The organism is Lactococcus formosensis (genome assembly GCF_037892375.1).
Taxonomy (GTDB): Bacteria; Bacillota; Bacilli; order Lactobacillales; family Streptococcaceae; genus Lactococcus; species Lactococcus formosensis.
Map to the genome: position 1 here is coordinate 1,614,799 of NZ_CP141721.1, position 57,671 is coordinate 1,672,469.

At 38.6% G+C, this 57,671-nt stretch carries 59 protein-coding genes, 1 riboswitch and 1 other annotated feature (2 of these 61 only partly in view); of the genes, 54 read left to right on the forward strand and 5 right to left on the reverse strand.

The window, feature by feature from the left end:
- The 14 genes from VNN39_RS07845 to VNN39_RS07910 all read left to right on the forward strand — a co-directional run.
- A protein-coding gene (locus tag VNN39_RS07845) for a PTS sugar transporter subunit IIB (protein WP_096368192.1) crosses the window boundary here: on the forward strand, positions 1 to 192 show its 3' portion. Its footprint begins 132 nt before the window's first position; the window shows 192 of its 324 coding nt (coding positions 133–324); its start codon lies beyond the left edge, outside the window; the stop codon is at positions 190 to 192.
- A gap of 39 nt (positions 193 to 231) precedes the next feature.
- Positions 232 to 1,329, forward strand: coding sequence for a DUF871 domain-containing protein (locus VNN39_RS07850; protein WP_338997332.1), 1,098 nt, complete (start codon positions 232 to 234; stop codon positions 1,327 to 1,329).
- Between the two features lie 46 nt (positions 1,330 to 1,375).
- Positions 1,376 to 2,857 carry a PTS sugar transporter subunit IIC gene (locus VNN39_RS07855; protein WP_004257558.1) on the forward strand — a complete coding sequence of 494 codons (1,482 nt, stop codon included), beginning with the start codon at positions 1,376 to 1,378 and terminating at the stop codon, positions 2,855 to 2,857.
- A gap of 18 nt (positions 2,858 to 2,875) precedes the next feature.
- The gene (locus tag VNN39_RS07860; RefSeq protein WP_019335858.1) at positions 2,876 to 3,082 is read left to right on the forward strand and encodes a hypothetical protein; all 207 of its coding nucleotides are present in this window, start codon (positions 2,876 to 2,878) and stop codon (positions 3,080 to 3,082) included.
- A gap of 2 nt (positions 3,083 to 3,084) precedes the next feature.
- Entirely contained in the window at positions 3,085 to 3,222 is a 138-nt protein-coding gene (locus tag VNN39_RS07865) for a hypothetical protein (RefSeq protein WP_014024702.1), read from the forward strand.
- 171 nt (positions 3,223 to 3,393) lie between these two features.
- Positions 3,394 to 3,678, forward strand: coding sequence for a rhodanese-like domain-containing protein (locus VNN39_RS07870; protein WP_165714040.1), 285 nt, complete (start codon positions 3,394 to 3,396; stop codon positions 3,676 to 3,678).
- A 10-nt stretch (positions 3,679 to 3,688) separates the two neighbouring features.
- Positions 3,689 to 5,332 (forward strand): FAD-dependent oxidoreductase, encoded by a 1,644-nt coding sequence (locus tag VNN39_RS07875; RefSeq protein WP_338997333.1) that lies wholly within the window; start codon positions 3,689 to 3,691, stop codon positions 5,330 to 5,332.
- A gap of 120 nt (positions 5,333 to 5,452) precedes the next feature.
- A complete protein-coding gene (locus tag VNN39_RS07880; protein ID WP_096368198.1) occupies positions 5,453 to 5,788 on the forward strand; it encodes an arsenic metallochaperone ArsD family protein in 336 nt (111 codons plus the stop codon).
- Position 5,789: 1 nt separating this feature from the next.
- A complete protein-coding gene (locus tag VNN39_RS07885) occupies positions 5,790 to 6,230 on the forward strand; it encodes a deoxycytidylate deaminase (RefSeq protein WP_004257543.1) in 441 nt (146 codons plus the stop codon).
- 116 nt (positions 6,231 to 6,346) lie between these two features.
- Entirely contained in the window at positions 6,347 to 7,099 is a 753-nt protein-coding gene (locus VNN39_RS07890; RefSeq protein ID WP_096368200.1) for an acyl-[acyl-carrier-protein] thioesterase, read from the forward strand.
- Positions 7,100 to 7,105: 6 nt separating this feature from the next.
- Positions 7,106 to 7,885: a TIGR01457 family HAD-type hydrolase gene (locus VNN39_RS07895; RefSeq protein ID WP_165714043.1), complete on the forward strand. Its 780-nt coding sequence runs from the start codon at positions 7,106 to 7,108 to the stop codon at positions 7,883 to 7,885.
- Position 7,886: 1 nt separating this feature from the next.
- Complete coding sequence (locus tag VNN39_RS07900; RefSeq protein ID WP_338997334.1) at positions 7,887 to 8,522, forward strand: TIGR01906 family membrane protein; 636 nt, start codon at positions 7,887 to 7,889, stop codon at positions 8,520 to 8,522.
- Between the two features lie 172 nt (positions 8,523 to 8,694).
- On the forward strand, positions 8,695 to 9,684 hold the full coding sequence (guaC, locus tag VNN39_RS07905) for a GMP reductase (RefSeq protein ID WP_339007016.1): 990 nt from the start codon (positions 8,695 to 8,697) through the stop codon (positions 9,682 to 9,684).
- A gap of 125 nt (positions 9,685 to 9,809) precedes the next feature.
- Positions 9,810 to 10,478, forward strand: coding sequence for an SDR family oxidoreductase (locus VNN39_RS07910; protein WP_338997335.1), 669 nt, complete (start codon positions 9,810 to 9,812; stop codon positions 10,476 to 10,478).
- A 22-nt stretch (positions 10,479 to 10,500) separates the two neighbouring features.
- On the opposite strand, the gene VNN39_RS07915 is transcribed toward VNN39_RS07910, so the two are convergent.
- On the reverse strand, positions 10,501 to 11,337 hold the full coding sequence (locus tag VNN39_RS07915; RefSeq protein ID WP_338997336.1) for an Rgg/GadR/MutR family transcriptional regulator: 837 nt from the start codon (positions 11,335 to 11,337) through the stop codon (positions 10,501 to 10,503).
- 213 nt (positions 11,338 to 11,550) lie between these two features.
- Between VNN39_RS07915 and VNN39_RS07920 the strand changes: the two genes are divergently transcribed.
- The 20 genes from VNN39_RS07920 (at position 11,551) to VNN39_RS08015 (ending at position 32,346) form a co-directional block, all read left to right on the forward strand.
- Positions 11,551 to 12,693, forward strand: a complete 1,143-nt coding sequence (locus VNN39_RS07920; RefSeq protein ID WP_338997337.1) for a GGDEF domain-containing protein — start codon at positions 11,551 to 11,553, stop codon at positions 12,691 to 12,693.
- A 117-nt stretch (positions 12,694 to 12,810) separates the two neighbouring features.
- Positions 12,811 to 13,341, forward strand: coding sequence for a hypothetical protein (locus VNN39_RS07925; protein WP_338997338.1), 531 nt, complete (start codon positions 12,811 to 12,813; stop codon positions 13,339 to 13,341).
- Positions 13,331 to 14,665 (forward strand): glycosyltransferase, encoded by a 1,335-nt coding sequence (locus VNN39_RS07930; protein ID WP_338997339.1) that lies wholly within the window; start codon positions 13,331 to 13,333, stop codon positions 14,663 to 14,665. The genes VNN39_RS07925 and VNN39_RS07930 overlap by 11 nt, the downstream gene beginning before the upstream one ends.
- Positions 14,666 to 14,668: 3 nt before the next feature.
- Positions 14,669 to 15,466 (forward strand): EAL domain-containing protein, encoded by a 798-nt coding sequence (locus VNN39_RS07935; protein WP_213496259.1) that lies wholly within the window; start codon positions 14,669 to 14,671, stop codon positions 15,464 to 15,466.
- A 143-nt stretch (positions 15,467 to 15,609) separates the two neighbouring features.
- The gene (locus tag VNN39_RS07940; RefSeq protein WP_165712142.1) at positions 15,610 to 16,056 is read left to right on the forward strand and encodes a hypothetical protein; all 447 of its coding nucleotides are present in this window, start codon (positions 15,610 to 15,612) and stop codon (positions 16,054 to 16,056) included.
- Between the two features lie 113 nt (positions 16,057 to 16,169).
- A riboswitch (FMN riboswitch) is annotated at positions 16,170 to 16,286 on the forward strand.
- Positions 16,287 to 16,386: 100 nt separating this feature from the next.
- On the forward strand, positions 16,387 to 16,971 hold the full coding sequence (locus tag VNN39_RS07945) for an ECF transporter S component (RefSeq protein ID WP_017369306.1): 585 nt from the start codon (positions 16,387 to 16,389) through the stop codon (positions 16,969 to 16,971).
- A gap of 131 nt (positions 16,972 to 17,102) precedes the next feature.
- Positions 17,103 to 17,229, forward strand: a sequence feature (ribosomal protein L10 leader region).
- Positions 17,230 to 17,263: 34 nt separating this feature from the next.
- The gene (gene rplJ, locus VNN39_RS07950; RefSeq protein WP_004257506.1) at positions 17,264 to 17,779 is read left to right on the forward strand and encodes a 50S ribosomal protein L10; all 516 of its coding nucleotides are present in this window, start codon (positions 17,264 to 17,266) and stop codon (positions 17,777 to 17,779) included.
- Between the two features lie 78 nt (positions 17,780 to 17,857).
- The gene (gene rplL, locus VNN39_RS07955; protein WP_004257497.1) at positions 17,858 to 18,223 is read left to right on the forward strand and encodes a 50S ribosomal protein L7/L12; all 366 of its coding nucleotides are present in this window, start codon (positions 17,858 to 17,860) and stop codon (positions 18,221 to 18,223) included.
- A 540-nt stretch (positions 18,224 to 18,763) separates the two neighbouring features.
- Positions 18,764 to 19,789, forward strand: a complete 1,026-nt coding sequence (locus VNN39_RS07960) for a WxL protein peptidoglycan domain-containing protein (protein WP_338997340.1) — start codon at positions 18,764 to 18,766, stop codon at positions 19,787 to 19,789.
- A gap of 46 nt (positions 19,790 to 19,835) precedes the next feature.
- Entirely contained in the window at positions 19,836 to 21,044 is a 1,209-nt protein-coding gene (locus VNN39_RS07965; protein WP_165714053.1) for a WxL protein host-binding domain-containing protein, read from the forward strand.
- 35 nt (positions 21,045 to 21,079) lie between these two features.
- Positions 21,080 to 21,991 carry a WxL domain-containing protein gene (locus VNN39_RS07970; RefSeq protein ID WP_338997341.1) on the forward strand — a complete coding sequence of 304 codons (912 nt, stop codon included), beginning with the start codon at positions 21,080 to 21,082 and terminating at the stop codon, positions 21,989 to 21,991.
- Between the two features lie 28 nt (positions 21,992 to 22,019).
- Positions 22,020 to 23,057, forward strand: a complete 1,038-nt coding sequence (locus VNN39_RS07975) for a WxL domain-containing protein (RefSeq protein ID WP_338997342.1) — start codon at positions 22,020 to 22,022, stop codon at positions 23,055 to 23,057.
- 37 nt (positions 23,058 to 23,094) lie between these two features.
- Positions 23,095 to 23,877: a WxL domain-containing protein gene (locus VNN39_RS07980; protein ID WP_338997343.1), complete on the forward strand. Its 783-nt coding sequence runs from the start codon at positions 23,095 to 23,097 to the stop codon at positions 23,875 to 23,877.
- A 40-nt stretch (positions 23,878 to 23,917) separates the two neighbouring features.
- Positions 23,918 to 24,688, forward strand: a complete 771-nt coding sequence (locus VNN39_RS07985; protein ID WP_338997344.1) for a WxL domain-containing protein — start codon at positions 23,918 to 23,920, stop codon at positions 24,686 to 24,688.
- Positions 24,689 to 24,818: 130 nt separating this feature from the next.
- On the forward strand, positions 24,819 to 25,448 hold the full coding sequence (locus VNN39_RS07990; RefSeq protein ID WP_338997345.1) for a hypothetical protein: 630 nt from the start codon (positions 24,819 to 24,821) through the stop codon (positions 25,446 to 25,448).
- A gap of 33 nt (positions 25,449 to 25,481) precedes the next feature.
- Positions 25,482 to 27,776 (forward strand): hypothetical protein, encoded by a 2,295-nt coding sequence (locus VNN39_RS07995; protein ID WP_338997346.1) that lies wholly within the window; start codon positions 25,482 to 25,484, stop codon positions 27,774 to 27,776.
- Between the two features lie 227 nt (positions 27,777 to 28,003).
- Positions 28,004 to 28,642 carry a glycoside hydrolase family 73 protein gene (locus tag VNN39_RS08000; protein WP_270231738.1) on the forward strand — a complete coding sequence of 213 codons (639 nt, stop codon included), beginning with the start codon at positions 28,004 to 28,006 and terminating at the stop codon, positions 28,640 to 28,642.
- A gap of 154 nt (positions 28,643 to 28,796) precedes the next feature.
- Positions 28,797 to 29,471, forward strand: a complete 675-nt coding sequence (locus VNN39_RS08005) for a 5' nucleotidase, NT5C type (RefSeq protein WP_017369307.1) — start codon at positions 28,797 to 28,799, stop codon at positions 29,469 to 29,471.
- A 323-nt stretch (positions 29,472 to 29,794) separates the two neighbouring features.
- The gene (locus VNN39_RS08010; protein WP_338997347.1) at positions 29,795 to 31,996 is read left to right on the forward strand and encodes an excinuclease ABC subunit UvrA; all 2,202 of its coding nucleotides are present in this window, start codon (positions 29,795 to 29,797) and stop codon (positions 31,994 to 31,996) included.
- Between the two features lie 14 nt (positions 31,997 to 32,010).
- Positions 32,011 to 32,346 (forward strand): DsrE family protein, encoded by a 336-nt coding sequence (locus tag VNN39_RS08015; RefSeq protein ID WP_165714061.1) that lies wholly within the window; start codon positions 32,011 to 32,013, stop codon positions 32,344 to 32,346.
- Positions 32,347 to 32,434: 88 nt separating this feature from the next.
- Here the strand turns inward: VNN39_RS08015 and VNN39_RS08020 are convergent, their stop codons facing one another.
- Entirely contained in the window at positions 32,435 to 33,595 is a 1,161-nt protein-coding gene (locus VNN39_RS08020; RefSeq protein ID WP_339007018.1) for a hypothetical protein, read from the reverse strand.
- A 707-nt stretch (positions 33,596 to 34,302) separates the two neighbouring features.
- Here VNN39_RS08020 and VNN39_RS08025 point away from each other — a divergent pair.
- The 8 genes from VNN39_RS08025 to VNN39_RS08060 all read left to right on the forward strand — a co-directional run bounded on the left by VNN39_RS08025 (position 34,303) and on the right by VNN39_RS08060 (position 40,413).
- Complete coding sequence (locus VNN39_RS08025) at positions 34,303 to 35,610, forward strand: PTS sugar transporter subunit IIC (RefSeq protein ID WP_165714063.1); 1,308 nt, start codon at positions 34,303 to 34,305, stop codon at positions 35,608 to 35,610.
- A 54-nt stretch (positions 35,611 to 35,664) separates the two neighbouring features.
- Entirely contained in the window at positions 35,665 to 36,000 is a 336-nt protein-coding gene (locus VNN39_RS08030) for a hypothetical protein (protein WP_213496282.1), read from the forward strand.
- A gap of 18 nt (positions 36,001 to 36,018) precedes the next feature.
- Complete coding sequence (locus tag VNN39_RS08035; RefSeq protein ID WP_338997349.1) at positions 36,019 to 37,107, forward strand: DUF871 domain-containing protein; 1,089 nt, start codon at positions 36,019 to 36,021, stop codon at positions 37,105 to 37,107.
- A gap of 9 nt (positions 37,108 to 37,116) precedes the next feature.
- On the forward strand, positions 37,117 to 38,010 hold the full coding sequence (locus VNN39_RS08040; RefSeq protein WP_338997350.1) for a BadF/BadG/BcrA/BcrD ATPase family protein: 894 nt from the start codon (positions 37,117 to 37,119) through the stop codon (positions 38,008 to 38,010).
- Positions 38,011 to 38,187: 177 nt separating this feature from the next.
- Entirely contained in the window at positions 38,188 to 39,084 is an 897-nt protein-coding gene (locus VNN39_RS08045) for a ring-cleaving dioxygenase (protein ID WP_338997351.1), read from the forward strand.
- The gene (locus VNN39_RS08050) at positions 39,074 to 39,271 is read left to right on the forward strand and encodes a hypothetical protein (RefSeq protein ID WP_017369312.1); all 198 of its coding nucleotides are present in this window, start codon (positions 39,074 to 39,076) and stop codon (positions 39,269 to 39,271) included. Before VNN39_RS08045 ends, VNN39_RS08050 begins: the two co-directional genes overlap by 11 nt.
- Positions 39,272 to 39,317: 46 nt before the next feature.
- Complete coding sequence (locus VNN39_RS08055; protein ID WP_338997352.1) at positions 39,318 to 39,893, forward strand: TMEM175 family protein; 576 nt, start codon at positions 39,318 to 39,320, stop codon at positions 39,891 to 39,893.
- A 100-nt stretch (positions 39,894 to 39,993) separates the two neighbouring features.
- The gene (locus VNN39_RS08060; RefSeq protein ID WP_338997353.1) at positions 39,994 to 40,413 is read left to right on the forward strand and encodes an N-acetyltransferase; all 420 of its coding nucleotides are present in this window, start codon (positions 39,994 to 39,996) and stop codon (positions 40,411 to 40,413) included.
- Positions 40,414 to 40,449: 36 nt separating this feature from the next.
- Here VNN39_RS08060 and VNN39_RS08065 read toward each other — a convergent pair whose 3' ends face one another.
- Both VNN39_RS08065 and VNN39_RS08070 read right to left on the reverse strand, forming a co-directional pair.
- The gene (locus VNN39_RS08065; RefSeq protein ID WP_338997354.1) at positions 40,450 to 41,925 is read right to left on the reverse strand and encodes an amidase family protein; all 1,476 of its coding nucleotides are present in this window, start codon (positions 41,923 to 41,925) and stop codon (positions 40,450 to 40,452) included.
- A complete protein-coding gene (locus tag VNN39_RS08070) occupies positions 41,912 to 42,760 on the reverse strand; it encodes a transporter substrate-binding domain-containing protein (RefSeq protein ID WP_338997355.1) in 849 nt (282 codons plus the stop codon). The genes VNN39_RS08065 and VNN39_RS08070 overlap by 14 nt, the downstream gene beginning before the upstream one ends.
- Before the next feature lie 143 nt (positions 42,761 to 42,903).
- Between VNN39_RS08070 and VNN39_RS08075 the strand changes: the two genes are divergently transcribed.
- The 3 genes from VNN39_RS08075 (at position 42,904) to VNN39_RS08085 (ending at position 47,087) form a co-directional block, all read left to right on the forward strand.
- Positions 42,904 to 43,350, forward strand: coding sequence for an SACOL1771 family peroxiredoxin (locus VNN39_RS08075; protein WP_338997356.1), 447 nt, complete (start codon positions 42,904 to 42,906; stop codon positions 43,348 to 43,350).
- Positions 43,351 to 43,460: 110 nt separating this feature from the next.
- Positions 43,461 to 45,722 carry a bifunctional glutamate--cysteine ligase GshA/glutathione synthetase GshB gene (gshAB, locus tag VNN39_RS08080; protein ID WP_338997357.1) on the forward strand — a complete coding sequence of 754 codons (2,262 nt, stop codon included), beginning with the start codon at positions 43,461 to 43,463 and terminating at the stop codon, positions 45,720 to 45,722.
- A gap of 198 nt (positions 45,723 to 45,920) precedes the next feature.
- Entirely contained in the window at positions 45,921 to 47,087 is a 1,167-nt protein-coding gene (locus VNN39_RS08085) for an MFS transporter (protein ID WP_096368217.1), read from the forward strand.
- Positions 47,088 to 47,134: 47 nt separating this feature from the next.
- Here VNN39_RS08085 and VNN39_RS08090 read toward each other — a convergent pair whose 3' ends face one another.
- Entirely contained in the window at positions 47,135 to 47,665 is a 531-nt protein-coding gene (locus VNN39_RS08090) for an HdeD family acid-resistance protein (RefSeq protein WP_279360193.1), read from the reverse strand.
- Positions 47,666 to 47,811: 146 nt separating this feature from the next.
- Between VNN39_RS08090 and VNN39_RS08095 the strand changes: the two genes are divergently transcribed.
- The 9 genes from VNN39_RS08095 to VNN39_RS08135 form a co-directional block, all read left to right on the forward strand.
- The gene (locus VNN39_RS08095) at positions 47,812 to 48,252 is read left to right on the forward strand and encodes an Rrf2 family transcriptional regulator (protein WP_017369320.1); all 441 of its coding nucleotides are present in this window, start codon (positions 47,812 to 47,814) and stop codon (positions 48,250 to 48,252) included.
- 89 nt (positions 48,253 to 48,341) lie between these two features.
- Positions 48,342 to 48,971, forward strand: a complete 630-nt coding sequence (locus VNN39_RS08100) for an SDR family oxidoreductase (RefSeq protein WP_338997360.1) — start codon at positions 48,342 to 48,344, stop codon at positions 48,969 to 48,971.
- A gap of 159 nt (positions 48,972 to 49,130) precedes the next feature.
- Complete coding sequence (clpB, locus tag VNN39_RS08105) at positions 49,131 to 51,734, forward strand: ATP-dependent chaperone ClpB (protein WP_339007021.1); 2,604 nt, start codon at positions 49,131 to 49,133, stop codon at positions 51,732 to 51,734.
- 141 nt (positions 51,735 to 51,875) lie between these two features.
- Positions 51,876 to 52,292, forward strand: a complete 417-nt coding sequence (ndk, locus tag VNN39_RS08110; protein ID WP_339007023.1) for a nucleoside-diphosphate kinase — start codon at positions 51,876 to 51,878, stop codon at positions 52,290 to 52,292.
- Between the two features lie 117 nt (positions 52,293 to 52,409).
- Positions 52,410 to 53,627 (forward strand): MFS transporter, encoded by a 1,218-nt coding sequence (locus VNN39_RS08115; RefSeq protein WP_338997362.1) that lies wholly within the window; start codon positions 52,410 to 52,412, stop codon positions 53,625 to 53,627.
- A gap of 128 nt (positions 53,628 to 53,755) precedes the next feature.
- Positions 53,756 to 54,487 carry a class I SAM-dependent methyltransferase gene (locus VNN39_RS08120; protein WP_165714077.1) on the forward strand — a complete coding sequence of 244 codons (732 nt, stop codon included), beginning with the start codon at positions 53,756 to 53,758 and terminating at the stop codon, positions 54,485 to 54,487.
- 113 nt (positions 54,488 to 54,600) lie between these two features.
- Entirely contained in the window at positions 54,601 to 56,550 is a 1,950-nt protein-coding gene (locus VNN39_RS08125) for a cation:proton antiporter (protein ID WP_338997363.1), read from the forward strand.
- 132 nt (positions 56,551 to 56,682) lie between these two features.
- Complete coding sequence (locus tag VNN39_RS08130) at positions 56,683 to 57,198, forward strand: hypothetical protein (protein ID WP_096368224.1); 516 nt, start codon at positions 56,683 to 56,685, stop codon at positions 57,196 to 57,198.
- 95 nt (positions 57,199 to 57,293) lie between these two features.
- Positions 57,294 to 57,671, forward strand: the 5' portion of a protein-coding gene (locus VNN39_RS08135; protein ID WP_017369328.1) for a TIGR00266 family protein. It continues 321 nt past the right edge of the window; only the first 378 of its 699 coding nucleotides appear in the window; it begins with the start codon at positions 57,294 to 57,296; the stop codon falls past the right edge of the window.

Here is a 57,671-nt window from a genome sequence, read left to right on the forward strand (position 1 = left end):
GATAATATGTTGTCTGGCACAGAGAAACCAGATGTATTGCTTCTCGGTCCACAAGTAGCTTATATGAAAAATGAAGTCATAAAAAAAGCAGCAGCAGTTGGGGTTCCTTGTGATGTGATTAAAATGCAAGATTACGGCATGATGAATGGAAAAAATGTTGTAGCAGCCGCGGACACATTAATGAAGGTATAATGAAAAAATCTAGAGATTTTAGAGTAAGAAAGGAGTATTATGGGAAAACTAGGTATCTCTATTTATCCAGAACGTTCCAACTTTGAAGCTGACAAAGCATATTTAGATTTGGCTTACCGCTATGGATATACACGTGTCTTTACTTCACTTTTGGAAATCAAAGGGGATAAGGAAGCTGTTCTTGAAGGCTTTACGAAAGTGATTGCTTATGCTAATAGTCTTGGTATGGAAGTCATGGTAGATATTAACCCTGCACTGTTTGAACAACTTAACATTAGCTATGATGATTTAAGTTTCTTTAATCAGATGGGTGCTGATGGTATTCGTTTGGACCTTGGATTTACAGGAGCTGAGGAAGCACGTATGACCCGCAATCCCTATAATCTTAAGATTGAGATTAATATGAGTCAGGGAACAAGTTACGTTGACAGTATTATGGACTACTCACCTAATATCGAAAACTTACTGGGCAGTCATAATTTCTATCCTCATCGTTATACCGGACTTGCCTTTGATCACTATGTGAAATGTACCGATAAATTCAAAAAGTATAATTTAAATACTATGGTATTCGTTAATTCTCACGAAGCGACATTTGGTCCGTGGCCAACACAAGATGGCTTATGTACACTGGAGGATCATCGTGACTTAAGCTTGAAGACGCAAGTGAAGCATTACAAGCTTTTAGATGGCATTGACGACATTACCATTGCAAACGCCTACGCGAGTGAGGCAGAGCTTAAGGCAATGGCAGAAGCCTTCCATGCGCAAATGCCAGAACTCAAAGTTGTGCCGAAACCTACGATGACGGAAAATGAACGAAAATGTATCTTTGAAGCGACCCACAGTTACCGTGGCGACCGCTCAGAGTACATGCTACGTTCGACCATGACTCGTGTTATCTACAAAGACTTAGATTTCCCAGCACATGATACAGACACAATAAAACCAGGCGATGTGATTATTGACAATGATGGATATGGTCAATATAAGGGTGAAACCCAAATCGCTCTGAAGGAAATGAAAAATGATGGCCGTGTTAATGTCGTAGGACACATCTCGGAAGACGAAATGTTCTTACTTGACTTTATCAAGCCTTGGAGTTCGTTTAAATTTATTGAAAGTGATGAGCTATAATTTATAAACTTATACGCAAATAAATAAAAATTTTAGGAGGAATTCTATGAACGGAATTACGATGTGGATGGAGAAATATCTCGTCCCAGTAGCAGCAAAAATCGGGTCGCAAAAGCACCTGGTTGCCTTGCGTGACTCATTCATTGGTATCCTGCCAGCAACACTGACAGGTGCCCTTGCAGCGATGGTGTCAGCCATCGTCACAACTTTCCCACAGTCCATTCAACAAATGGTTTTGGGACCAACCAAGTTTGCCCAACTCGCACCAGAAGACGTTTGGACGCTTGCTAATACACCCATCATTGGCGATTTGAATAACATCTCAACGCTCGTCAACCAAGGGACTCTGACAGTTATTGGTCTTATCTTTGCTTTCTCTTGGGGTTACAATTTGGCGCGTGCTTATGGTGTCAATGACCTTGCCGGTGGTGTTGTTGCAGTTGCCACTCTCTTCGCTGGTTTGCCAAACCAAATGCCTAAATTCTTGGATGCTTTGGGTGTGAGCGATGCTGGTGTAGCCGCAACAGACAAAATCAATGGTGTATTGACTGGTCAAGGTCTTGCAGCATGGAAGCCACTCTTTGCTGCCGCACACATGGATGCTGGTGCTTACTTTACAATTATCATTATGGGTGCCCTTGCGGTGATTATTTATGCTAAACTAATGTTAGCGGATATTACCATCAAGATGCCTGAATCAGTTCCACCGGCTGTAGCAAAAGCCTTCCTTGCGATTATTCCAACGATTGCTGCAATCTACGCTGTGAGCTTGATTTACTATGTTATTGATAAATTGACACATGATTCTGTAATTAATTTGATTACACACTATATTGCAGAACCTTTCCAAATTCTCTCACAAAATATTTTCTCAGTTCTTATTGTCACACTCTTCGTCTCAATTTTCTGGTTCTTTGGACTTCATGGACCAAACGTCTTGGCACCTGCTCTTGATGGTATCTGGCTTCCACTTGGTCTTAATAACCAAGCTCTTTACTTCCAAGTCCACTCAGACGGTATTCGTGACTTAGTAGCGCGTGGTGCGATTGATAAAGCACATGCCATTAATGGTGACTATGTCAGTCTTTGGGTTCGTGGTTCATGGGATGCCTTCGTCTGGTTTGGTGGTTCTGGTGGTACAATTACCTTAATCCTTGCCATTCTGATCTTCTCTAAACGTAAAGATTATAAGACAGTGGGACGTCTTGGTTTAGCACCAGGTATCTTCAATATCAATGAGCCTGTGCTCTTCGGTATGCCGATCGTACTGAACGCTATCTTCTTTATTCCATTTGCAATTGCACCATTAGTAGCAGTTATTATTGCCTATGTTGCAACAATGCTTCATTGGGTGGATCCAGTTGTCAGTGCTGTGCCATGGGTTACACCACCAATTATGAATGCCTTCCTTGCTACAGGATTTGACTGGCGTGCAATTATCTTAGCAATTGTCAATTTACTTGTAACCTTTGCTATTTGGACACCATTCGTTATTGCAGCAAACAAGATGGAAGAACCTGAATTATAAAAAACAGAAAGGAACCCAATGATTATTGTTAATGTAGCTATGATGCAAGAAAAAGTAATTCAACTTCTAGAAGAAAATGGATTTACTTATAAGGAAAAAAAGGGATTGAAACTCTATTTTCGAGGTCCGAATAGCGACTTAGCCACGGATGCTCAAACTGCAAAACGCTTAATTAAACAAAGTTCATTTGGTTCAGCATTATTCTTTAACGTCGAGGAGGTTTAAATATGGCTTGGATATATGCATTACTTAGTTTGTCACTCTTACTTCTAGCTTATCAAAACTGGAGTTTTGGAGGTACACTCTTTATTCTATCTGTGGTCATGCTTATACTTGCACGACAAAAGAAGAAAAAAGAAGAATAATAAAGAAGACTTGCTACGGCAGGTCTTTTATTATGTTTGACTTTAAAGCAGAAGCGTTATAAGATGAAAGAAGCGAACATAAAGCTCATGATTTGAGATAAATCTCATCCTTTGACTAAATACCCCTAAGGGTATATAATGGATATATCAAAAATTTGAGGAGAGAGAATTATGCGTTCAATCCAAATGAAGCAATTAAGAGAGAAGCTCGGTCAAGTTGTACTGATTGATGTTCGAGAAGAGGATGAATATCTCAAAGGACATGTACCCACAGCAATAAATATACCCCTGAGTGTTTTAGACCAAAGGTACTCAGAGATAAAAGGCGAGAGCTATATTATTTGCCAAAGCGGTATGCGATCCATGCAGGCTTGTCAATTACTACAGTCACAAGGAATAGAAGTTACTAATGTTACAGGTGGCACTCTTGCTTGGGGTGAAGAATTAGAAAAATAAGAGGAAGAAGATGACGAAAAAATATCTTATCGTTGGAGGCGTTGCTGGTGGTATGAGTGCAGCCACTCGATTACGCCGTTTAAAAGAAGATGCAGAAATTATTGTTTTTGATAAGGGACCATACGTTTCTTTTGCAAACTGTGGGCTTCCCTACTATCTATCAGGCGAAATCGAATCAAGAAATAAACTTATCCTACAAACCCCTGAAAGTCTGGCACAGCGTTTTAATTTAGACGTGCGCCCTGATTCTGAAGTGGTTTCTATTGAGCCGGATAATAAAGAAATTACTGTAGTATCCAAGGGGACAAGCTACACGGAAAATTATGATGCTTTGATTTTGTCTCCTGGCGCAAGTCCTTTTATTCTGCCTATAAAAGGTTTAGCGGAAGCTGATAATGTCTTTAGCTTACGTAATATTCCAGACCTAGATAAAATTACAGACTATATGGAAAAGGAACATCGCAAGCAAGCATTGATTATTGGTGCAGGTTTCATCGGTCTAGAAATGGCTGAAAATTTACGAAAACTAGGTTTAGAGGTGACAATCGTCGAAAAAGCCGATCATGTTTTACCAACTCTAGATCAGGAAATGGCCGTTCATATTGAAGAAGAGTTGACACATAATGGCTTGAAAGTACTCACGGGTGTGTCTGTTGTAGAGTTCCAAGACCAAGGAAAAACGGTTATTCTGGAAAATGGCGACAGTCTTAGTACGGATGTGGTTATCCTTTCTGTTGGGATTCAAGTGGAGTCAAAACTTGCTGCTGATGCGGGAATTAAGCTTGGGATGAGAGGAGCAATCCTTGTCGATGAGCAATATCAAACATCTGTACCTGATATTTATGCCGTGGGGGATGCCATTCTTGTTAAAAATCAAATTACTGGTAATGATGCGCTCATCTCCTTAGCAAGCCCAGCCAATCGCCAAGGACGTCAAGTTGCAGATGTTTTGGCAGGATTGCCTGTTACAAATAAAGGGAGTATCGGCACAGCCATTGTTCGAACTTTCAGCTTGACAGCTGCCTCTACTGGACTTTCAGAGAAGCAAGTACAAGATTCGAACTTAAAATATAAGGCTGTGCATATCACAGCCAATGATCATGCAGGTTACTATCCTGGCGCAAGCTCTATTCTTCTCAAACTGATCTTCAATCCAGAAAGTGGTCATATCTATGGAGCATCAGCAGTTGGTCAAAAAGGTGTAGACAAGCGTATTGATGTTCTGGCAACAGCGATTAAAGCAGGGATGACAGTTTTTGATTTACCAGAACTTGAGCTGAGCTATGCGCCGCCATTTGGCTCTGCTAAAGATCCTGTGAACATGATTGGTTATGCGGCCATGAACATTGCCATGGGCTTGTCAGATAACATTCAGTGGCATCAGCTTGAGGCAGAACTTGCCCAAGGCAAAGTACTCTTAGATGTGCGTCAAGAAAATGAAGTGGCGCGTGGCGGTTTTAAAGAGGCGATAAATATCCCATTAAACGATTTACGCCAAAATATGGACAAATTAGATAAAAATAAAGCATACATTGTCAGCTGTCAATCAGGGCTTCGCTCCTATACAGCTGAACGTATCTTAAAGCAAGAAGGTTTGAAAGTAGAAAATCTTGATGGAGCTTATGGCTTGTACAGTAAGGTAAAAGGCCTTTAATTAAAACTGAACCAAAGGATTATTTTAGGATAGTCCTTTTTTTCTACTGAAAATTTTTAGTGAATTTGGAGGCTGCATATGGTATAATATTAAAAAATATTTGTTAGATTTGAGGAAGTCATGAGACTGGAATTATATGAAGAAAAACCAGAGGCAGCAGGTGCAGCCCTTGCTCAGGTTTTTGAGGCCTTTAGTAAAGAAACAGAAGAGTCTGAGTTACAAACAGTACGTTATAATTTAGCTGAAGATGCGGACATCTTTGTACATCATCCTGTTGTCAACCAAGCAATGCAAAAAATGGAAGCGGCTTTGCCTTTGATGTTAGTAGATGGCGAAATCATGACGATTGGTGCGTATCCTGATATGGAAGATCTGACGGAGATTACGGGTTTGAGTTTTCAAGACATTAGAACACGAGAATGTCAATGTGGCAATTGCAACTGCGGAAAGGGATAAAATGATCGAAAATTTTCAACGACCAAGCAAGGAAGAATATTTTAAAGAAATTGTCGAAGTGGTGGCTAAACGCTCTACCTGTACGCACGCTCAAGTTGGTGCTCTCCTCGTGACTGCGGATGGGCAAATTCTTTCGACAGGGTATAATGGCTCTGTAGCCCTTATGCCGCATTGTACAGATGTAGGATGTTTGGAAGATAAAGACGGACATTGTATTGCTACTGTCCACGCGGAGCAAAATGCAATTGCACAAGCAGCAAAACATGGGGTTTCACCAGAAGGGGCAATTCTTTATACGACTTTGTTTCCTTGTATCGCTTGTCTGAAACTCGTCTTGGCCTCGGGTGTAAAGCATATCAAATATATCAACGAATACCATGCTAAAAACCCTTATGAGGAAGAGTTGATTGAAACTTTAGGTATTCAAGTTGAAAAAATATAAAAAGCCAGAAAATACACTGGCTTTTTTATATTAACACACAAGACGCTTCCCTAAGTTTATATGTAAAATTTATTCTTACTTCAGCTTTTTATGACGCTTTTTGCTAAAATAAATGAATGGGAATAAAATACAGTCAAACACATAAAGTCGCTTTTTATGAGAGCGACACACGAGGCAAGATGAAAATATCAGATCTTCTTGCTGTAGCACTTCAAATTTCGGGAGAGCAGTCTTATACGTTAGACCGTAGCGACACATGGATTTGTGACAACTTCAATCTATTTTGGGCTGTTATCGAGCACGAGGTTCAGGTTCATCGCTTACCCGAATTCAATGACCAGATTACAATTGAAACAGAAGCCACGTCTTACAATAAATTCTTTTGTTATCGTGACTTTATTTTCAAAAATACAGCTGGCGAAACCTTAGTAAAAATAAGTTCGACTTGGGTTTTGATGAACAAAGATACACGTAAGGTAGAACGTGTTGTTGATGAGATTGTGGCACCTTATGAGGCACCAAAAGTCAGCAAAATTATTCGTCCGCATAAATATCTTGCCTTGTCCGATCAAGCACAGTGTAATCTAGCTTTTCCGATTCGTTTTTCTGATCTCGATATGAACGGTCATGTGAACAATGCTAAATATTTTGACTGGGCTGTTGATCAGTTGGACTACGATTTCCGTATGGCATATGAACCTAAAAAAATATATATTCGCTATAATCACGAACTCCTTTATGGCAATCATGAGTTTATTCATCCTGTTTTTGAATTTCAAGGAGATACTACTTGCCATATTATTAGGAAAGATGGCGTAGATAATGCTAATATTGAGATTGAATGGTCAAAAATAAGCGAGGAGAATTGAGTAAAAATGAGAAATGGTTATAAAAAATATAAAGGCTATCTTATTGATTTAGACGGCACGATTTATATGGGAAATCATCGTATTCCCGCTGGGGAAGACTTTGTTCATCGTTTGCAAGAAGCGAAAGTCCCTTACCTATTTTTAACAAATAATACAACAAAAACACCACGTGTGGTTCAAAAAAGACTGGCTACACAGTTTAATATTGATACGCCTTTAGAAACCATCTATACAGCCAGTGCAGCTACGGTCGATTACATGAATGATTTGGGCTTGGAGAAGACCGTTTATATTATTGGCGAAGACGGTTTAAAAGAAGCAATCTATGAAGCAGGATATAAAAAGGATCGTGAAAATCCAGCATATGTTGTCGTTGCTTTGGATTCTGACTTGACATATGAAATGCTTGCTTTGGCAACTCTTGCAATTCATAAAGGGGCAAAATTTATCGGCACAAATCCAGATTTGAACCTCCCGAGCGAACGAGGACTTTTACCTGGAGCTGGCTCTTTGGTTAAAATGATTGAAGCAGCTACCCGTGTTCAACCAACCTTTATTGGGAAACCTGAGGCGATTATTGCGGAAAAAGCAGTCGAAAAAATGGGCATTCCTAAAGAAGATCTTTTAATGGTTGGCGATAATTATTTAACAGATATTCGTACAGGTATTGATAATGGTATCGACAGTTTGCTTGTTACAACAGGCTTTACAAAACCTGAAGAAGTTCCTGGACTTCCAATACCACCGACACACGTTGTTTCAAGTTTAGAACATTGGGAAGTTTGAGATGCGTGATCGCTTGATTTTTGCGTCTCTTATTTTATGGGGGATTGCCGCAGCAGTAAGTTTAACTTTACTTTTGGCTGTCCCACTCTTTTATATAGATATTCATCTGGAAAATCTGCCCCAGATATCAGGGCTTTCAGCAGAAGTATTAAGACATAACTTTAATGTTCTGATGTCTTATCTGGTTAATCCATTTGAGAGTGTGCTACAGATGCCTGACTTCCCTTCGTCTCCCGATGCTCTACAGCATTTTAAAGATGTGAAAAAGCTCTTCATGCTTACCTTAGGACTTACAGTTATCTTGAGCCCTGCACTCTTCTTATTTTTAAAGGAACACTTAGCTATTCTCTATCACAATGGCTTGCGTTTTGTGATGGGGACACCTTTGTTTATTGGCTTGGTTGCCGCCTTGATTGGATTTGATAACTTTTTTATCTATTTCCACGAAATTTTTTTCCGAGATGATACTTGGCTTTTTAATCCTGATACAGATCCGATTATCAATGTTTTGACAGAAAACTATTTTATGTTTACTTTTATTCTATTTGTGGTCATTTTTGAATTAATCTTTTTTCTCCTTTACTGGTCAGGAAACAGAAGACTACAAAAGAAAACTTTCGGAAAAGCCGAACAATAATATGTAAAACTGATGGTAAATCAGTTTTTTTTCTTTTGTTTTTGGCGATTTGCGTTAAAATAAATAAGGAAGGTTTGGTTTGCAGAGATTTTTATCGCCAAACTAGCGAGGTTGTCCATAACGGAAACTCGGTCGGTATTCTGTAATAACAAATGAATAAAGAGGCAGTCTTATGAACACAATGGTTCCAGTTTTTGATTACGAAGATATCCAACTTATCCCAAATAAGTGTATTATTAACAGTCGTAGTGAAGCAGATACGTCAGTTAAGTTGGGAGATCACACTTTCAAACTCCCCGTTGTTCCAGCAAATATGCAAACAATTATTGATGAAAATATTGCTGAAATGTTAGCTAAGCAAGGTTATTTCTATATCATGCATCGTTTTGAAGAAAGTACACGTAAAGACTTTATTGAAAAAATGCATGCGCAAGGTTTGATAGCATCAATTTCTGTAGGTGTTAAAGACAATGAACGTCAGTTTGTTCGTGAGCTGGCAGAAACAGCAACAATTCCAGATTATATTACGATTGACATCGCGCATGGCCACGCTAATTCTGTTATTGAGATGATTCAACTTATCAAGCGTTTGATGCCCCAAGTTTTTGTCATTGCGGGGAATGTAGGAACACCTGAAGCTGTTCGTGAGTTAGAAAATGCAGGTGCTGATGCGACCAAGGTTGGTATTGGTCCGGGTAAAGTTTGTATCACTAAAGTAAAAACAGGATTTGGTACAGGCGGTTGGCAACTTGCAGCTTTACGCTGGTGTGCAAAAGCTGCAAGTAAACCAATTATTGCTGATGGGGGTATTCGTACACACGGAGATATTGCTAAGTCGGTTCGTTTTGGCGCAACAATGGTAATGGTGGGTTCGCTCTTTGCAGCTCACGAAGAATCACCAGGTAAAACAATCGAACAAGATGGTAAACTTTACAAAGAATACTTTGGTTCAGCAAGTGAATACCAAAAAGGTGAACACAAAAACGTTGAAGGTAAAAAAATCCTCTTACCACACAAAGGTGCTTTGAAAGATACACTTCAAGAAATGCAAGAAGATCTCCAAAGTTCTATTTCTTATGCAGGTGGTCGTGATCTCAATGCACTGCGAAAAGTCGATTATGTTATCGTGAAAAATTCTATTTGGAACGGTAATTCACTATAAAAGATAGAAAACTGTCGCTAGACAGTTTTTTTATTTTATTATAGTAGAAAGTTAATTATTTTTGAATCCAAATAGAGGATGATGTAGAATGTTAATAGAGACAGAATTAAGAAAGTAGGGAAAATATGAAAGTACTTATCGTTGGTGCAAATGGAAAAGTGGCTAAGCATTTAGCAGAAAGCTTAAAGGATTATCCTGAAATTCAAGAAAGAGCTGTTATTCGTAAAGAAGAACAGCAGGAATACTTTAATCAATTGGGGATTGAAACAGTTGTTTTGGATATCGTTAATAATTCGATTGAAGAATTTACCGCAGTAATGTCTGATGTTGATGCTATTGTATTTAGTGCTGGGGCAGGTGGCGCAGGTTTAGATAAAACAATTATGATTGACTTAGATGGAGCGGTTAAAATTATGACTGCAGCCGAAAAAGCGAATGTCAAACGATTTATTATGGTCAGTACTTTCCGAGTGGGAAGAGAAGAAATCACACGTCAAATTCAAGAAGATTCTTCACTTAAGATTTATACGATTGCAAAGCATTATGCGGATGAATGGCTTAAAACACGAACAGAGTTAGACTGGACAATCATCCATCCTGGAATACTCACAGACAAGGAAAGTACTGGTAAGGTAACATTAGCAAGTCATGTGGAAACTGGAGAAATTCCGCGAGAAGATGTAGCTAAAGTTATTCTGGAAACTTTGAAAAATGACGCGACCATTAAGAAAGAATTTGAAGTGGTCAGTGGTGATACTAAGATTTATGAAGCTATTAAAAATTTAAGCGATTAAAAAATGAACGTTGTGATTCAAGTCACAACGCTCCTTTTTTTACATGAAAGTCATATTGTTGTTGATAATAACCTGCAATTTCTTGATTGCCAATTAGATGAAAAATCTCTAATGCTTGAAGCATCATCTGATTCCCAGCTTTTTCATCTTTAAAACGATAAGTCCAGAAACCCTTAGAAAGGTTAAGGAGGTTGCGGAGAAACATCGATTGTACAAGATCTAGTGCTTCAACCCGATTGAGGATGTGTGCGCTGTATTCCTGGTAGCCTTTACTTGCTAAAAGAGCAATGGCACGACAGCACGCACAGACAAAAATTTCCAGATATTTTACGGAGTTAAATATTTTATGTTTTTTTTCTAGGAGAAACAAATCAAGTATATATAAAATATCACGTATATTTAATTTATTCATTGTAAAGTAAAACACATAAAGTTCAATTTGGCCCCAAACTTTTATATCATAGAGATAATCTGTGATGGTATCGATATTTTCTGGACTGAGTTCAGTATATGAAGATCTTGCTGCCAAAGAGATATAAGGATAACCAGCCTCAAGGGCGATTTTATGCAGATTGTTTAATTCTTTTTTATCTTGTTTAAGAAAGGCTGTTTCGATTTCTTTTAAAAGGTATTCTGATTCATTGGGGGCATAATCGTTTAAAAGATATTCGTATTCCTCGAGCCCGATCCCCATCAGTTGCAAAGCTTGTACGACTTTTTCAAAATTCATCATGGTTTCTGCTCGTTCAAAACGAGAAAGGGTGGCTTTTGAGATTCCTATAGAAGAAAAGTCCGATAAAGAGATATGTTTTTGCTCGCGTATCTGTCGAAAAACATATCCAAATTTTTTATATACCATAAAATCTCCAGTCATTCATAGTAGCAGTTATAGCTATACTATCAGAAAATGCAACAAAAAATTGAACTGTTATCAAATACGTAACGATAAAGAATGTTGTTGCTTATATGCAACGATATGAAAAGGTAAAATTATTTATTATATTATAATATATTGTAAGGAGCAGGAGAAGAAAAGTCACTTTTCTTTCTCATCAAAAGGATAGAGGTGAAGATGATGGATCTTATCAAAGAAATACTAGGACCTTATTTTTTTGCAAAATTGTTTTTGATTCCAGCAATCTTGGGCGGAATATTTCTCACTAAAAATATCATCCATCGCAGTAAATACGCGGGAAATCCTTACTCTGCCTTTTGGCTCTATTCGAGTAATTTTACATTATGGATTTTTCTTTTAAAATTATTATTTATTGAAATAGCTCAAGGTGGCGCATATGGTTATTTACTGAGTGATATTTCGCTCATTTTTATCGCCATTGCGGTCGATTATTGTATTGTTACACATTATGAAAAAATAGAATATGCAATGCTTCCGCTATTTTCGATTTTTTATTTATTTTATATTTACAATTATGGTTTTCACTGGAAGTCGATTTTATTAGTTACCTTATCTCTGGGCCTTTTTTGGCTCACGCTCTATTTTATCGCTAAAAATCAAACTGCTGTAATGCAAAGTTACGGTAAAATGATGCTTATAGGTTTAAGCCTTGTCGTTTCTGTACAGCTCTTATTCCTTTCAGAATTTGCTTTTAGCTGGGTACACTCGTTAGAGATTTTCTGGAAAACATTTATACTCCTTGTGATTGCCAAGTTTATTTTATTGGACATTTCTTCTATTGTAGGAGAGTACGCAAAGTATAAAAGATATACTTATATTGATGCACTGACAAATACATATAATAGAAGAAAATTTGAAGAAACGATGGACGAAATTCTTGCTAGCGATCAGATTTCCAAGTTTTCATTAGTTTTTTTTGATATTGATAATTTCAAACACATTAACGACCATTATGGGCATAGCTCAGGTGATTATGTGTTAAAAGAAATTTGTGTGCTTATTAAAAAGCATTTAAGAGAGACTGGAGAAAACGGGCAACTTTTCCGCTATGGAGGTGATGAGTTCTTCCTTTTATTTCGTAATAGAAAAGGAGAAGAGGTACGTGATATCATGGAGCTGATAGCCAAGCAAATATCTGGATGTGTTTTTCAGGCGAGTTCTAACACGATTAAAACATCTATTTCTGTAGGTGTAGTTGAAATTACTGATAAGGTCACACGAGATCAAGCAATCTATCGGGTAGATAAACATTTATATATTGCAAAAGAGAATGGGAAAAATCAAGTTTATTTTAAATAGAAAAAATTGATTTTTCTATTTTTTTATCCTTTTTATTTTGATTTAAGATAGTTTTTAAGTATACTAAAATTGTGATGAAAATGAGAGTGTGTTTTGATATTAAAGGAGTGTCATATATTGCATAAAGAAAATTTAAACAGAGAACAAACTGAAGAAAATTATAGTTATTCTGACTTGTTTTTTGAAAAAGGACATTGGTTTTTAAAAATTAAACAGCTCCTGATTGCCCTTTTGGGTTGGATTTGCTTCATTGTACCAACCGTTATTACCATAGCATCTTTCTTATATGCAATATCAAAAGGGAAGTACGGCATCGCCTTTTGGAAGTATTACGAAGGCGTATTTGAAATTAAATTTTTGTTGATTCTCCTTGCATTCTGTGTGGTTATTACCTTTACTTATGCAGCGAGCATGACAATTATTCAAAACAACCGAAGAGAATCAGTGATTGAAAAATGGCCTACATTTGATTCGGTCTCTAGTATTGAGCGAAGAAAAAAAGGAAAGAAATTTATGGCAGACCGCTTTGGCGAAGAAGAGTTTCGTCATAATGTAAAATATTTTGAAGTTTTACCAGAAAAGAATTTAAAAAATGATGAGCTTTCAAAAGTCCTAGGCAAAGATGAGGTGGATACTTATGATATCTGATATTTTTTCCCAAATGTTTACTTCAGTTAGCGGTTTGCAGACCGTAATTACAGTATGTTTAATCATCCTGTGTCTCTATCCTGTTATTGGGGCTTTGTTTTGGTTCTTTGGCTCTTTAAGCTATCGCTTTCTAAAAAAAGGACGAAAAGAGACAAATTTTATTGAGTTAGCGCCTGATGAACAGCCGATGATTACAATTATGATTCCGGCTCATAATGAAGAGGTTATGATTGAAGAAACGATTGAGTATTTAGCCACTATGCTCAATTATAGTAACTATGAAATACTGGTGATTAATGATGGCAGTACGGATCAAACTTTACCTATTCTCCAGCGTTTACAAGAAAAGTATGAGAAGTTACGTGTCATTAATATCTTGAAAAATCAAGGAAAGGCACACGGCTTTAATATCGGGACTTATTTTGCTAAGGGAGAATATATTTTAAGTAATGATGCAGATACTATCCCGGAAAGAGATGCGCTTATGAAATATATGAACTATTTCATGAGTGAAATCGATGTTAATACAGCTGCGGTTACAGCAAACATGGACGTGCAGAACCGGACGACTATCATGGGGAAATCACAAACCGTTGAGTTTTCAAGTATTGTAGGTGTCATTAAAAGAAGTCAAACTGCAATCAACGACTCCATGTACTCCTACAGTGGAGCTAATACCATGTATAAAAAACAATTTTTGATTGATGTTGGTGGCTTTAGACAGGACCGAAGTACAGAGGATATCAGTATTGCTTGGGATCATCTGATGTATGGTGTGACACCTCGTTTTGCACCAGATATTATCTTTCATATGAATGTTCCAGAAACCCTATCACAGCTTTACAAGCAAAGAAAACGCTGGGCTCAGGGAGGTACTGAAGTATGGTTTACCAACTCACTTAAGTTTATCTTGCATCCCATTAAGTACCGCTACGTCCTGTCAATGTTTATTGATACGACTTTTTCCATCATTTGGTCATTTTTCTTTTTCATTACATCCGTTATATTTATCGTAGCCATGCTCTATTTCCTTTTTGTAGGTAACTATGAGCGTCTTTGGCATGGGTTTGCGATGTCCTTTATCTTTGTTACCTTTGAGCTCATAGCGGGGACTTTGCAGCTTTTAGCCGCTTTAATCTTGGACAGTAATGGACAAAAATTTAAATACTTTATTTTTGCTCCACTGTATATGTTGTTTTTCTGGATGGTCAATCCATTGACGATAATCACAACTTTTATACCAGCAATGAAAGCTTGCTTTGGTAGAAATGAACATGCTGGTGCTTGGGTTAGCCCTACAAGGAAGAGCCTGAAGAAAGGATAAACTATGCTTTTAGATGTAATGTTTCTGTTGACAATAATTTTTATTCTTCTCTGCTTGCTAGGGATTGTGACCAGCTATGTTTGGGCGAAACGACAAAACAGAATTTATCCTAAAACAATGGAAGATGCTGAAAATTATACTTTTTACTTTCAGACGATTGTTGATAATAAAGGAGAAAAAACTGGTTTAGAAGCGTTACTTCGCAAGTTTGATATAGAGAGACAAGAATGGGTTTTCCCAGATGATATTGATAAATTTACCTTACGTGAAGTGATATATCTGCTTCATAAAAGTTTTGTGAAAGTAAACCATCCGTCACAGTTTTTAGCCATTAATATTAGCCTAAAACAACTTGCTGATCCACGTTACGAATACTTTATTCGCTGGGTCAAAGGCGAATGTTATCCGATGGAGCTGAGGATTGAAATCAATGTTGAGCTTACAGATAGGATTGGCTGGCTGATGAAGTCGAGAATCAGGAAAAATTTGAAATTAAGCCAAGCCATCGGTGTTCATGTTATCCTTGAAAAAGTAGAGCCAAGTAAAAAATATTTTAAGAAAATCAAATGGCTTTTGAATGATATCTATGGGGTAAAAATTCCGCTCTCGAAATTTCAAAAGAAAAATGATTCCGAGTGGTTTGATCTCAACATGGGCGATTGGGTCCGTTTAATTAGAGAAAAAAACAAAAACATCGATATCACTGAGGTTGAAGATCGAGAAGGCATTGATTTAGCCGATAAATTAAACATCGACAATCGACAAGGTTATTTTATAGACAAGCCTCATTATGAGAAATAGCTTGTTCTATTTTTTTTTGCTTAAATTAGTGCTTGAAAGTTGCATTATTTAGGAAAAAGAGTAGAATAGGTTTGAGCAAAACGATTTTAAAAAAATGTGGCGCATCTCAGACGATAATCAATGAAAAAAGGACGAGTACGGAAATGACTGAAATGACTTTTGAAGAACGCTTAAAACAGCTTCGAAAGACTTATCTTGAAGACGATAATGAAGATCAGGAAGCTCAAGAGATGAATGCTTTCATGAGTTTATCAAAAGAAGATAAAATCAAAAAAATTGAAGCCCATTTAACGGAGATTGAAAATAAAAAAGAAGCTTTAGAAAGTGCTCTTCCAGTTCAAACAGACACGCTCTCACGTGAGAATATTGAGCGCCATCTTGAAGCCTTAGCTGAGAAAAAAGAACTCATGCTTCAAAAATTAGAATACGTTAAAAAAGATGAATTTAGTGCTGCAAAACGTGAACGAATCAAACGTCAGTTGGCAGAACTAGAATTTAAACGTTGTCGTCTACGTATGAATAATAAGGACTGTTCAAAGTTGGACAAGAAAATTCAAGAGAAACAAAGACGATTTAGAAATGATATTTAAGGAGTGATATGCTTCAGATCCTATTTTAGGATTCTGAGTGTCTCTCCCAGGAAAGAAAAAAGCGTGTGAGCGCTCTTTTTTTTGACCAATAATATTTTTTTGTGATATAATAAACTTATCTTCAGGGCACCGTGAAATTCGGGACCGGCGGTTAAAGTCCGCGAAGCTGAAAAGCTTGATGTGGTGGAATTCCACAACCGACAGTAAAGTCTGGATGGGAGAAGAATAAGAAATAAGACCAGCTCTTTTTGAGTTGCGTCAGTTTTCGCTAATATTCAAAAACTCCCTTCAAAACGAAGAAATATTATTTTCTATTTTGGAGGTTTTTTCGTGTCAAATTCAAAAACACGTCGACTCACACTTATCGCAATGCTCAGTGCAATTTCCTTTGTACTGTCCTACCCCATGTTCCAATTTCCTTTGGTACCAAGTGCAAGCTTTTTAAAAATTGACTTTACAATCTTGCCTATCTTGATTGGACTCTTCATGCTTGGCTTGAGTAGTGCCTTTGCTATTCTAATTATTCGCTCACTTTTGTGGTTGCTTTTAAATAGCGAAGGAGTGAATACCTATATTGGTTTACCAATGAATATTGTAGCAGTTACTGTCTTTGTGCTGGTAGTTTGGTTCTTTCTCCGTCACAGATTCAGCTTGCGTAACTATATTATGGCAACCATTTTGGGGACATTAGCTTTGACTGCAGTACAGGTAGTTCTTAATTACGTATATGCTATCCCACTTTACTCAATGTTCGCTAATTTTGATATTGCAACAATGTTCCCTGGTGGTATCTCAGCTTATATTGGTGCTGTTGTTGTCTTTAATATTTTAGAAGGTCTCATTTATGCAGGTAGTTTTGCTTTACTGTATTGGGCACTTCGAGGATCAAAGGCTATCAAATTTATTAACGCTTAAACAGAAAATAGAGCCTATAACTAAGGGCGAATCTAAAGATAAAATGATCATGACTTCGTTAGTGGTCATTTTTTTGATTTTTCATTAATTTTTTCCTTGCATTTTTTTAAAACATCTGATATACTAATAGAAGTTCTGAAAAGGACTGACCGAAGACAGTTGGGGACATAAGTCATAAGCATCCAACCGAGGACAAACATTTTAAACAATGATTGAACTCTCTATGTCTTTTGGTCGTGGGGATTTTTATTTATAAAAATTCTTACGAACAAAATAAAATGGAGGTAAACAAATGAGCGATTACAAAGTAAACGAAGCAACTATTGCTAAGAAAGCTGAGTTGGTTGACGTATTTGCAGAAAAATTCGAAGCTGCGACATCTATCGTTGTTGCAAGCTCACGTGGTTTAACTGTAGAACAAGACACTCAACTTCGTAAAGAGTTGCGTGAAGCTGGTGTGGAATTCAAAGTTGTTAAAAACTCAATCTTGCGTCGTGCAGCTGAAAAAGCTGGACTCGAAGGTTTGAACGACAGCTTTGTAGGTCCATCAGTAGTAGCTATCTCAAACGAAGATGCTATTGCGCCTGCTAAAATTTTGAGCGAGTTTGCTAAAACAGCAGACAAACTTGAAATCAAAGCTGGTGTTATCGAAGGAAAAGTTACAAGCAAAGAAGAAGTTGCAGCTATTGCATCTCTTCCAAGCCGCGACGGTCTTCTTTCTATGCTTCTTTCAGTGCTTCAAGCACCTGTCCGCAACGTGGCTCTCGCAGTCAAAGCTGTTGCAGAAAAAGAAGAATCAGCTGCTTAATTCCATTAGGAATAACAGTAAGCACCTTTTATATCGGCGGATTTACGCAACAAACTAAAATTTACTAGGAGAATCAAAATGGCATTGAACATTGAAAACATCGTTGCTGAACTTGAAACAGCAACAATCCTCGAACTCTCTGAGCTCGTTAAAGCAATCGAAGAAAAATTTGACGTAACTGCAGCTGCTCCTGTAGCAGTAGCAGCTGCTGGTGGCGAAGCTGCAGCAGAAAAAGATTCATTTGACGTTGAATTGACAGCAGCAGGCGACAAAAAAGTTGCTACAATCAAAGCTGTTCGTGAAATCACTGGTCTTGGCTTGAAAGAAGCTAAAGAACTCGTTGATGGCGCACCAACAATGATCAAAGAAGGCGTTGCAACTGCAGAAGCTGAAGAAATCAAAGCTAAATTGGAAGAAGCTGGTGCTTCAATCACACTTAAATAATTTTTAAGTCGTGAGTTGGCTACGTTAGTCCGAAAGTTCTTGATTTGATTGCGTTAAGTGAACATAGATATAGTGCTTTCGGAAAAGATAGCAGCCAAAAACAGTCAAAAATTTATTTTGGCTGTTTTTTTGTTGCTAAATATTTTGCTTTGATTAGATATATATTACAGTAGGGCTGGGTTTTCACCAGCATTTTTTTTGGAGGAGTTAAGCCACGTGGAATCTAAGAAAAATCATGGCAAGAACCATAGCATAAAAAGAGAGGTATTCCTCTCTTTTTTCTATTTTCTGATATTATTTTGATTTATATGATAAAAATATTACAATAGCATTATAGTGATAACTAAAACATTACTCAAGATTAACAAGAAGTTGACGAGGTGGCTTTGATGAACTACAATCAGACAGACAGAGGTAGTTTTCTGTTTTTTCACAAGGGGCGGAAATGACGGCCGTATTGTATCAAGGTCGTTTTTGTCGCATATAAAAGTTAAATGAAATAAATAATAAAAAATATAGGGAGTTAAAGGAGGAGCTGATATGAAGCGACTTGTTCTATTAGTATTAGGAATTACGATGCTCTTTCTACCTGAAAATGTTGGAGCTATGGAAACGCCAAGTAGTGATGCTATGGATTTTAGTGCACAAGCTATTCCAAGTGAATTTCAAAAGCAAGACAAGAAAGATTTATCTTACTGGTGGCTTGATGCACGCGATCAAGAAACATTGACACTCTATGTTGAGATTGTCAATGGCAAAAATGAAAATACATTTGATATATCAGCACACCAAGCTATAACAAACGAAAATTTAGTGATTGACTACAGTCTGGATTTTAAGGACAGTCAGAAATACTTGTATGGTAAACCGACTTTTGACTTTAATCAGAAAGTAAAGATTGGCAAGGAAGAAGCAGAAAGAAAAATTCAAATTACACTTGGAGCAAATGAAACCAAACGTGTTCCAATCAAACTTGATGTTTCTGAAAAGTTAAACGCTCAATCTATCGGAGGAATCAATGTTAGCCGTCATGCCAAAGAAGCGGAACGTACAGGGAGTATCCTGAATGTTTATAACCGCGCCTTTGCTCTCATCCTGGACGGGGATCAGAAAGAAAAGACGACGAGTTTGCAACTTTCTCCTAGCAACTTAGAAGTCAGTCAACAAGGCCTAACATTAATTAATCCAAATGCGAAAATTATTTCAGAAGTGGGAATCGAGGCTGAGATTACTAATGCTTCTGGTGAAGTGGTTTCTGAGCTTAAGCCTGTTAAAGGTGTTATCGTTCCTCAAGCCAAGATAAATCTCGCACTGGACAATAAAACACCGCTTGTTGAAGGTAAACAATATCTTCTGAAAGCAAAAATGACAATGCCTAACAAAGCAGATAATCAGAATTTTGAATACCGTCTTACAGTAGATGAGGCGGGAAAAGTCAGTACTGAACCAATTAATAATAAAGCGTCTGAACAGAGAAGAGTTTATCTTATAGTACCAGCAATCGCACTCCTTCTCGCGATATTCGCTTTTCTGATTTTAAAAAAGAAAGCAAAACATAAGTTATAAAAGAACAACATTTTAGAGATACAAAAATAAAAAAATGGAGATAACGGTGAAAAAAATAAAAAAACTAATCATGTGGAGTACGATTCTTCTAGCAATTTTAGGAACGATACTCTCTGGAAATATTGTAAAAGCAAGTCAGCTTGGCTTTTCTGTGACTGCGAATGTCAGAGAGTTAGATAACCGTGCGAGTGATCAGTCCTTCTTTGATTTGATTTTAGAGCCAGGTGAAAAACAAACTGTGACGGTGACTTTGAAAAATGATACTAACCGTAAAATGACAGTTGAACAAACAGCGACAACGGCAACAACAAATATCAACGGTGTGGTCGAATATTCCCCAAATGATATACAGCCCGACGAAAGCTTGAAGTTTAACTATGACGATCTCATTAAGCTTGACAGTGAAATTGTTCTTCCAGCTCACTCTGAAAAAGAGGTGGAGATCGAATTAGAAATGCCTAAGGAAGAGTTCGATGGCCAGCTTGTAGGTGGATTGACTTATCGTGAAAAAATCGAGGAAGATAAAGCTCAGCATTCTGATGATGAGGGTCTTGCTGTGACTAATCGCTACTCCTTTGTTATTGCACTTCTGATGCGTCAAAACAAAAATACAGTTGAACCAGACCTTAAATTGCATGATGTAGGTCCTGGTCAAGTCAATTATCGTAATGTAATCAATGCCAACCTACAAAACCCTAAAATGACCATGCTGAATAGAATGCATGTGAATGCCAAGGTTCAAGGTATCGACAACCCTGAAATTGTACATGATGTCAATCAAAACCTTATGCAAATGGCACCAAATACTAACTTTGATTTTCCAATTTCCCTACAGGGTGAAGCACTGCGACCTGGAAGGTATTTGTTAAGTATGACGGTCAATGCAGTTGAAGATGATAAAGGAGAATATACTGCGACAGATAGTGAAGGAAAGGAAATCACTTATCGTCATGAATGGCAATTTGAACGTGAGTTTACGATTACAGCAGCAAAAGCAGACGAGCTTAATGAACGTGATGTGACTATTGAGCAAAAAGATCGCTCATGGTTGAAGTGGTTGATTATTGCTCTGTTGCTCTTACTTCTCTTGTTACTCATCTGGTTCATCCTTTGGAAGCGTCGTAAGAAAGAGGAGGAAGAAGAGGAAAAAGCTAAGAAAGAAGCAGAAATTGCTGAGCTTAAGGCAAAACTAGAAAATCAGGAGAATGTCACCCTTCCTGAAAATCCAGAAACTAGTGAATTAACTGAAGAGTAATAGATAAAAATAAATGAAAGGAGTGTCTTTGTGTAATGAAAGAAATATTATTGAAGTCAGCAGGAATGTTTCTAATGACCGTATCAGTGTGCGCAACGACACTTCCTGTTTCAGCGATTACTTTACCTGGGGTAGCAAGCGCTACCAACACCGCCAAAATAATCTTTGAAGAAGATAATACAATTGTTGGACCAGTAGACCCAAACAATCCTTATCAACCTATCATTCCCGAATATCCTGGACAGCCGACCGGGGGGCTTCTTTCTATAGACTTTGTCTCTAATCTGAATTTCGGAAAAGCCACCGTAGATCGCGTAGGGCGTACTTACTATGCACGTCCCATGGCTGCAACCATTCCTGGGGCAGATGGTGAAAAAGGTAGGCTAGCTGTTTTTCCAAATTTTGCACAAGTGACGGATCTCCGCCAAAATGAAAATGGCTGGACACTCAGTGTCAAGCAGGATATGCAATTTCGCTGGGTGGGCGCACCAGCAAATGTTATTGATGAGGATTTGGGGAGACCAGGAGATTTTCTTGCAGGGGCAAGAATAAGCTTCTCACATGGGCATACTACAACAGGTCATAATCAACCTGATGATCAGATTCCGAGTTACGCGAATGGAGAAGAGATGACCTTAGAACCAGGCGCTCTCTCACGTCCAGTTCTCCATGCCAACCCAGGACAAGGGAACGGCACCTGGCATTACGCGGTAGGCAATCCCTTATCACCCGAGATCACAGAAGAGATGTTAGATGAAATAGAAAACGGTGATGGAGACTTTAGCGAATTCATTGAAAAGGGCTATTATGACAACTATCGAATGGGTCCTGGACAAACACCACGTTTTGGGCCAATCTCACTTTATGTGCCACGTGCTACAGCGCAACGTGCTGCAATCTATCAAACGGAGTTCACATGGACGCTTTCCAATGTACCGGCAAATTAGAGAAGGAACAATTCTACAGGAAAAAGACATGAATAAAATAAATTTAAAATATGCGTTGAGCGCACTAATCTCTATTTTAGTAGCATCACAGGCTATAAGTGCTTCAGCAGATGAACCGCCTGCGCTCCCTGATTATCGTTCTTGGGGTGCCATTCAGTTTGAGCCAGGGAGTGGTTCGGTAGGACCTGTTGACCCAGACCGTCCAACTTCTCCGATTAGTCCTGTAGTTCCTCCGGGAATGCCAGCGCCTCCACAAGGAACTCCAGGGGCATTATCTATTGACTTTGTTTCAGGTATCGTTTTTGGACGAGGGGATGTTTTTACAAAGGAACGCACTTATTATGCACGTCCTTTTCCAGCACATCGTCTAGATGAGGATGGGAATAAGATAGGTGCCACATTTGAGCTTTTTCCTAACTTTGCTCAAGTCACTGACAGGAGAGGAGAAATCGAGCAAGGGGGCTGGACTCTCTCTGTGAAACAGTCGCGTCAGTTCATGTGGGCAGAGCTTCTTAATAACCCGCCAGAAGAAGAAAATGCTAAACCGGGAGATTTTCTAGTAGGTGCTGAGCTCAAATTTACGCATGGACATACCAGCGCTGACGCTCCAGACTTATGGGTGGAGCCTAGTGAGGTTATCCCAAGTATTACACTCAGTAGTTCCTACCAACCTGTTATTGTTGCTAATCCTGGGGAGGGGCTCATGACTTGGCATTATTCAGTTGGAACTGTTGGAAATTTGTCTGACTATACCGAAGAACACGAAGTACCTCTTTTGGATGAGGATGGTAATCCTGTAGTAGATGAGGACGGTAATCCAATCTATGAGACAGTAACAGATATTCCCGATGATAAATTGGAAAGTTATCTCCCTGAGCTATTTGATAAAGGTTACTATGACATCTTCCGTATGGGTGTTGGTGGTGGTGGAGAATCGGGGAATCGCCCACGCTTTGGTCCTGTTTCTTTAACAGTACCAGGTGTAACAGTACAACGTGCTGCTCCCTATATGACAAGTTTGGAGTGGCAACTTTCTGTCACACCAGGAAATCCAACAGGTAGATAAACAGACATACAGCGAAAAAAGAAAGGAGGAGCAGAAAATGAAGGTCAAGAAATCATTGAAAATTGGTCTTCTTTCACTCGCGTTAGCACAGCCATTTACACCTCCTTTAGCTCGAGCAGAAGATTTGCGGCAAGCAGATGGAGGCATTGGTTTTCGGCGTGGTACGAGCTTGATACGTCCCATACATCCTGGTCCGGGAGAGCAAGTCAGGCAGCCAATTACACCACTTCCAGACGTTCCGCAAGGACAAGAACGACAAGGGACAGGAAGTGGTCTTACTATCGACTTTGCTTCAGAATTTGACTTTGAGACGGGTAAAGTATTTAGAGATACACCTGTCTACTATGCACGCCCTCAGCATCTACGTGATGCACGTGGTCAACCCATAGTTACTCCAAACTTTGTTCAAGTTACAGACCAGAGGGGAACGGCTGAGGGTTGGACCTTGAAATTACAAAAAACGACCCAGTTTTATGATGAAAATAAGCAGCCAATTCGTGGAAGCGGAATATTCCTCAAAAATCCAGTGGTCATTGGCGCTCATTTAGAAAATCAGCCCAGAGCCCCAACGATTTCCGATAAAGGTGCTGGGCCAGTAGAAATAGTTGCACAAGCCGCTCCAGGCAGTGGTACAGGAACAACGACGATTCGCTGGGGAACCAGCCTAGTAGAAAAGGACCTGAAAAGCCCTAACGGAGAGCAAGCTACTGGCTATCTTAATCCAGATGCTCAACTCTTTGTACCAGACGGCAGAAACCGTCAAAACTATACTTACCAAGCAATATTTACTTGGATAATTTCAGAGATACCTGGAAACTAAAAATATAAAAATGATTCATCTTTAAAGAAAGGAAAGTACTATGAAAAAACAAATGAAATTTATGTCAGCGTCAGTCTTGGCGCTCATCGCAGTAGGTGCACTTGCACCGCCAGCAACAGTAAAGGCAGATCCGGTAGCAACTTACCCAGGGTGGGGTGCGGTTGGTTTTGAAGTACCAACAGACCCAACAGATCCAGTCGATCCAGAAGATCCATCTGAGCCAATAGATCCAGAAGAACCAATAGATCCGGATCTTCCAACAGGACCAGGAACACCCGGTCCCCTGTCGATTGACTTTGCCTCTAACTTTTACTTTGGTCAGTCCAATCCAATCTCAGCAACCAATCAAACGATTAATGCTCGACTTCAACCAACAACAGAAGGATATCGTCCAAACTTTGTTCAGGTCACAGACAACCGTGGTTTATTTACAGGTTGGACGCTACAAGTTACAGCATCACAGTTTGAAGTGAGGGATGACGGTTCGGATCACTATGGAGAGGTACTTACGGGAGCTCAGATGAGTTGGCACAATGGAACAATCGTGTCTGTCTCTCCAAACCAAGCTGATGGGCATACAGCGACTCATACATTTACCCCAGGTGTGGCACAGAATGCACTTTGGGCGACAGAAGGAAATGGAGCAGGAACAAGTCTTTTGCGTTTCGGGACGACAGATGCAGGAACAGCAGTGGATGCTGCTGGGCATGCGAGCTCATCCGTTCGCTTGATGGTTCCAGGTGGTACAGCTCGTGAAGCCCTTTACACATCAACGATTACATGGACTCTCTCTGACACACCACCAGTATAAGAAATACACAATAGATATCAAGAAATAGTAGATACCGTTTCTTGGTACTATTGGGAAAAAGATTAAAAGAGAGACGTGTTTTAATCTTTTTCTCAATAGGAGATTTTAAAAATTCAAGCAGGAGAAGTGAATGTTCAAAAAAATATTTATAGGTTCAGCTGTTTTTCTGTTGGCGCTCATAGCGGATTGTACAGCCGCTGCAGAGTTAGACCCAGAGACACAAGTGGATGGCAAGGCAAATGTTGATGTCAGCGTTTCAGTACCTGAAAATGAACGCCTGCGCCTACTCAAAACACCAGATCTTGACTTTGGTAGAGTAACTTTCCACGATGAAATTATTGCAGATTTACTTTTTGAAGCGAAGGTACCTGATGCTTTTGAAATCCTAAACATCACAGGAACTGCTGCGGGTTTTCATGTGAATCAGAAATATTCACATTTTACTACAACTGTAGATGGTGAAACTGAGCCGCGTATCTTACCGGTACGTGCTATTAATCTTAGTGTCACAGGAGGACCAGCCACGATGACTAATGCGACAAATTCGGTTGCTTATGGGTTGCTGAATCCGGGGGAGCCTCAACCAGAATATGGTCCCATAGAGGCTCGTGTATTGACAGGCTTGCCAAATGCTAATGGTTTCTTAACTTCAGGAACGCTTCAAGCAGGGGTGGTCGTCGATGGCTCGCGACTCGGGCAGATTGTACCAGAAGAGGAGTATGAGGCTACTATTATCACAACGATTGTATCTGGACTTTAAAGAGTTCTCATCTTTTATTAGGGATTTAGATTTATGAATAAACATATAAAAAGTTTTCTGACACATTGTACTACGTCCAAAAGCTCAATAGCAAAACTGTTTACACTTTCAGCTTTAACTTTTGGACTTATAGTTTCAGCCCAATCCGCAAAGGCGGCTGTTTTGACTCATGGTGTGCTGGGGCAAGACGAATTAGGGCGACCTCAGGTTACCTTTCAAACGAACAGCTGGCGAGACATGATGGATACTTATTTGGCTTCTGCTTTACTGATGGCTCCTGATGAAACACATCAATTCCCATGGGCCATGCCTAACTTTGCTTCTGGGAGCAATGCAGGTACTATCCGCTTTGAAGTTACAGATACCATAATGGGGGATGCGGTTTGGGCGAACATTATAGGAAATGGCACAGCCTCTCCTTCTCAACACCAAGACACAATTCGGGAAGGGCGCTCTCTCTATATCAATGGTAATGGTCATACCCTTTATTTTGATAATGATACAACGCCCACAAGTGGTATAGGCGGACGGGGAGATGCTACAGGTAATACGCGGAGGCGTGGCTGGTTTGCAGGAGTTCAGGGTGTTACTGGAGCTGCTGGAAATAGCAGTACAGTCATCACGGAAAGCACTCGCATGACTTTGGCTAATGCAATTGTACAGAATTCCATCACGGGAGGGATATTCCAAGCCCGCGGTGCTAATGTTAGACCAACCTTCGTATACAAAGATGTCAACTATAGTAATGCCGTAGCCAATAATAATGCGACTCCAATCTATAGTCAGCGTGCTCAGGTTCAGTTTTCAGGAAACAATATCTTTACTATCCGAGAAGCGACAAGTACAGCCTCGAGTAATTCAGGTACAGACAATCATGGAGAATTTATTGAAGGTAGCGGGCATGTAGAGGTTTTGGATGGACATACCACACTTAATTATTCCTGGGGACGTGATCAACCTTTCTTCTTGGAGCATGTATCTGGGACTACGCATAATTTGATTCTCCGTGAAAATGCTAAGCTGATTTTCAATATGAATGCGTCCTACGCCATGTATTGGAGCCGAGCTTCTGCCAATCAAATTGGTATGAATTGGCAGTTTGAAGACGGGGCGGAGTTTATCATCCATGGAACAAATAATACGGGGCGCGGGGCACCTGGGATGCGAGGCTTGAACACATGGTTCCAGTTTGCCACCTATCAACAGTGGGACTGGACGATGGGGCGTGGGGCAAAATTTGTTTCCCATGCTATTCCACTTCCTATCAATCTCGCCCGTTCAGGAGGTGGTCTAGGCACAGGTCTTGAGGCCGGTATGGGAGGATTTCACGCTCCTGTACGTTGGAACTTTGGACCAGACAGTGAGTTTATCATTAATAGTCCAAGTGACACGCAGATTGGTACGAATGCCATTATTGCGGGTTTACCACCTGCGGGCTCTAACATTGTCTTAAACGATGTCCGCTCCTTTACTTTGAACTCCCGGAACTCTAATGTTAATCAACCTATTATTGCTAGAGATGTTCGAAATTTTCCTATTCATATTTTAAGAGAAGGTGTTAATTTTGATCCAGATGGTGTAGGGCCTCGGCCGGAAATTATAGGTGTTGGTGATGGCCTCAGAACTCATATCTCTAGACAGGGAGCACCCTTTGATGATATTTGGGATGGGACTTTTGATACGGTTATTTTTAACCGCAGAACCTTACATCCGACTGTTGAGGACCTTTGGTTGCGTGCTAACTCAGGTGTCCTAACCAACTTGACCAGTACTCCTCCCAATCAAGTTTCAACCTTATCTCCTAATGCCTTAACGGAGCTTCACTTCACGGCTTTGAGAGAATCTGCTTTTATCTCTTTCTTCAAGCCAACAGGATTTTTCATGCAGCCGGACTTGTCCAACATGGACTCGACCTACAGCATTGATCTGGCAAGTTTGCCTTTTGATGGAAGTTTTAGCGACTGGCTGGAAAAAGATGAAAGCAGTCAGTTGGTCGTCGGTGATGATAGAGGACAAAACCCTAACTTTCATATCACAGTGGCCTTGATTGAAAACCTCTTTCCTCAGTCGTTGAATTTTAGCTGGGTAGATTTCGAGGGAAACAGGGACGATAAACTTGAGTTAAATGTTGCACGTCCCGTCATCTCTATTACAGATGATGCTAACCTGCCGAATTTTGTAGATATGACAGGTGCTGGCGCCTTTTACGAAATTAATTTTGCGGAGAATAGAGGAGCGCAGCTTCAAGCACGGAACAATCTACAACTGGGTCAAGCACATGCTGGAACTTTTAGATATTCTATCAATGATGGTCCAGGTATACAGTAGAACAGAACAGGGGTTTAAAAATATCCTCTGTTTTTATTTTGTCTCATTGAGATTGCGAGTATTAAACAAAACATTTTTTGAGAGGAGAGGTGAGCATGGGGAATTTAAATTGAAAGGAAGAAATAACGAAATATAATGAGGAGGATTCTTAAGATACAAAAACACTTAATTGAAACTAGAATTTCAATTTCGTAAGCAAAAAGTAACTTTTTTGTTATACTAGTTTTATGACATACCAACAAAAACGTCGAGTTCTCTCCACCAAGTCCAGAACACTCTTGCGATTTATTGTACAAGTTTTGACTATCTTATTTGTAATAGTAGATCTTTTGGCATTCACCACTCTTCATCCAGCGGATCATCGTGATGCGACAGAACTTGCAGTACAAGTGGAAACCAATAGAGAATATGATTTTATCCGAACTATTGTTCCTTATGCTCAAGAGACCCAACAAAAATACGGTATCCTTGCTTCTCTAACGCTAGGTCAAGCTGCTTTAGAAAGCGACTTTGGGCGAAGCGGACTCGCTGCCAAGTACCATAATCTCTTTGGGATAAAAGCTTACGGTGACGTACCGAAAGTTTTCTTGGAAACCAAGGAGTTTGAAAATAATGCATGGACTACAGTACGTGAACCCTTCCGTGTCTATGAAGATTGGAAGCAGTCGGTAGAAGGACACGCTTATCTCTTTACTGAAGGAACAACATGGAACCCTAATCAGTATGCTCTTGTGCTTGCAGCTCAAGATTATAAAGAAGCCGCACACGCAGTCCAGCTATCTGGCTATGCCACTGATCCTGCTTATACTGAAAGACTTCTTGAAATTATTGAAAATTATGGTTTATTTGAATATGACAAAATTTAGAATAAAACTCAAAAATAGCTAAATTATAAGATAACTTCTTAAGTAGAGAGCGCGTTTTAATCCAAGTATTCCCGGGTATTCCTGCGTGAGAAATTATATTTTTGTTATACTAGATTTATAATAGAAACAGACTCAGATATAAAAAGGAGTGAATATGATTGAAAAATATGACTTGCCCAAAGAAGAACTGCTTGCATTACTTGTGGAGGAGTCCAAGCTGGCACCGCAGCACCAGTTGTCGGGTGAAGAGATTGAGGGAGTAAATGTTACCATGCAGTTTTTACGTGATGAAACTGGTCAAGTGCGCTATCTTCCACGTCGTAAAGTGATGGGTTATGACCTGGATGGAGTAATCTTTTCTATGAAAAAAGCCATTGAATATACTAATCAAAAGTTAGGGACAAGCTTAAATATTGAAACGATGGAAGCTATTGATTATGACTTAATCTACTATGCAACAATGGATGAAGACATTCAACGAAAAATTATTAGAGAAAGTACCCCCAATCGTAAGATGGTGGAAGATTTAGCAGAGGAACATTTGAATGGAGCAGAGATAGTACTTATTACAGCCCGTCATGTGTCTTATGCGAAAGAAACGATTGAATCGCTCAATCGTTTTGGGATTTATTATGACAAAATTTATTTTACTGAAGAGAAACTGCCGTTAATTATCGGATTGGATATTGATTGGTTCTATGATGACAAGCCAGAAACCATTGCAGCGATTAAAAACCATAAGGTGCGTACGAAAGCTGTACTTGTCTCAGCACCTTACAATCGTGGAGCTACAGATTATGATTACCGCTATAAAGTAGGGCTTGAATAACAGCATAAAATTGATTAAATAAAAGCTGCTGTATGTTGAAAATTTGCGTGATTTTTATATGACTCATTTTGCCAAAAATAAACATAAAGTGTTCTACTAGTGTGTGTCAGGCTATTTTATTTTGTTGAGTTAAAGGGGGATCCTCTTTTCAAAATACATCTCGTCCCAGATACTTGTAGCAAAAATAGATTGGAGAGCGGAAGCTTTGAAAGTAAGATAAATAGAACTAAAAAATGATAAAATAGCAATTAAGCAAAGCTCGAAAAGTAGGGCTTTATATTTCGAAGCCCCTTGTCTATAGACTTATGAAAAAGGAGAAAACAATGCCTGATACGATTCGTGTCATTGCGGATAAAGTCAATAATTTAAAAAATGTATCGCTCGAAATCCCCAAAAAGAAGATTACTGTCTTTACTGGCGTTTCAGGCTCTGGGAAATCCAGCCTTGTTTTTGATACACTTGCCGATGAGTCACAACGCCTCTTAAATGAAACCTTGCCGGCATTTGTTCGACAGTTTCTGCCCAAGTATGAACGTCCCGATGTAGAGCGGATTGAAAATCTTCCTGCCTCCATCGTCATTGACCAAAAAACTTTAGGGGGCAATGCCCGCTCTACTCTTGCGACAATCACAGATATTGCACCAGTCATCCGTCAACTTTTTGCGGGTGGAGGAAGCCCACAACTTGGGGTAGATCATTTTTCTTTTAACCTTCCGGCCGGTATGTGTCCAGAATGTCAGGGAATTGGTAAAAAATTAGAATTAAAAATGGAGCTTTTTATTGATAAAGCACGTTCACTTAATAACGGTGCAGTTCTTTTTAAACCTTATCAAAAAATCATTAAAATGTATGTAGACAATGGTCTTTTTGATGGTAAAAAATTACTGAAAGACTATACAGAAGAAGAGTTGGAGCGTCTATACCACGGTAAAGAAGTCGGCAAGATAAAAATGGGGGAATACAATCTTACCTACGAAGGTATTGTTGACAAGTTTAATCGTAGCTTCTTGCAAAAAGAAGGAGATTTGTCTGCTGGTGCTCAAAAGACACTTGCGACTTATACGCATGAAGCAGTTTGTCCAGTCTGCCAAGGCAAACGTTTAAACCAAGAAGCGCTAGCAGTGCGTTGGTCTGGCTATAGCTTTGCGGATTTGATGAGTATGGAACTGACAGATTTAAGTGATGTTTTGACATCACTCGAGGGAACCGAACACCTCAAACAACAAATTGATCACCTGATTGAACTAGGGCTAGGCTATCTCAGCCTTGATCGAGAAACGACGACTTTATCTGGTGGAGAATCTCAGCGTGTAAAATTAGTGAAGCATTTAAATAATGCACTATCGGATATGCTCTATATTTTTGATGAACCATCTGTGGGTCTGCATCCGAGAGATGTGGCTCGAATTAATAGCATCTTTACAAAGTTGCGAGACAAAGGGAATACAGTTCTCATTATTGAGCATGATCCAGATGTCATCAAAATTGCGGATTGGGTGATAGAAGTTGGGCCTGCAGCTGGTGTCCATGGCGGTGAAATCATGTTTGAAGGAAGTTATGAGCAGCTCCTTCAGTCTGATTGTTTAACGGGGAAACATCTTTCCCAGATGACAGCCATTAATGATGAACCAAGACAGCCGGCTCACTTTTATCATGGAGAAGTTTCAAGCATCAACAACCTTAAAAATCAGCACCTTGAGATCCCCAAAGGCCTTCTTACCGTTTTGACCGGTGTAGCTGGTTCAGGAAAATCAACACTTGTAGAGTATTCTTTAAGAGCTGCTTATCCAGAATCAATCATGGTGACACAAGCAAGCTTAGCTGCCAATAGCCGTTCTAATCCAGCGACTTTTATAGGTATTATGGATAATATCAGAAAAGCTTTTGCTAAAGTGAACGAAGTTAAGCCAAGTCTTTTCAGCTATAACTCCGAGGGCGCGTGCCCTGCTTGCGAAGGTAGAGGTTACATCGAGTCAAACTTGGCATTCATGGAAACAGTGAAACAAACCTGTGAACTTTGTCAAGGGAAACGTTACAAGACTGAAGCTCTTGCCTTTAAGTATCAAGGGAAAGATATTACTGAAGTTCTGGACTTAACGATAGAAGAAGCGTTGGACTTTTTCAAGTCTGTTCCTGCGATTAAGAAAAAAGTAAAAGCTATGGAAGAAGTAGGGCTTGGCTACCTGACTCTGGGGCAGCCAACGAGCACTTTATCTGGTGGAGAGCGTCAGCGTTTGAAGTTAGCCAATGAGTTTTATCAAAAGGGCAATCTTTTTATCCTTGATGAACCCTCAACAGGTCTGCACCTGTCTGATATTAACCGTCTGATGAAGATTATGAATCATTTTGTTGAGCAAGGAAATACCTTGGTTGTGATTGAACATCAGCTAGATATCATTCGTCAGGCGGACTGGATTATCGATATCGGTCCAGAAGGTGGTTCAGCTGGTGGGAAAGTGATTTACGCAGGACCACCAGCAGGACTACAAGATTGTACAGCCTCGCTTACTGCTCATTATATCTAATAGGAGATCTAAAGATGTTAAAAGTTATTCTGCATATCGATGAAAACCACAAATGGAACACACTCCTCTCCAATGTAAAGAATCTTAAAGAATGGCTAATTCAGAATAAAGAACCAGGCAAGATTGAGATTTTAGTGAATGGAGAAGCAGTAGAAATGGTGCTCAAGGCTTCACCAGTACAGCTTGAGGAAGTTTTAAAAACAGGTGTCAAAGTTGCAGTTTGCCAAAATTCTTTAAACATGAGAGGCTATAAAGAAGGAATGCTGCAGAAAGGCTGCACAGTCGTACCCGCTGGTATTGTAGAACTCGTTCAAAAACAGAACTCTGGTTTTGCTTATGTTAAACCTTGAGACATTTAATCTTCCCAAAATAGCTCAAAACCATCCCTACATACGGGATGGTTTTTTATTTGGCTATGAAGGATAACTTAAATTTTTATTACTCAGCCGTTTTTACAGCTACATTACCCGAAACTTTAAATTGGTTAACAGTTTCCAATTCCTTGTATGCATCCAGTTGTTCTTGTGTTGCGAAGTAAAGATTACCGTTGATTTCAGAAGGAATTGTCTTGCCATCAGTACCTTTCATATCGCGAGCTTTGATTGATGCATTTTCTGCAACATAAACATCACCTTTAATGTTACCTCCTTCAAGGTCGAGGCCGGGTGATTTAATGATTAATCGTTTAACACTCAAAGTAAATGAATCAGTTACTTGACGCGTGTCATTTTGTGCAATTAATGCCAATGTACGCTGGATTTGGCCGCTTTCGTTCATAAAGATACCATCAACAGTGATATCTTTGTCAGCTGCATCAATGTTTGAGTTACCAGATACTAACCATGCACCTTTAGCACTTAAACCTGAAGCTAAAATGTCCGCTGTATCTGTACCAGTTGTTGCACCAGTTTCAGTATCAGGTCCGTTACCTTCGAATTCGTGAGTGACTTCGCCGTGCTTACCAATAGTGATAGCTCCAATAGGGAATTTAATCACTTCACCTTCTTCAACCTTAGTTTCACCCGTTACTTTTGGTCTCTGGTCTTCAGGAAGTTTATTATAAGCATCCATGAGATCTTGACTTGCAAAAGTTAAGTTACCGTCAATCGTTGCTTTACCATCAACACCTGGTCCGTTTTGCGAACCAAACCCAGGAGCGAAAACAGCTACATCACCTTTGATTGTACCATTAGAAAGTTTGAAACCTGGTGATTTTACTTCAACTTTATCTATGGTCAACGTGTAACGGTCAGTCACAGTGTGGTTATCATCTTGGGCGTAAGCTGCAAATTTACGTGCAATCTGATCTTTACTTGCGTAAATACCGTCGACAGTCAAAGTTTTACCTGAAGCATCCATATCTTGTGTAATGGCTGCCAACCATGACCCGTTTTTAGACAGTCCTTTTTGTAAATCTTCAAAACTACTTGCTCCAGCAGTTGCTCCAGTGAAGGTATCGGCAGCTTTATTGCTGGCAGACTGTTCAGTTTTTGCATCCTTGTTGCTGTTTGATGATTCACTGTTGTTGCTACAAGCTGCAAGTAAGAAGATTGAAGCTGCTGACAAAGTGAGAATTGAAGCTAATTTAGTGGTTTTCATTCAATTTTTCCTAAATAATAAATTCACATTTTTGAAATCGTTTTCAATTTTTGGTATCTTAATTTTAACATAAAAAAATTAAGATGCAAGGATTTGTTGGTTTTTTCACAAGATGTTTTTACAGGGCTTGAATAGGAAGTAAAAGCAATATGTTATGATTTACCTCATAACGTAAAATAGACGTAGTAGAAGGGGGGAGAAGTGATTTAATACGACTTAACAGCGGGAAAACACTCTTTAAAAGAAAGTGATCCTTTCTTTCAATTGTCAAAATAGAATCGACAATCGATGGAAACAGAAAAATTAAAAGCCATAATCGAAAAGTTGGAGCAGAAACATAGAAAGATGACCATTGGTTGACTTGTCTATGATGTCATCATCATTGCTTTATCAGTGGCAGTAAGTTACTTGTTTTTAGATAAATAATACACTAGAGAAAGTTTAACGGCGTGTTAAAGCTTTTTTATTTGATAAGTTACTTGCGTTTAACATAAGTGTAATGTTAGTTATTAATTGAAATATAATTTCAATTAATGTATAATGAAAGGGCATTCAAAGAAATATAGTTCTATTGGAGGCGTATGTTCAAAGATATTTGATAGATAAGCTGTTGAGCTTTGAGACATGCAACGTTATTTTTAACCCTGTGATCACTATTATCTGTATTTACAGTTAATATGAAATAAAATTTACTTAAAGGAGTAAACATGCAAAAATTTCTCAAGTGGATTGAAACAAGATTAATGCCACCTATGACCAAAATCGGTATGCAACGCCATATGGTTGCCATACGTAACGGGGTTATTTCCACACTCTCCCTTATTCTTATTGGCTCTTTCATCATGGTTTTTGCCAATTTCCCGATTCCTGCTGTAGCGGAATGGTTAGCGCCACATACAGCCAACTTGACGATTCCTTTCCGAATCACAATGGGCTTGATGGCAATCTATGCCTCTTTTGCCATGGGGGATTCTTTGGCTAAGTCTTATGATTTAGATGGTGTTACAGGTGGAGTTCTTTCATTAGCAGCCTTTTTGACTTTAACAATCCCTTTAAATGTCGATACTGTACTGACTGAAGCAGGCGAAGCTGCTATTGGTTGGGTCCTTCCTATGCAATATTTAGGTGGTGCAGGGATGTTCTCTGCAATTCTGACAATGATTTTCGCTGTTGAGATTTATCGTTTCTTTATCAAGCGTGAGATTACTATCAAAATGCCTGATGGTGTACCACCAGCTGTTGGGCGCTCATTTGGAGCATTATTACCAGGAGGATTTATTATTGTCTTTCTCTGGATTATACGTGTAATGCTCAACTTTGATATTAATGCCTTTATCATGAGTATTTTCAATCCAATTGCTGATTTGATGGGCAATAATATGTTCGGTGCTCTACTGCCTATGATCTTTATCCATTTACTTTGGGCAGCTGGTGTTCATGGAATGAATATTATCGGCTCCATTGTCCGTCCGATGTGGCTCATGATGCTTGATGCAAATATGGCTGCTATGGCTGATGGAACACCATTAACACAACTTCCTTATGTCGCACCAGAACAATTTTATCAATGGTTTGTCACAATGGGTGGTGCGGGTGTAACATTAGTTCTTGTTTTCCTCCTCTTCACTTGTCGTGCCAAATATTTGAGAGAGATGGCAAAACTGACCTTTGTACCAGGGTTATTTAATATCAACGAACCTTTAATCTTCGGTATGCCTTTGATGATGAACCCGGTATTTACGATTCCATTTGTTCTAAACCCAATCATCTTAACGATTATTTCTTACAGTGCAGTCAGATTAGGACTGGTAAATGGTTTTGTGGCCAATGTGCCGTGGACTTTACCTGCTCCAATCGGTGCTTATATGGCAACAGGTAATGACTGGCGTGCAATTATTCTCGTTTTAGTTAACCTCATTATTGCTGGCTTAATCTATTATCCATTCGTAAAAATGTATGACAAGCAAATGCTCGAAGAAGAAAAGAAAGCAGCAGCTGAAGCTGAAGGCGTGTAGATTTAAACGCTCTTTATTTAAATAAAAGTTCACATATAGAAAGTGTATAGACTTATGTTATATTCGATTCTCTTTTTTGTCGCTACAGTAATAGTTATCCTTTGTGCACGTCATTTCTCTATTAAAGCAGAAAGCTTTAAAAATAAATATTTGAGAAGTCGTTGGTTTTGGGGAATTATGAGCATGTTTGCTCTAGCTATAGGGATTTTACTGCTCCCAAGTTTCTTGGCTCTTTTGAAAATCCCGCTTATTATTTTTGCAGTATTTGCTGCTATGGTTTTCTTTGAAATGACACGTCATGGGATTGAACGCGCTATGGCTATCTATAACAAGAAAAATGTAAATACATATAACAGCAAAGATATTCACGAAGTGAACAGTTTGAATTAATTTTAAAAGGAAGAACATATGAAACGTTTAGGAATCTCGATCTATCCAGAACATAGTACACTTGAGCAAGACAAGGCTTATATCGACCTTGCCCATAAATATGGTTTTAGCCGTATCTTTACCTGTTTATTGTCTGTCAATGGCGAAAAGGAAGAAATTTTACAGAATTTCAAGGAAACGGTAAGTTATGCTAGAAGCAAAAATTTTGAAGTGACGGTTGATATTTCACCGCGTATTTTTGATGATTTGGGAATCTCATATGATGATTTATCATTTTTTGCAGAGATGGGCGCACATGGAATTCGTTTGGATGTGGGCTTCACAGGTAAAGAAGAAGCACTGATGACTTATAATCCGTATGGACTCAAAATCGAAATTAATATGTCCAATGCGACAAAATATATGGAAAATATTTTAAGTCATGTACCCAATCGCAATCTTTTAGTCGGCTGCCATAACTTTTATCCCAAGCGTTTTTCAGGGCTTTCTTATGAGTTCTTTATTAAATGCTCAAAGATGTATAAGGAAAACTATATTCAGACGGCTGCCTTTGTTAACTCTCAAGACGCAACTTATGGTCCATGGCCTGTGATGGAAGGCTTGGCAACTCTAGAATTGCATCGTGATTTACCCATCGAAGTTCAGGCACAGCATTTGGCAGCTACAGGTTTGATTGACGATATTATTATTGGTAATGCTTATGCATCTGAAGCGGAAATGCAGAAACTTGCTGCTCTTAACCGTCAGATGATGACTTTTGGGATTGTGCTTGACGAAGCAATTACAGAGTTGGAGCGTATTATTGTGGCAGAAGAGCCTCACTTTTACCGTGGCGACATCTCTGAGTATATGATCCGCTCAACGCAATCACGGGTGAAATACAAGTCTGAAGACTTCCCTAAAGGAAACACACAAGATATTAAGCGTGGTGATATTATCATTGAGAACGAAGCATATGGTCAATATAAAGGAGAGTTGAACATAGCACTTAAGGACATGAAAAATTCAGGTAAAACAAATGTAGTCGCCCGAATCCGGGAAGAAGAAATCTTCCTTTTGGATTATTTACAACCTTGGGAAAATTTTCAGTTCGAAGTTAAAGGATGATTGAAAGACATGAAGATTATTATCGGTGTGGATGCTGGTGGGACAAAAACAGAAGCTGTAGCTTACGATAGAGATGGAACTGCTTTATCAAAAGCATACTCTTCTTTTGGAAATGTATTAATTGATTTTGAAGCAGCTTGTCGGCACATCCAGGAAGCTATTGAAAGTTGTTTGGAGGCATTGCCCAAGGCAGAGTTGGTTGCTCTTTCTTTAGGCGTTGCTGGAATAGGCTCAGGAAAATATAGCACAGAGCTCCAAAAAGCCTTATCATCCTTTGGTGTTCCTATCAGGATAGAGACTGATGCACGTATCGCGCATGCAGCATATTTCCCCAATGGTGATGGTATTTTGACAATCGCTGGCACAGGTGCTGTCAGTTTTGGTCACAGGGGAGAAAAGCAAGTAATGACTGGTGGTTGGGGTCATCTGATTGGAGCTGATCGTGGTTCGGGCTATTGGATTGCTCTTCGCGCTATTGAAAAAATGGCAAACGACGAAGATCAGGGAAAATCTTTATCACAACTTTCACAAGTTATACTCGATCATCTCCAACTTCCTGATCCAGTTGCTATAAAACGCTTTGTCTATAGCGCGACAAAGAAGGAGATTGCTGCACTTACGTTGCTTGTTGTTGCAGAAGCGAATAAGCAAAATGATACAGCTCAAAGTATCTTGAAAGAAGCAGGGCAATTTTTGGCACAGATGACGATTAATAACTATAGCAAGTTAGGCCAACCCAAGGATAGTAGTATTGCGCTGAAGGGTTCTGTTCTTTTGAAAATACCTCAAGTGCAAACAACATTCATACAGGAAGTGAAGAAATTTATGCCAACGGTCCTTATCATAACTGAGGAAGTATCCTCAACGCAAGGTGCATTTTTCTTGGCTTTGAATGAATTATAAAAGAATGGGTTTTGCAAATAAAGACAGCAGACAGCTATTGGTTCGCCATATTCTTTGCGCTTTTTTTAAACATCTTGAGAAATATTCTCAGGTGTTTTTATTATACGTTCTTCTCGACATTTATTCTTGACATATCAAAAAGATAGGTTTACAATTGTAAACATAGGAGGCGGGCAGATGGAACTACATCATATATCTCTACTTACAGCTGATTTTGAGCAGAATTTTCATTTTTATGTGGATATTTTAGGTTTGCGTCTAGTTAAAAATTCTATTAATCAAGGTAATATCTATATGCGCCATGTGTATTATGGTGATTTTATGGGGACACCTGGGACTGTAGTGACTTTTTTCCCAGATCAGCGCTTTGATGTAGAACGGCAAGATGGGCTGGGCTATTTGTCAGGTATCCAATTCAAAATTCCTAAGAATTCTACTGAATACTGGGCGCAACGTTTTAAAAAGTTCGGCTTAGAATATCAACACACAGACAATACTTTACAGGTTCTTGATTTCGACAATATTTTACTTGAATTTATCGAAGTAGAAGAGCAAAACGAAGATGTCCACATTAATGTGTTATCAGATATACCTCCTGCCTACCAGATTACAGGGCTATGGGGGAGTCGTCTCTACAGCTCAAATCTTGAACAGACCCGCCTTTTTTTCCAAGAGATACTTGGGAGTGAGGGAGGTATTACGCTTCTTCCCGCAACATCTTCAAAGAAGAAACGAGTGTGGGGGAGAGGTTCTATCGACCATATCGCTTTTGCAGTATCTAACAGTAAAGTGCTTGACCAGATTTGGGAAAAAGCGCTAACCTTAGGATATGAGAGAGAATTATATGCGGATCGTGGTTATTTTCGATCGGTGTATCTTAAGGAGCCAGGAGGTGTAAGAATTGAGTTTGCGACTCTAACTCCAGGTTTTACTCTGGATGAATCAATCCAAGATTTAGGAAGCAATTTAGCTTTACCGCCACGGTATGAAGCAAAACGTCAAGAACTCTTGCGTTACTATCAAAAGCAAGGCGTTCAATTTGAAAAAAAGAAAGAAGTAAATCATGAAAATTAAAGTACAACATCTTAACGGTCGTCAAGAAAATAAAGAATTCGCTAATGTAGAAGAGTTTGTTCTCCTCCAAAATCGTGAAATTCCTGCCTTAGAAGACTCAGCTAAGGTGCTAGAACTTGAAATTGATGGTCAAAACCGTGAATTTGATGGAAATATTGCTGCGCTCTATTTTGAATTGAGCAAATAATAAAAGCGCCCGCCTACTTGGCGATAACAATACACGGAGAAACAAAATGACAAGTGGACGTTTATCTGCATTTACAGATGGTATTGTTGCCATCTTAATTACCGTAATGGTCTTAAATTTGCGTATTCCTAAAGGTCCGAGCTGGACGGACTTATTTGATATGGGATTTATTTTCTTAACTTATCTTGCAAGTTTTTACCTCTTGGCAATCTATTGGAACAATCATCATCACCTTTTCCATCTGGCTGAACGTGTTTCAGGAAGAATTCTGTGGTGGAATGTCGTACTCCTATTTTTTATGAGTTTTATTCCCTTTACCACAAACTGGCTGTCTGAATTTTCAGGATCAAAAACGCCAGAGATTGTTTATGCTGTAAATAACTTATTGATTGATATTATTTTCAATATCTTAAGCTATGAAATTTTTAAATCACGAAATTATAAACTAAAAGACATGCATTGGGTTTGGAAAGGCGGCTTTTCTATCCTCATTTTAATGGTGGGTATTTTGCTGACAGCTTTATTGCCTGTGGCTCAGATTTCTTTAGTAGCAACAATTTTGAGTATGATTCCCTGGATAATTCCAGATAAGCAGATTGAAAATTATGTTAATAAAAATTAAACCATCTATCGCCAAAAAAGTGACCAAACACAGCATTGAGCCACTTTTTTTATTGAAAGATAAATAAATTGTGTTAAGATGAAATATAGGGAGAAAAAGCATGATCAGAAAAATGAATCCTGAAGATTTACAAAAAGTTGTAGAGCTGTGGCTGAGAGTTAATATTGCTAATCATCGGTTCATCAAGCGTGAGTACTGGTTGAAGCAAGCTGCAGCTGTTGAAGAAGCCATGAAAGATGCTGACATATATGTTTACGAAGAAAACCAAAAGATTATTGCTTTTGTTGGTTTGATTGACCAATATATTGCAGGTATTTTTGTGAGCAACAGTAAGCAGTCTAAAGGTATCGGTAAAGCAATTTTAGAGCATATCAAAGCTTCAAGTCCAACACTCTCTTTAAAAGTTTACCAGAAAAATGAAGGCGCTCTTCGTTTCTATCAAAGAGAAGGTTTTAAAATAGTGTCTGAAGGATTAGATGAAGATAATAATGAAAAAGAGTTTTTAATGACTTGGAAATAAAAAAGAACCATATTTTGGTTCTTTTTTGATTTTCAATCAGTTGTTATAAAACTCAGGTAAGATGAACTGGTCATTATTTTCAAATTGTAAAGCTAAACTGAGCAGCAGTACTTCCGAGTTTTTCTTGCCCCAGAGTTGGATGCCTTGTGGTAAATGTGTCTCCTCTTCCAAGTAGATTGGAAGTGACAAGGCAGGCTGTCCGGTGAGGTTACTGATAAAGTTGTAGGGTGTGAAAGCTAAGGAATTTTCAAATGCTTGCTCTATTGTTTCGATTTGCTCTGAGAAGTCATATAACTCCATGTGTTTCATTTTTTCCGTAATATTAGGATGGATGAGTTCTTCGTCAATTTTGGGCGCTGTTTTGGCTGTTGTCGGCGTTAAGAAGAGGTCAAAATTTTTAAAAATTTCTTCATCCAATGTGGCACAAGCGCTGTCCCACTGATTCAAAGCTTGAATATAAGAAGCAGCATCGGCATTGCGACCAGCTTCTAACAAGGCATAGGTTAGTGGCTCTACATCACTGTTAATTATCTTGCGGTCATTAGCAATTTCCCAAGGCTTAAGCATAGCATATGTTTCAGCAGCATTCATTTGATAATATGTTTGAATCAAAGGGCGAGCATCAAAAGGAAAAGCAACCTCTGTCAGTTGATGACCTTGAGCTTTGAGAAAATCCACGGCTTTTTGAAGGGCGGCCTTAGAAGTCTCCGAAAGCGTTATTCCAGATACCGGTGATTCAAAGGAATAAGCAATGTTTAAAGCTTTGTCTGGTTCCGTGAGATGATGCAGTGTCTTCTTATCTAATAACTCTGTTTGATAGGGATCGGCTTCTTGTTTAAGTTGCATTTCGGCCACAAAACTTGCTGTATCACGTACAGAAACAGTTAAAGCTCCAGTAGTTGCTGCACCTTGCCAACCTCGGTAGTTTCCTGGGCCCTGTGGCATAAGACCTCGGGTCATTTTTAAACCAATAAGACCTGAAAAAGAAGCAGGAATACGTATAGAGCCGCCACCGTCAGAAGCGCCAGCCATGGGAAAGATACCAGACGCTACAGCAGAAGCAGCACCACCAGAAGACCCGCCAGAGTAATAAGCGGTATTCCAAACATTACGTGTGTCCCCATAAAGAGCTGAGTCCGTAATGTTTTTAAAACCAAGTTCGGGAGAATTTGTTTGTCCAAAAGGCGTTAAACCAGCTTCAAGAGCGGCTCTAACAAAGTTATCGTCGGAGTGGGCAATGCTGTCCTCAAACAATTTTGAACTCGAAGTTGACGGAAGGCCTGTATGATCTTGCCCTAACATTTTTAATGGGAAAGGGATACCTGCGAAATAACCGTGCTGTGTTTTTGGGAGATCAGATTGAGCCTGATTCATGTCGTAAGTAACGACAGCATTGTATTGTGGGTTGAGTTCTTCAAGTTTTTTTTGAGTATTTTTGAGTAATTCAGCATTACTGATCTGGCCAGAACGTACTTTTTCTGCCCAATATGTAGCGTCTTTAATCTTTACCATCTTTCATATCTTCCTCTCTAGGAGTGAAATCGCCACCGAGGTATTTTTCAGAAAGCTTTGTCATTGTGCCATTCTTTTGAAGTTTTACCAAGGCCTTGTCGACTTTTTGTTGGAGATTTTTGTCTTCTTTTTCCTTACCAAAAATGAAATAGCTAAATCCTGTATGTTTATCTGTCTCGCCTAAATCAATCGGCTCGACCTTTAAGTCATAAGCGTGTTGTTGGATGATTTGTGTAAGTGAAATTTGATCGTAAATCACAAAGTCACTCTTGCCTGAGTCTACATCAGCAACATAAGATGTTAACGGATAGCTAGCATCCATATACTTTAAATTCATTGCCTTGTCAGGGTTTTCCTTGTTCCAGTTTTCAAGCATTGTTGCAACTTGCACACCAGATAGAACCTCGGTTGTTTTACCCGCTAAATCATTTAATGATTTGACTTGCAAGTCAGGTTTAACTGCTACTGATGTTGCGGACTTGGATAGAGGGAGTGAGTAGTTGTATTTTTCTGAACGCTCGGGTGTCCAAGAAAGAGCATTTGCGGCCATTTGGAAACGTCCATTATCAATGCCAGAAAGTACGGAATTAAAATCAATCACTTGAAATTTTAATTTATACTCAGGGAGCTCTTTGAAAACAGCACGTGCAAGCTCAACATCGTAACCAGTTAACTTATCGTCTTCCATATAGGTATTCGGTTTTGAGTTCGCATTTGTAGCTACGATAATTTCTTTGGGCTCAGGCTTAACGTTTTCTTTTTTGCTGCAAGCGGTCAAAACCCCAAAAGAAGTGAGAGAAAATAAGGCTAGACCTAAAACTAATTTTTTATTCATTTATATATAATATGGGTTTTTGCAAACCCTTCCTTTCTGTATATTTTTATTTTAGCAAATTTTAAAAATTCAGAAGCTTTTTATGTTTACAAATTTTTGGTATGATCAAAAAGAGCAAAAGAATAAGATAGAGGAGAGAGAAAATGGTAAAACATATCTTTACATCGCAAATTAATTGGCAAGGTGGACGTAATGCTGTCGGAAAACTGGAGACAGGCGCTTTACAAGAGGAAATTTCGATTCCATCTGTGATGGATGGTCCAGGTGTGGGAACTAATCCAGATGAAATGCTTTTAGGCGCTGCGAGTACTTGCTATACGATTACATTGGCAGCTTTACTTGAACGCAATGAAATTACAGTGCTTGATTTTAAGGTTGAATCTGGAGCTACAGTGAATATTGAAAAAGGAGTTTTTACCTACGAAAAGATTATACATAACCTATATCTGAAAATAGATGAGCATGCAGATTACGATAAGGCTTATCGTCTGGCTCAATATGCTGAAAGTTCTTGTATGATTTCTAGAGCATTACAAGGTAATGTTCAGATTAAGGCTAACATCCAGTTAGAAAAGGAAAAAGTAGAATAAATACAAAGTCCCATTTTTATTTTGATGAGGGGTAAGTACTTACGTGATATAATAGCAGTAAAAGTTTCAAAAAAATCAATTCGAGAAAAAATAGAAATCTGGAAATAAAAATGACGATTGCTTATTATAAAATACTCTCAAGCTCACAAGTAAGACCTTATCTTTTTCAAGCACGTTTTGGTTTAGAAAGAGAAGGACACCGTGTTGATTCGGTGGGACATTTAAGTGGATTAAATCATCCATCAGCTCTTGGTTCCCGAAATTTCCACCCCTATCTTCAAACAGATTTTTCAGAAACACAGCTGGAAGCTATTACGCCTGTTTTTGAAGAATCAAAACATGCTTTGCAATTTATGGAAGCACTTCATGATGTGATGATTCGCTCTCTTGAGCAAGGAGAACTTCTCTGGTCCCAATCCATGCCCCCTGCTCTGCCGGAAAATGAGTCAGATATCCGTCTTGCCAATCTAGAAAAAAAAGAAGATGTCCTTTATCGTGAAGGATTAGCAGAAAAATATGGCAAAAGAAAGCAAATGGTGTCAGGCATTCACTATAACTTTGAGTTTGGCAAGGATTTGCTGCAAGCAATGTGGAAGCAACAGCAAATGGTAGACTTCCAAACTTTCAAATCTGAAATTTACATGAAGCTCTCACGACAATATTTGCGTTATATGTGGCTCATTACTTATTGTTTAGGAGGTTCTCCGCGAGCTAATGCTGGCTTTTTCACTGATAAATCAGAAAAACCAAAGGAACCAGTACGTTCTATTAGAAATTCAAAATTTGGTTATCGGAACACGTCTGATATTTTTGTAAGTTATCGAAATCTCGAACAATATTATGAAGACTTGCATACTTATGTTAAAACAGGGGCGCTTTCTGAAATGAAGGAATTTTATTCTGCTGTACGCTTACGTGGTGGAAAGCGTGCAGAAGAGTTGCTTGACGTCGGTGTTCAGTATGTTGAATTTCGCAATTTTGACTTGAACCCCTTTGTGCGTGTAGGGATGGATGAGGATACCGCTCGGTTTATTCACCTTTTTGCTCTTTATCTGATATACAGAGAGGAAGAAGGGGCACCAGAGGCTGCTCAGCGATTAGGTTATGAAATAAATGATGCAGTTGCTTTAGAAAACTCTTTAGAAAAAACAGCTTATTTTAATGAAGGCAAGCTCTTTTTCGCTCAGATGCGTACTTTCGCCCATAACTTAGACTTTTCCAAAGATGATTTGGCACTTATTGATAAATTTGCTCAAATGTTGGAAAAGCCTGAAACAACAATGGCTGGAAAGATGGAGTTGGCTTACCGTCAAAACAAAACATTTGCCTTAGACTTGTCTCGGCAATATCGTCAACAATCCTATAAACGTCCATTTCAGTTGGCAGGTTTCACTCATCTGGAACTTTCGACGCAAAATTTGCTTTTTGATGCCATTCAAAAAGGCTTAAAAGTTGAAGTTTTAGATGCACAAGACCAGATGATTGCTTTAAGTTATAAATCTCATACAGAAATTATCGAAAAAGGGAATATGACTTCGAAAGATTCCATGGTCGCTTATGCCATTATGGAAAATAAAGTGGTCACGAAAAAGCTGCTCGGTCGGGCACATTTAAAAACCCCGCAAGGGCAAGAATTTAGCAATTTAGCAACTGCACAGGCTGCCTTTCCACTTTTTGAAGCGGCCGCAATTGTTGTCAAGCCTAAATCAACGAATTATGGCTTAGGAATTTCTATATTTAAGCAACCTGCGACTCAAGAACAGTTTTATAAAGCGTTAGAAATTGCTTTCCAAGAAGATAAAGAACTTCTTGTTGAACGATTTGTTTCTGGTACCGAATACCGTTTCTTTGTGCTGGATGGCAAGACGAGGGCTGTTCTTCGCCGCGATGCCGCACATGTTATCGGTGATGGAGTGTCCACGATCAGCCAACTGGTTGCACAGAAAAATGAGAGTCCGTTACGCGGTCAGGATCATCGTTTCCCCTTGGAAAAAATCCAGATTACTGCCACCGAAAAACTTATGCTGGACATCCAAGGTTATACGGAACAGAGTATACCTGAAAAAGACGTAAAGGTAAACCTCCGAGAAAATTCTAATGTGTCGACAGGTGGAGACTCTATCGATGTCACGGATGAGATGCCTGAAATCTATAAGAACATTGCTGAAAAAGCTGCCGAAGCTCTGCAAGTCAAGATTACTGGAGTGGATATATTGATTGAAGACTACAATGATATGTCGGGTGAAAAGTACAGTATCATTGAAGCTAACTTTAATCCTGCTATGCTTTTCCATCTTTATCCTCTTAAGGGAAAAGGCCGTCGAGTTACCATGGATGTTCTGTGCTTCCTATTTCCAGAAATATTTATCTAATAAATCCCTCTTGTTATAAGAGAGATTTTATTTATTGTACGGTATTTAGGAACATTTGATACGAAAAAGTTGATAATAAATTTATACTTTTTTATTTTTGTGCAGAATATGATAGAATAGACTTAACAAATAGAATAGGATAAAAAGGCGGTTTCAAATTTTTGAATCTGTCTTTTTATCGGGTATTGGGGTAGAGTTATGAAAAACAAACAATGGATGATTAACCTAGCAATTTCAAACTTATTGCTTGTGTTCTTAGGTGTAGGTCTCGTTATTCCTGTTTTGCCACAACTGAAAGAGCAAATGCATTTTTCGGGAACAACAATGGGAATGATGATATCGATTTTTGCTATTGCCCAACTGATTGCCTCACCAATAGCTGGGCATTTATCGGATAAAGTGGGACGAAAAAAACTCATCGCTTTGGGTATGATTATTTTCGCTTTTTCTGAACTTTTATTTGGTTTGGCACAAGTAAAAGCTCTTTTTTACGTTTCACGCGCTTTGGGTGGTATTGCAGCAGCTTTATTGATGCCTTCTGTTACAGCATATGTTGCGGATCTGACAACCTTAGGCGAACGTGCCAAAGCCATGGGTAAAGTCTCTGCCGCAATTAGTGGTGGCTTTATCATCGGTCCTGGTGTCGGAGGATTTTTAGCAACTTTTGGTATACGGGTTCCTTTTTTTGTGGCTGCACTTTTAGCATTTATCGGATTTATTTTGAGTATGACTGTGTTAAAAGAGCCAGAAAAAACAATGGATATTAATCCAGACACTCCAAAAGCATCTTTCTTGGATATTCTCAAAAATCCAATGTTCACATCACTGTTTGTCGTTATTTTAATTTCTTCGTTTGGCCTGCAAGCCTTCGAATCTATTTATAGCATCATGGCGACAATCAATTTTGGCTTTACTACAAGTGAAATTGCTCTTGTAATTACAGTAAGTGGTATTATTGCCCTTTTCTTCCAACTCTTCCTGTTCGACTGGATTGTTGGAAAGATTGGTGAAATGCATTTGATTCATTTGACTTTCTTTGCAAGTGCACTCTTTATTGCTATTATTGCCTTCACAGGTAACCGCATCACCGTTGCTATTTCTACATTTGTTGTCTTCCTCGCCTTTGATTTATTTAGACCGGCAGTAACAACTTACTTGTCAAAACACGCAGGTGATCAACAAGGAGCAATCAATGGATTGAATTCAACCTTTACAAGTTTTGGTAATATTTTAGGTCCATTGGCTGCTGGAGTGATGTTTGATATCAATCATTTCTTCCCTTACTATATCTCTGCGATTATCTTGTTTGGTACGGGAGTGTTATCAATGCTTATGAACCGTAAATCTAAAAAAGTGAAAATCTAAAAAAGAGTTCTCTAGGGAACTCTTTTTTATTTACCACTTTACAAGGGTTACCAAGTAAAGTAACGAATTAATTTGAAAATACCCAGGATGAGTACAACTACACCGAGAAGGGTCCAAAGAGCCATAGCACCCCACAAAGGTGTGAGTAAGAGCATGAAGCCTGCAATGACACTGAGGAGTCCTGAAAGAATTGTCCAAGGCTTAGATGGAGAATATGGAACGAATCCAAAGGAAACAAATCCTTCAGTAATCCATGTGAAACCAACTAAAATACCAATGATAATGAACAAAGTAGCTGTTGCAGCTGCCAAGTTAATCAAAGAGAAAATCCCCGCAACCAAGTAGACCGTACCTAAAAGAAGATGCCCAAAACGTGACCATGGATTTTCATTCATCAAGGCAAAGATAGAAACAAGATAAGAAATCCCGATTAAAATAAAGGAAATCCCAATCAAAACTGTCCCAACTTGTGCTGTACGCCCAGGCCAAAACAAGATGAGTAATCCAATAAGTGTGGAGATAAGACCATTAATTCCGATGTTGTTACGTAATTTTTTCGAAAAGTTTTCAGAAAACATATTCAATACCCCTTTCTTTTCTGATAATTTAATTATAACTTATTTTGGAAAGAAGTGCCCGTAATTCATTTGCTTAGTTATTATAATTGACTTTCTGAAAAAGGACATTTATACTTAAGGTAAAATGAGAGACGAAGGAGAAAAAAATGCAAATATCAAGTCGCTTTACGATTGCGCTTCATATTTTTGCCTGTATCCATACTTTTGAGGGAGAGCACAAGATTACGAGTGATTTTTTGGCCACAAGTATTAATGTAAATCCCGTAATTATTCGAAGAGTGTTACAGCAGCTAAAAGCTAATGAATTGGTGCATGTTGTGCGCGGAAGCGGTGGGGCTGCAATCGCTAAACCAGTCGAAGATATTAGTCTATTCGATATTTATAATGCAGTTGAAGTCATTAATAAAAAGGGATTGTTCCATTTTCATGAACATCCTAGTCCAGACTGTTCTGTTGGGAAAAATATTCACCAGGTGCTTGATGGTAAGCTTGATTTAATTCAAAAAGCAATGGAAGACCAAATGAAGGTGATGAGTTTACAGGAAGTAATCACTGATATTGATCATTATGTCGCGATAAATCCTTAAGAAACCAAATCGTTGACATTTACTCAAGGCTTATGTAAAATTAGTTGTAACAAAAATTATTACAACAAAAAAGACATTGGAGGTCTAATATGAGAATAGCAGTAGTAGCAGCAAATGGTAAAGCCGGTCGCCTTATTGTGCAAGAAGCAGTAGATAGAGGTTTGGATGTCACAGCAATTGTTCGAGGTGAAAACAAAACAGTAGCTCCGTCTTCTATCCAGAAAGATTTGTTTGATTTAACTAAAGAAGACATCAAGGATTTTGATGTTATTATTGATGCTTTTGGAACATGGGCAGAAGATAGCTTGGAGCAACATACTACTTCAATCCAACATCTTGCTGATCTTATTGAAGGCACAGACAAGCGTTTGTTGGTTGTAGGTGGTGCTGGAAGTCTTTATCTTAATCCAGAACATGATTTAGCACTTTATCAATCAGAAGGTTTCCCAGATGCTTTCAAACCATTGGCTACAGCTATGTCTGATTCATTGGCTGCCTTGAGAAAACGTCATGATGTCAAATGGACTTATTTAAGTCCTGCCGCAGATTTCCAAGCGGATGGTGAAAAAACGGGAGACTATGTTATTGCAGGTGAAGAATTTACGCTTAATGACAAAGGAGAAAGTGTGATCAGCTATGCAGACTATGCGAAAGCGATGATTAACATTGCACTAGAAGGAAATTATGTCGGACAACGTATCAGCGTTTTCCAAAAATAGTAAAAATAAGAGGGATTTTCTTGAGAGAATCCCTCTTATTTTTATACGTAAATTAATGAGCAAATAGTTTGACCTTTACTGACCAAAAGAGTATAATTAAGAGGTAGTAAGAAAAATGAGAAAAATACTACATTACTATGAAATGAATCGAGGTGCATTATGGACATCGAAAAAATGACAACAAGTATGCAAAAATCGCTTTATGAAGCGCAACAAATTGCGCAGACTCGCCATCATCAAGCGATTGAAATTCCACATTTATGGCGAATATTTGTGCAACCGAACAGTTTTGCCTTTAATTTTTACAAAGATTCAGAAATTAACATTGAAGAATTTACAAAAATTATTGAAAAAGACATAGACAAGATTTCTTCTGTTGAAGGTAGCAATATTACCTATGGTCAAAATATTAGTGCAGATCTTTTTACTCTGTTTAATGCAGCAGATAAGATTGCCAAAGATATGGGGGACGAGTACCTCTCAACTGAAATTGTACTCTTGGCCCTTTTTGAGTTAAAGAAAAACCCTTTAACAGAATATCTTGTTAGCCATGGAATGAATAAAGAAAAAACGAAATTAGCAATTGAAAACCTACGAGGAGGTGATAAAGTGACAAACCAAAATGCTGAAGATACATATAAAGCACTTGAAAAATACGGCGTCGACCTTGTTGCTCAAGTGAAATCAGGAAAACAAGATCCTGTAATTGGACGTGATGAAGAAATTCGTGATATTATCCGTGTCTTGTCACGTAAAACAAAAAATAACCCGGTTCTGATTGGTGAGCCTGGTGTAGGTAAAACAGCCATTGTTGAAGGTCTTGCGCAACGTATCGTCCGTAAAGATGTACCTGAAAATTTAAAAGATAAAACAGTATTCTCTTTGGATATGGGTGCACTTATTGCGGGTGCTAAGTACCGTGGTGAGTTTGAAGAACGTCTGAAAGCCGTACTGAATGAAGTTAAAAAGTCTGACGGACAAATTATTCTCTTTATCGATGAGTTGCACACGATCGTCGGGGCTGGTAAAACAGAAGGTTCAATGGATGCTGGTAATCTTTTGAAACCAATGCTTGCACGTGGTGAATTGCATTTAATTGGTGCAACAACTTTGGATGAATACCGTAAATATATGGAAACAGACAAAGCTTTGGAACGTCGTTTCCAAAAAGTACTAGTTACTGAACCAACAGTTGAAGATACTATTTCCATTCTGCGTGGTTTGAAAGAGCGTTTTGAAATTTACCACGGTGTAACCATCCACGATAACGCATTGGTTGCAGCAGCGACGCTTTCTGACCGTTATATTACAGACCGCTTCTTGCCAGATAAAGCGATTGACTTGGTCGATGAAGCTAGCGCAACAATCCGTGTTGAAATGAATTCTCTGCCAACAGAACTCGACCAAGCAAACCGCCGTTTGATGCAGCTGGAAATTGAAGAAGCAGCGCTTAAAAAAGAACGTGATGATGCTTCGAAGAAACGTTTAAATATCATTCGTGAAGAAATCGCAGAACTTCGTGAAGAAAACAATCAACTTAAAGCTCAATGGGAAGCTGAAAAGAAAGAAGTAGGCAATATTTCTGATAAACGGAATGAACTAGAACGTGCACGTCATGAATTAGAAGAAGCACAAAATGAAGGCGACTTTGAAAAAGCTGCAGCTTTGCGTTACGGTAAAATTCCAGAAATTGAACAATCACTGAAAGAACTCGAAAGCAAGGCAAAATCAGATGATCTTAGTCTTGTTCAAGAATCAGTTACTGAAGAACAAATCGCGGAAGTTGTTGGTCGTATGACAGGTATCCCTGTGACAAAACTGGTAGAAGGTGAACGTGAAAAACTCCTTCATTTGCCAGAGACACTCCATCAACGTGTGGTCGGGCAAGATGAAGCGGTCGAAGCTGTGTCTGATGCTATTATTCGCGCCCGCGCAGGTATTCAAGACCCTAACCGTCCTTTAGGTTCCTTCCTTTTCTTAGGTCCTACAGGTGTAGGTAAGACTGAGTTGGCTAAAGCATTGGCTGAAAATCTGTTTGATTCCGAAGAACATATGGTTCGTATTGACATGAGTGAATACATGGAAAAACATAGTGTATCACGTCTTGTCGGAGCTCCTCCAGGATATGTTGGTTATGATGAAGGTGGTCAACTGACTGAAGCTGTACGTCGTAACCCATATACGATTATTTTATTGGATGAAATTGAAAAAGCACATCCAGACGTCTTCAACATCCTGTTGCAAGTCTTGGATGATGGTCGTTTGACAGATTCAAAAGGTGTTTTGGTCGACTTCAAGAATACTGTTTTGATTATGACGTCAAATGTTGGCTCACAATATTTGCTGGATAATGTCGATGATCAAGGGGAAATTTCGGAAGAAACTACCGAAGAAGTAATGAAACAATTGCGGATGCACTTCAAACCAGAGTTCCTCAACCGTATTGATGATACTATTCTCTTCAAACCACTGTCACTGAATAATATTAAAAATATTATTGTGAAGATGACTGGCCAATTGACACAACGTCTTGAAGAAATGTCTGTGGAACTGGAACTTAGTGAAGAAGTCAAAGCATGGATTGCAGAAAATGCTTATGAACCTGCTTATGGTGCACGTCCATTAAAACGTTATTTGACAAAAGTTATTGAAAATCCACTTGCTAAGTTGATTATTGCAGGTAAGATTCCGCCAAAAACTAAAGTTATTGTCAAACTTGTCGACAATAAAATTGATTTTGATATCTTACCTATTGAAGAATAATTGAAGAAAAACAGAAATGCCCGTATTCTTTCGGGCTTTTTGTATATAAAAATAGTATTTTGTCGCAATTTACAGATAATTCTTGACAACTTATAGCTTTTAGATGTAAAATATAAGCACGATACATAGGAGGAGTCAATCATGGAAAAAACTTTCTTTATTATTAAACCTGACGGCGTACAAAGCGGTCTTATAGGTGAAATATTGAAACGAATCGAGCAGCGTGGTTTTCAGCTAGAAAAGCTAGAACTTCGCTCTGCTCCAAATGGAGACTTGATTGACAAGCATTACGAAGCCTTAGTTGATAAAGATTTTTATCCTAATATTCGTAATTATATGACTTCTGGACCAGTGGTTATTGGTGTAATATCTGGTGTTGAAGTTATTTCTTGCTGGCGCACAATGATGGGGACAACTAACCCTACTCAAGCTCAACCAGGGACTATTCGTGGAGATTTTGCTCAAGCACCTGAAAAAGGTAAAGCCATTAAAAATATTGTCCATGGATCAGACTTACCGGAATCTGCAGAGCGAGAAATAGCGCTTTGGTTTTCATAAACAGACATAATAGCAAGGACAAAGGCTTTCCTAGGAAGTTTGAGCGATAGCTCCAAACACTAAAGGGAAGTCTTTTTTGTTTGCTATTTTATTAAAGGAGTAAAAAAGGAGGAAAATATGAAAGAATTTTGGGGACTTCATACGACCATTAAAATTAGGTTGGTAATGAATTTTTTAGGAGCACTTTGCTTTAGTACAGTGGGTGGTTCCATGACGATTTACTATAATAAGTATATGGGTGCTGGTATAACAGGCCTCTTGCTTATTGTGAGCTCTATTATGGTTTTTTTGGTTGGGCTTTACGCAGGACATTTGACAGACTTACGAGGGCGACGACCTGTCATGCTTTTTTCAACCGCAATTACTGCAGTTGGCGCAGCACTTGCAACCTTCTCTAATTCAGCATTTTATTTTAATCCTTGGGCAACCTTTTTCGGATTTTTAATCGTAAATTTTGGTTTCGGATTTTTTAATACAGCCAGTCAAGCGATGATTGTGGACTTAACAACAAGTGAAAACCGGAGAACAGTCTATAGTATTCAATACTGGATTATCAATTTTGCTATTATGATTGGTTCGGGACTTTCTGGTTGGTTTTTCCGTGATTATTTGGTCTGGCTTTTGCTGGTCATCACTATTGAAGAAATTCTGAGTTTTGTCGTTGTCTTGTTTTGGATTGACGAGTCTTTTGACCCACATCAAGAGCATCAAAAAAAAGCACCAAATATTATAAAAGCTTATTTCTTTGTGGCTAAAGATAGCATCTTTATGTCTTATTTATTTGCTTCGGTTTTTATTGCGATGATTTTTAATCAAATTGACTATTACTTGCCAGTACATCTAAGTGACAGTTTCTCAACAACACGCATTTTAGGGTTGGAACTTTATGGTCAACGGATGTTGACACTTTTCCTATTGATTAATACCTTGATTATCGTACTCTTTATGAGTAAAATGAATCAACTGACTAAAAATTGGTCGCGTAGTACAGGGATTACATTAGGAATTTTTCTCCAAGGTTTAGGTTTTATTATTGCCTTTTTAGGTCATAATTTAAGCTGGGAAGTTACAGCAGCAGTAGTTGCTACTTTGGGCGAAATGATTCTCGTACCTTTCTCTCAAGCTTTGAGAGCCGACCTGATGGAAGGTGATCATGTTGGGACTTATACGGGAGCCTTTTCAGTGACTCAGCCAGTCGCTTCCGTACTCTCAGGTGTTTTGGTTTCGCTGTCAGCACTCTATGGGAATATTGGCATGGCTATATTTATGGGAATAATTATCCTTTTAAGTATCCTCCCCTCTCTGCGGGCTATTCGAATGCATGAAGCCTCATAGAATTTTAAAACTGTCCATGTTATAATAAAAAATAAGGAGTAAGAATAATGTCAGAAGGAATTATTGCTCAAAAAATTGTTTCTACCCATGTAAATGCATAAAATAAAATTTACATGGGAGAATAACAAGTGAAAGAAAACAAATATAATAATCAAGAATTTTTTTCCAAATATGCTCAAATGGAGCGTTCAAAATCTGGCCTAGAAGCCGCTGGAGAATGGTCAGAGCTACAAAAGATTTTGCCTAGCTTTCAGGATAAAAAAGTTTTGGATTTGGGCTGTGGATATGGTTGGCACTGTAAATATGCTGTTGACAATGGAGCATCTTATGTTCTAGGTACAGATATTTCGAGTAAAATGTTGGAAAGAGCAGCAGGTAAAAACTCAGATGAGAAAATAGATTATCAATGTAAAGCTATGGAAGATTTATGTCTTGAACCGGATTCTTTTGATGTGGTTCTGAGTTCATTAGCTTTACATTACATTGAAGATTTACTCGGGCTTTTTTCCAACGTATATATGTGTCTCACGACAGGTGGTCAGTTTGTATTTTCCGTAGAGCATCCTCTTTTTACTGCATCTGGCCTGCAAGACTGGATTTATGATGCAAAAGGAAAAAAAGAGTACTTTCCTGTAGACAATTATTTCTACGAGGGAAAACGCAAGGTATCCTTCTTAGGAGAAGAAGTAACTAAATATCATCGAACTTTAACCACCTACCTCAACACATTGTCACAACTTGGCTTTGAACTTCAACATGTGATTGAACCTCAGCCACCTGAACAAATGCTTGTACTTGAAGAAATGCGAGATGAGCTGAGACGTCCGATGATGTTGATTGTTTCTGCAAGGAAAAAATAAAGAAAAGCTAGGAATAATTATTCCTAGCTTTTGATTTTTACATAGGAGTATTGTTTGTATGACTGTGTATGTGGTATACTAAAGAAATAGAAAAAATTAGAAAAAGGTGTTTTATGTCAGCCGTTAGTTTCATAGCTGTAATGTTGATTGGGGTCATTGTAGCAAATGTAATCAAAGAATTTTTCCCCAAAATATCTGAAACCTTTATTTTGATCGGAGTAGGGATTCTTCTGAGCTTCTTACCAGAGTTTAGGCATTTTGAGTTAGAGCCAGAGTTTTTCATGATGCTAATTATTGCACCTTTAATGTTTAATGAAGGCAGTAAAACCTCTTTGAAAGAAGTGAGAAAAAATTTCAGAGGAATATTTTTTCTCTCCATTACTTTAGCCGTTGTAACTGTACTCTTTGTTGCAGCATTGACCACAAATATTATGGGCAGTTGGATTTTCCCCTTGGCAATTTGTTTTGCTGCTATTGTTACACCGACGGACTCTGTTGCTGTTAAATCTATTATTGCGGGTAAAAAAATGCCCCAAGGTGTAAATGAAGCTGTCGAGTTTGAATCTCTTTTCAATGATGCATCAGGTTTGGTCCTCTTGAGTTTGGGCCTTTCGGTGCTGGAAAGTGGCCATTTTAGTATTTGGAGTGGACTTGGTCAGTTTGCTTTTGTTTCTGTCGGTGGGATACTTATTGGACTAATTGTCGGGACTTTCTTAGTTCGTATTCGCATTGCGATTAATCTTCGGGCGACAAATCCAGAAGCTACGATTATTCCTATTTCTATTTTAACGCCCTTTGTACTTTATTTATTCGCCGAGCATTTGGGAGTGTCTGGGGTACTTGCAGTCGTTGCAGCTGGATTAATTCATAATTTTGAAGGCGACATGCTTAAACTTACGTCGACCAATGTTCAACTTACTAATAATACTATCTGGGAAATATTGAGTGGGATTCTCAACAATTTTGTCTTTATTTTGCTAGGAGTAAGTCTTTTTGGTATTTGGGATATTTTTAAATCATTGGGCTTCAAGGAAGCTGTAACACTCTTCTTTATCAGTGCTTTGGTTTACTTGCTTATGTTATTTATTCGTAAATTCTGGACCAATCAAAGAGGTAATCGCTCTATCGAACATTTCTTTTCCAACGATAAGAAAGAACGCAGCAAAGACTCCAGTATCTTTGCTCTGTCTGGCGCACATGGAACAATGACATTGGCAATGGCCTTCTCTTTACCGTTGGATACTACTATTTTGAGTACTGAAAATAGGGAAATTATTATTAGCATGGCAACGATTGTCATTTTGCTTAGTCTTATTGTGCCAACCTTCATCTTACCCAAATTTTTGTCACCCATGAAGGATGCAAGCTTAGACGATATTGACAGTGTTCGAAATGATATGGTCGACTACGCTATTTTACATATGATGCAAGTGATAGATGATAGTAAGGTTCGTAGCAGCTTAACAAAACAATTGCAGTCACAAAAAGGCTTACAAATTCCAGATCATAATAAAAGCAGTCAGCTCTTAGAAAAGACTGTAACTTGGCAGGAAACATTGTTAGAAAGTTCCGATATTCAAGAGAATTTTTCACCGAAAGCGATTGACTACTTCCAAATTTACTTGGAAAATAGTAGCAAGCGTGCGATGAGTAAAAAAATAAGAAGACTTTTTTCAAGAAGAAGACAATTACGCAGAGCTGACCAAAGTGAAATGCAAGAATTCATGGCCCTAAGAAATGATCTGGGACGTCTAGAAGATATCCTTTATGAGGCTACAATGGAAAAATTAAACCGTCTTGAGAGAGAACGATTTGAGAAGAAAATTACTGACTTTAGCGATATTGAGGAAGTGAGGCGCGTCTTTGAAAATAGACATTATCGAATCCGTAATGAAATTCAGGAAGAAACAATCGTGCCTAATGAATTGCTTATTGAAGCTTTCCAACTTGAATACCAATATGTGCTAGATCAAGCTAAATCGGAAGCAATCTCGAAAGAGACAAGCAACAAGCTCTTTAAAGAAATTAATAACGCACAAGTTTTACAACTACAAAATCAATAAAAAAGCCGTAAGGCTTTTTTATAATAACTTTCGCTTAAGAAAAGTACTGTAAAATATAAAATAATGTCTAAACTGAAAACGTCCTATTGACAGACGACCATTTATAAATTGCTCACAGATAAGGGGGGGATTATGGTTTCCAGAAGCTCAAAAAGAAACAAAAAAGGGTTTTTAAGAAAACTACTTGGTTTTCTTGCAGGACTTATTATTGTACTTACGCTTTTTGTCGGAGGTCTTGTTTTGCTAGGGCGTTACGCGATCGCCAATAATACGGATAATCTTCTATCGAAAATTATTCCTTACTCAGAAAGCTTGACTGATGCTTCTGGAAATATTGTTCCGGCAAGTCCTGATGATATTGTCTCTACACTGAATCAAAATGCTAGTAATATCGTGAGTCGTTCGCAAGGCTTTATTGATTCGGCCCAAGCCACAACAGATGGACAGACGTTAAAATATACAGTGAAGTCCTCTAAAATGAATGGCTTTCTATCTCACAGTATCTTAGCAACAAATGGTGATCAGATAGAAAAAGTTGCCGATAAAGTTTTGGAATCAATGAAAGCTTCTGGGGTAAATCAACCTCAACTCGTGGTAAATCTTACAGATGACCAAGGAAAAACAATTCAAACTATTAGTTACAAATGAAAAAATCAAAAAGTTTCTTGACCTGAGCAAGAGGCTTTTTGTTCTATTAAATTTTATGTTATAATGAGAAAAAATGAGAAAGTAGGCCCAAATTTATGGAATATCAATTGAGCTCAACATCTGCTTTTCCGCTTGTACATGTTAGCTTGCAAGACAAGGAAGAAATTCAGATTGAATCAGGAGCAATGGTTTATCATAACCCTTCAGTCACACTTGAAGGAAAGATGAACAGCAATGGAAAAGGTGGGATTGGTGGTGCCTTAAAAGCTCTGGGACGTTCAATAACAAGTGGCGAAAGTTTCTTTATCACGAAGGTTAAATCAAGCAGTGCTAATGGTCAAATTACTTTGGCTCCAGCTACTCCGGGTGCTGTAAAAGAACTTAGTATTGGTCAAGAACAATGGCGATTGAATACAGGTGCCTTTCTTGCAAGTGATGGCGATGTTCACTATACAATGGAACGACAAAAACTA

Coding starts and splice junctions, on each gene's coding strand:
- VNN39_RS07850 (WP_338997332.1), top strand. CDS start 232: ATGGGAAAACTAGGTATCTCTATTTATCCAGAACGTTCCAACTTTGAA.
- VNN39_RS07855 (WP_004257558.1), top strand. CDS start 1,376: ATGAACGGAATTACGATGTGGATGGAGAAATATCTCGTCCCAGTAGCA.
- VNN39_RS07860 (WP_019335858.1), top strand. CDS start 2,876: ATGATTATTGTTAATGTAGCTATGATGCAAGAAAAAGTAATTCAACTT.
- VNN39_RS07865 (WP_014024702.1), top strand. CDS start 3,085: ATGGCTTGGATATATGCATTACTTAGTTTGTCACTCTTACTTCTAGCT.
- VNN39_RS07870 (WP_165714040.1), top strand. CDS start 3,394: ATGCGTTCAATCCAAATGAAGCAATTAAGAGAGAAGCTCGGTCAAGTT.
- VNN39_RS07875 (WP_338997333.1), top strand. CDS start 3,689: ATGACGAAAAAATATCTTATCGTTGGAGGCGTTGCTGGTGGTATGAGT.
- VNN39_RS07880 (WP_096368198.1), top strand. CDS start 5,453: ATGAGACTGGAATTATATGAAGAAAAACCAGAGGCAGCAGGTGCAGCC.
- VNN39_RS07885 (WP_004257543.1), top strand. CDS start 5,790: ATGATCGAAAATTTTCAACGACCAAGCAAGGAAGAATATTTTAAAGAA.
- VNN39_RS07890 (WP_096368200.1), top strand. CDS start 6,347: ATGGGAATAAAATACAGTCAAACACATAAAGTCGCTTTTTATGAGAGC.
- VNN39_RS07895 (WP_165714043.1), top strand. CDS start 7,106: ATGAGAAATGGTTATAAAAAATATAAAGGCTATCTTATTGATTTAGAC.
- VNN39_RS07900 (WP_338997334.1), top strand. CDS start 7,887: ATGCGTGATCGCTTGATTTTTGCGTCTCTTATTTTATGGGGGATTGCC.
- guaC (WP_339007016.1), top strand. CDS start 8,695: ATGAACACAATGGTTCCAGTTTTTGATTACGAAGATATCCAACTTATC.
- VNN39_RS07910 (WP_338997335.1), top strand. CDS start 9,810: ATGAAAGTACTTATCGTTGGTGCAAATGGAAAAGTGGCTAAGCATTTA.
- VNN39_RS07915 (WP_338997336.1), bottom strand. CDS start 11,337: ATGGTATATAAAAAATTTGGATATGTTTTTCGACAGATACGCGAGCAA.
- VNN39_RS07920 (WP_338997337.1), top strand. CDS start 11,551: ATGATGGATCTTATCAAAGAAATACTAGGACCTTATTTTTTTGCAAAA.
- VNN39_RS07930 (WP_338997339.1), top strand. CDS start 13,331: ATGATATCTGATATTTTTTCCCAAATGTTTACTTCAGTTAGCGGTTTG.
- VNN39_RS07935 (WP_213496259.1), top strand. CDS start 14,669: ATGCTTTTAGATGTAATGTTTCTGTTGACAATAATTTTTATTCTTCTC.
- VNN39_RS07940 (WP_165712142.1), top strand. CDS start 15,610: ATGACTGAAATGACTTTTGAAGAACGCTTAAAACAGCTTCGAAAGACT.
- rplJ (WP_004257506.1), top strand. CDS start 17,264: ATGAGCGATTACAAAGTAAACGAAGCAACTATTGCTAAGAAAGCTGAG.
- rplL (WP_004257497.1), top strand. CDS start 17,858: ATGGCATTGAACATTGAAAACATCGTTGCTGAACTTGAAACAGCAACA.
- VNN39_RS07960 (WP_338997340.1), top strand. CDS start 18,764: ATGAAGCGACTTGTTCTATTAGTATTAGGAATTACGATGCTCTTTCTA.
- VNN39_RS07970 (WP_338997341.1), top strand. CDS start 21,080: ATGAAAGAAATATTATTGAAGTCAGCAGGAATGTTTCTAATGACCGTA.
- VNN39_RS07975 (WP_338997342.1), top strand. CDS start 22,020: ATGAATAAAATAAATTTAAAATATGCGTTGAGCGCACTAATCTCTATT.
- VNN39_RS07980 (WP_338997343.1), top strand. CDS start 23,095: ATGAAGGTCAAGAAATCATTGAAAATTGGTCTTCTTTCACTCGCGTTA.
- VNN39_RS07985 (WP_338997344.1), top strand. CDS start 23,918: ATGAAAAAACAAATGAAATTTATGTCAGCGTCAGTCTTGGCGCTCATC.
- VNN39_RS07990 (WP_338997345.1), top strand. CDS start 24,819: ATGTTCAAAAAAATATTTATAGGTTCAGCTGTTTTTCTGTTGGCGCTC.
- VNN39_RS07995 (WP_338997346.1), top strand. CDS start 25,482: ATGAATAAACATATAAAAAGTTTTCTGACACATTGTACTACGTCCAAA.
- VNN39_RS08000 (WP_270231738.1), top strand. CDS start 28,004: ATGACATACCAACAAAAACGTCGAGTTCTCTCCACCAAGTCCAGAACA.
- VNN39_RS08005 (WP_017369307.1), top strand. CDS start 28,797: ATGATTGAAAAATATGACTTGCCCAAAGAAGAACTGCTTGCATTACTT.
- VNN39_RS08010 (WP_338997347.1), top strand. CDS start 29,795: ATGCCTGATACGATTCGTGTCATTGCGGATAAAGTCAATAATTTAAAA.
- VNN39_RS08015 (WP_165714061.1), top strand. CDS start 32,011: ATGTTAAAAGTTATTCTGCATATCGATGAAAACCACAAATGGAACACA.
- VNN39_RS08020 (WP_339007018.1), bottom strand. CDS start 33,595: ATGAAAACCACTAAATTAGCTTCAATTCTCACTTTGTCAGCAGCTTCA.
- VNN39_RS08025 (WP_165714063.1), top strand. CDS start 34,303: ATGCAAAAATTTCTCAAGTGGATTGAAACAAGATTAATGCCACCTATG.
- VNN39_RS08030 (WP_213496282.1), top strand. CDS start 35,665: ATGTTATATTCGATTCTCTTTTTTGTCGCTACAGTAATAGTTATCCTT.
- VNN39_RS08035 (WP_338997349.1), top strand. CDS start 36,019: ATGAAACGTTTAGGAATCTCGATCTATCCAGAACATAGTACACTTGAG.
- VNN39_RS08040 (WP_338997350.1), top strand. CDS start 37,117: ATGAAGATTATTATCGGTGTGGATGCTGGTGGGACAAAAACAGAAGCT.
- VNN39_RS08045 (WP_338997351.1), top strand. CDS start 38,188: ATGGAACTACATCATATATCTCTACTTACAGCTGATTTTGAGCAGAAT.
- VNN39_RS08050 (WP_017369312.1), top strand. CDS start 39,074: ATGAAAATTAAAGTACAACATCTTAACGGTCGTCAAGAAAATAAAGAA.
- VNN39_RS08055 (WP_338997352.1), top strand. CDS start 39,318: ATGACAAGTGGACGTTTATCTGCATTTACAGATGGTATTGTTGCCATC.
- VNN39_RS08060 (WP_338997353.1), top strand. CDS start 39,994: ATGATCAGAAAAATGAATCCTGAAGATTTACAAAAAGTTGTAGAGCTG.
- VNN39_RS08065 (WP_338997354.1), bottom strand. CDS start 41,925: ATGGTAAAGATTAAAGACGCTACATATTGGGCAGAAAAAGTACGTTCT.
- VNN39_RS08070 (WP_338997355.1), bottom strand. CDS start 42,760: ATGAATAAAAAATTAGTTTTAGGTCTAGCCTTATTTTCTCTCACTTCT.
- VNN39_RS08075 (WP_338997356.1), top strand. CDS start 42,904: ATGGTAAAACATATCTTTACATCGCAAATTAATTGGCAAGGTGGACGT.
- gshAB (WP_338997357.1), top strand. CDS start 43,461: ATGACGATTGCTTATTATAAAATACTCTCAAGCTCACAAGTAAGACCT.
- VNN39_RS08085 (WP_096368217.1), top strand. CDS start 45,921: ATGAAAAACAAACAATGGATGATTAACCTAGCAATTTCAAACTTATTG.
- VNN39_RS08090 (WP_279360193.1), bottom strand. CDS start 47,665: ATGTTTTCTGAAAACTTTTCGAAAAAATTACGTAACAACATCGGAATT.
- VNN39_RS08095 (WP_017369320.1), top strand. CDS start 47,812: ATGCAAATATCAAGTCGCTTTACGATTGCGCTTCATATTTTTGCCTGT.
- VNN39_RS08100 (WP_338997360.1), top strand. CDS start 48,342: ATGAGAATAGCAGTAGTAGCAGCAAATGGTAAAGCCGGTCGCCTTATT.
- clpB (WP_339007021.1), top strand. CDS start 49,131: ATGGACATCGAAAAAATGACAACAAGTATGCAAAAATCGCTTTATGAA.
- ndk (WP_339007023.1), top strand. CDS start 51,876: ATGGAAAAAACTTTCTTTATTATTAAACCTGACGGCGTACAAAGCGGT.
- VNN39_RS08115 (WP_338997362.1), top strand. CDS start 52,410: ATGAAAGAATTTTGGGGACTTCATACGACCATTAAAATTAGGTTGGTA.
- VNN39_RS08125 (WP_338997363.1), top strand. CDS start 54,601: ATGTCAGCCGTTAGTTTCATAGCTGTAATGTTGATTGGGGTCATTGTA.
- VNN39_RS08130 (WP_096368224.1), top strand. CDS start 56,683: ATGGTTTCCAGAAGCTCAAAAAGAAACAAAAAAGGGTTTTTAAGAAAA.